We start from the raw sequence: 56,497 nt of genomic DNA on the forward strand, positions 1-56,497 counted from the left end.
CCGTTCGCGGCCGTCTCGCTTCCGAGCGGTCGAAGCGCATGCGACGAAGTCGCGAGTCTCGACCGCTCGGAAGCGAGACATAAAAGGCCGCGAACACGCGCGCGCCAGCGCGCCAAAAACACAGAACCCGCGCGCGCCGGCGCGCCGACAACTCAGTACCCTTTGCCGAATGGCACGCCGACTGGACTACTCCGCCCGCTACCCGCTGCACACCACCAAGGAGCTGTACGAGGCGCTGTCGACCCGTGAGTACTGGGAGGCGCGGGTCGCCGAGATGCGGAAGTACACGCCGGCCAACGAGGTGAGCAGCCTCGACGTGACCGATGCGGGGATCGAGGTGGTCCTGCAGCACACCTTGCCGCGCGAGATGCTGCCGGAGATCGCGCAGACGGTCATGCGTAAAGACATGCTCATCACCCGCAAGGAGAGCTGGGGCCCGTACAACGGCGAGGAGACCGTCGGCAAGTTCTCTGCGTCGATTCCGGCCGGGCCGGGCAGCCTTGGCGGCACCATCAAGCTGTTCCCCACCGAGACCGGGTGCACCATGCGCTTCTCCTCGGAGGCGAAAGTGTTCATTCCGATGGTCGGTCCGCGCCTGGAGCAGTTGATGTTGGTGAATCTGGTCGACCTGTTCCGCGGGGAGACCGAGGAAACGGTGCGGTGGCTGGAAGAGCGAAACCCGACCAGCTGACCAAACCGATAGGCACGATCACCAGGGGGACCACCGGCGTCAACCGGCTGCGGCGCAGCGACCGCTGGCTGATGAACGACGAGCTGGTCACCGCGCGCCTGGCGGCGGCGCCCGACCCCCTTGTGGTGGATCTCGGGTACGGCGCGAGCCCGTGGACCACTTTCGAGCTGGCGGCCAGGCTGCGCACGGTGCGCCCGGACGTGCGGATGGTGGGTCTGGAGATCGATCCGGATCGGGTGGTTCCCGGCCGTGACGGCGTGACGTTCGCCAGGGGCGGTTTCGAGCTGGCCGGTCTGCGTCCCGTGCTGGTGCGCGCGTTCAATGTGCTGCGCCAGTATCCGGAGCCGGCGGTGCCGGACGCCTGGTCGACCATCCTGTCGGCGATGGCACCCGACGGCCTCCTCGTGGATGGCACGTGTGACGAACTGGGCCGCCGCTGCGCCTGGGTGCTGCTGGACCGCACCGGCCCGCTGTCGCTGACGCTGGCCTGGGATCCATTCACCGTGGAGCGACCTTCCGATATCGCCGAGCGCCTGCCGAAGGCGCTCATTCACCGCAATGTGCCGGGCGAGCCGATCCACGCTTTGCTCCTCGCCGCCGACCGCGCGTACGCACACGCCGCGCCGCTCGCGCCGTTCGGCCCCCGCGTGCGCTGGCGGGCCGCCACGGAACAGCTTCGCGCACAGGGCTTTCCGGTGCGCGAGTACCGCAGGCGTATGCGCGACTGCGTGCTCTCGGTGCCGTGGTCGCTCGTCGCGCCCCGTCAGTGATCGCGTTCGTTCGAGCGCAGAAGCCCGCGCAGGTGTCCGGTGACGATCGCGACGGGCAGGAGCGAACGCGGTTCGAACGGCAAACGCCAGAGCCCGCCGTGCGCCGCGCCCGCCGCGAAGAGGGCTTCCGGGTTCGGATCGGCCGGGCTCGGATCGTTGAGATCGGCGACCAGCTTGGCGGCGAGCAACGTGCGGGCGGTCTCGGATTCGAAGATCTCGACGCCGAAGCGATGCGCGCCGCGGAAGGCGGCGGCCGATGAGCTATGGGCCAGCACGCCGCGGGTCCAGGTCGGCGGTGCGACGGTGTAGGAGACGGGGTGGCCCGCCGCCCGGGCGGAGAGCGCGCGCCAGCGCAGGATCCGCTGGGCGAGCGCGTGATTCGGCCCTTGGAACGACATCAGCGCGTCGGCGACCGACCAGCTCGCGCCCGCGGTGTCGGCGACCATGCTCTGGTAATTCGGCTGGTAGAGGGCGGACCGGGTCAGCACGCGCAGTACGTCTTGACCGAGGCCGCGCGCGCCCCGATCGCGAAGGCATGAATGCGCTTGCGCGAAGACCGATTCCGGCACCGCATAGCAGTCCGTCGGTGATCCCGTCCCGGCCAGCGCGGTGTCGGGCCGCGCGGCGAGCAGGTCGGCGGTCAGCAGATCGAGGGCGGCGGCAAGCCGGACACCGCCGGGACCCCGCCGGGTGACGTACCCGCCGAACACCGGAAAGATCTCGCTGCCCAGGTGTTCTCGAATCCAGTGCACCAGGGCGGGGAACTGAGTGGTGATGTCGGCGCCGGGCTCCCCATCGATCAGCGGATAGCGCAGCACGCCCGCGCCCGTCTCGGCCTCGGCCACCAGTTCGCGCCAGCGAGCGGGTCCCGGCCGCGCCACGGCGAGCACGTCGGCGCCCCAGCGCAACAGCGGGCGCAGCGGTGTCAGCTCACCCGCGCCCGCGATCACGACCCGAAATCCCGGCAGCGCCAACCACTCCGGATGGTCGATCACCCGCTCCACCGCGGCCGCGAAGCCTGGTTCCACGATGCCGCGCTGCCGCCAGTCGGTGAGCTTGCGTTGCAGCGCCTCCTCGGCCAGCACGGCGCCGCGGAACGGAACCTCGAGGCGGCGAGCGGTTTTCCCCGCACCACGGGCGGTTCCGGTGTCGAGCCCGTCGGCCGCGGCCACCGATGCGATCTCCACGCCGCGCAGCGGTTCCACGGTGTATCCGGTGACGAACCGCAGCAGATCCCGTGTGGCGCGCAGTCCTTCGCCCGCGATGCCCACCGATGCCTCGGGAGCGCTGGCCGCCAGCGCCGTCATCCCGCGAAACACCGAGCGGTACTGGCGCGACCAGTCGCGGCAGGTCTCCACCCATTGCGCGAGATCGGCGTCGTAGCGGCGCACCGCGTCGGCGATCACGGCGGTGGCGAACATGTCGCCGACCCGATCGGGCGCTCCGGACGGAAAGACGAGATCCCACCTGCCCGCACCTACCGACCCCATGATCAGTCACCCTGCCACGATCGCGCGCCCGGCAAAACCGGACGAACCCGGAATTCATAGCAGGATCGGATGATCACGGCCGCGCGTCTCACAACCCCGTCAGCGCGCGGTGCACCCTGGCCGCGGCCCTGGGTGGCAGACGCACACTGGCCGAACGGATTTCCGAGCCCACGCACCGGCGGATGGCGACCGCGTCGCCGACCACCTCGTCCAGCGCCGCCTGCCCGATATCGGCCTCGGCCAGGTCGAGCACGGTGCGCACGGGCGTGGTCACCAGGAACGCGCCCGCCGACTCGACATCCGAGCCGATCAGCGGACGGCGCAGCACCACGAGTCGCGGGGTCACCGGCGGTCGACCCGCACCCACCGACAGGTGCAGGAAACGCGGGCGCAACCGCCCCATACCGTGCAATTCGGCCGCGCTCTGGTGTGAAACGGCAGCGGCTCCGTCGAACCAGGCCGCCCACATCGCGTATTCGTCCAGCGGCCCCTCCGGCCACCCGGTCAGCCGCAGCATCCCGACGCCGGCCCTGGTCACCGAGCCGTCGCCCAGCCCCGACCGCACCCTGGCCTCACATCCCGTGCGCAACACCTGGCGAGTGGTGAAGAAACCGGCGTGCCGGCCGGCCAACCTGCGCAGCACACGCCACCCTTGGTCCACTGATTCGGGTGCGCGGCCCGCCGCATCGCCAGCCATGCAGACCAGGCTACGCTCGAATTCTGTGTCACATGTCACATTCGAGACCCTCAACGCGCCCACAGAGCGCACACAGAAACGTCGTGAAGAATCGTCCGCATGAGTACGAAGCCGTCCACAGCGCTGAACGTCAGCAAGCGCACGCTGGTGATCGCCCTGGTCGTGGTCGCCACGTTGCTCGTCACGATCCTGGTCGGCGGCGAGGCGTACGCGCGCCACGTCGTCTCCCGTTGCATCAGCAGCCAGTTCGAGAAAGAGATGGGCTCACAGATCGACGTGGGCTTCGGCGCCAAGCCGATGCTGATCACCTGGCTGGACGGGGAGGTCTCCTCGGTCACCGTGGACAGCAAGGACAACAAGTTCGGTCCTGCCGTCGGCATGGTGGTACACGCCAAGTTCAACGACCTCGAGGGCGTGAACAGCGGCAACGGCGGCGGCAGCGTCGGCAGCTCCTCCGCGGACGTCACCTGGAGCAACGAGGGCATCCAGGAGACGCTGGGCGGCATGGTCAGCGGGGTTCGCTCTTCCTCGTCCACCGGCATGATCACGCTGGACGTGCTCGGCGGACTCGCCCAGCTCCAGGTGCATCCCGAGGTGCGCAACGGTGTCGTCGAGGTGCAGACCAAGTCGGCCGAGCTGCTCGGCATCGGCCTGCCGACCGATCTGGTCGAGGGCATCGTCGATGTCATGACCCAGAGCCTGCAGAGCTACCCGATGGGCTTGAAGGCCACCGATATCAAGGTGACCGACAACGGAGTCGCGGTGCAGCTCGCGGGCGGCCACACCCAACTGCCCGCCGCCGACAACAACGCCGAACTGCGCTGCTGACCTCCGACGACGAAACAGTCTCTGCCCCGGCCGTTTTCCGCGCATCCGTTCGCGGCGGCCGGGGCTCAGACGGGGAAACCCTCCAGCACCGCACGGGATTTCGACAAACCGAGCCGGGTCGCGCCCGCGGCGATCAGCTCGGCCGCGGCCTCGGCGGTGCGGATGCCGCCGCTGGCCTTGATCCCGAGCCTGCCGCCGACGGTCTCGGCCATCAGCCGCACCGCGTGCGCGCCGGCGCCGCCCGCGGGATGGAACCCGGTGGAGGTCTTCACGAAATCCGCGCCCGCGCGCTCGGCGACGCGGCACACCTCGACGATCGCGTCGTCCGGCAGCGCGGCCGATTCGATGATGACCTTGAGCACCGCGCGATCGGCGATGGCCTCGCGCACCGTGACGATGTCGGCGAGCACGGCGTTGTACTCACCCGCCAGCGCCGCACCGACATCGATGACCATGTCGACCTCGGCCGCGCCCTGATCCACCGCGAGCCTGGCTTCGGCGCCCTTCACCAGCGAATGATGTTTACCCGAGGGAAAACCGGCGACCGTGGCGAGCACCAGTCCCGGCGCGCGCACCGGAAGCATGGAAGGCGACACGCAGATCGCGTAGACACCCAGTGCGCGCGCCTCGTCCACCAGGGCGGCGACCTCGGCGGGCGTCGCCTCCGGCGCCAGCAAGGTGTGATCGATGATGGCGGCCACTTCGGCCCTGCTCAGCGACGCGGAATCAGCCATGTTTCGAGAGTCTGGCATACGCGAGGCGAATTCCGTTGCGTGCCTGGCGAGGCGTATCGCACACTCGTATGTGTCGGTGGATTCGCGGGCTTCGGGAAGCCTGGCCACGTGACGAGCGTTGTGCGGATGGTCCAACTCGTTCGGGAGGAGACGACACCGTGCTGATCCGACGCGAACGCGCCGAGGACGCCCCCGCCGTCGCGTCGGTGCACCGCAGCGCCTTCGGCGCGCTGTATGCGCGCGAGAACGCGGGACGCGCCGCCGGGGGTTCGCCCATTGAAACCCCAGGGCGGTCGCCCATTGAAACCACAGGGCGGTCACCCGCTGGAACCACAGGGCGGTCGCCCGCCGAACCACCCGAGGTCGATCTGGTCGCGCGGTTACGCAGCGACGCGGGCTGGATCCCCACCCTGTCGCTGGTCGCGGTGGAGTTCGACACGGTGATCGGGCACGTCTGCCTGACCCGCGCCGCCGTCGGCCCGTTCCCCGCGCTCGGCCTCGGCCCGTTGGGCGTGCATCCGGAGCATCAGGGCGTCGGCGTTGGCTCGGCGCTCATGCACGCGGCCCTCGGCGCCGCCGACGCGCTCGACGAACCGCTGGTCGGCCTGCTCGGCAGCCTCGACTACTACCCGCGGTTCGGGTTCGTGCCCGCCGCCCGCCTCGGCATCGCCCCGGACGAGCCCGACTGGGTCTCGCACTTCCAGGTTCGCCCGCTCACCACCTACGAAGCCCAGATCACCGGCGAATTCCATTACGCCGAACCGTTTTACGAGCTGTGACCGAATAGCTCGGCATCCGGCGACCGGAGGCCTCCCGGCGAATCCCGGGCATCCGACGGAAGGCCGCGCGGAACAACCGGTCCTGGTGTACCGCGCGAAGCGTCACCTGCGAGGATGGGCCGATGAGTTCCGCTCCATCCGCCCCGGACGATCGCCGTTTCGTGCTGACGTTGGGCTGCCCGGACCGACCCGGCATCATCGCAGAGATCACCTCGTTCATCGCCGAGTTCGGCGGGTCGATCGTGGAGGCCGGTTACCACTCGGACACCGAGACGGGCTGGTTCTTCACCCGGCAGGCGATCAAGGCCGCGACGGTGCCCTTCGGCATTGCGGAACTGCGCGACCGATTCACCGCGGTCGCCGTCCGGCTCGGGCCTGAGACGGAGTGGCAGCTGCACGACACCGGCGAACGCCGCCGCGCGGTACTGCTGGTCAGCAAGGAGGGTCATTGCCTGCACGACCTGCTCGGCCGCGCCGCCGCGGGTGAACTACCCGCCACCATCGAGGCCGTCATCGGCAACCATCCGGATCTGGCGGCGATGACCGAGGCGCACGGCGTGAAATTCCATCACGTGCCGTTCCCGAAGGATCCGGCCGAGCGCGGTCCCGCCTTCGAGCAGGTTCGCGAACTGGTCGACGCGCACGATCCGCACGCGGTGGTGCTGGCCCGCTTCATGCAGGTGCTGCCCGCCGAACTGTGCGAGCACTGGGCGGGCCGGGCGATCAACATCCACCACAGCTTCCTGCCCTCGTTCGTCGGCGCCCGCCCGTACCACCAGGCGTTCGCCCGCGGCGTCAAGCTGATCGGCGCGACCTGCCACTATGTGACCGCCGAACTCGACGCGGGCCCGATCATCGAGCAGGACGTGATCCGCATCGATCACGCCGACGAGGTGCGCGACATGGTGCGCCAGGGCCGCGATATCGAACGCGTAGTGCTGGCCCGCGGCCTGCGCTGGCATCTGGAAGGCCGGGTTCTGGTGCACGGCCGCCGCACCGTCGTGTTCAACTGAGCGGTTCCGCGTACACGACACACCGGTGAGCAAGGTGGGGCGCCAGCGAACGCGGTAGGCCACCCTTTCAAGGGCACACAGGTTCCGCACGCTTCACACAGGCGGTGTCTATGTGAGGGGTACGGACGGTGTGTGCGAACCTCCTCGCCGGCGCTGTTCGGCAGACTCCCCACGCGCGACGCCCCCGATCGGAGACAGCGTCGGCTCCGGTCGGGGACAGCGCGATCGGTCTCTGATCAGCCGACCGCTTCGGTGCGCACGGGTGTGTACACCGAGTCGAGCACGCGGGCGAGCTCCTCGTTGAACCGCTCGTACAGCTCGACGTTGCCGAGGTGGCCGGTCTTCAACACCTGGTAGCGGACCAGGCTGCCCACCGAGTCGAGCATCTCGGCGATGATCTCGGAGTGCAGCGGGGGCGTCATGTCGTCGGCGGACCCGGCCAGGATCGTGGTCGGCACCACCAGGTTCTTGGCCGATTCGCCGAGGTCCATGATCGCGAGCAGCCTGCCGAATTCGGCGCGCACCACCGCGGGACACGAACGCACCACGGCCATGCTGTAGTCCACCAGATCGCCGGTGGACTCGAGGCTCATGATCTGGCGGGCGAACACCCATTTGACCGGTTTGATCGGCGGAAAGACGATCGGCGTCCCGAGACCGAGCTTGCCAACGGCGCGCGGCAGCGAGACGCCGGTGCGATTCCACGGCAGCGGCCGGTTGAAGAACGGCACCACGGTGGTGGTGGCGACCAGACCGTGCGGTGCGGTGTTGGTCAGCAGCACCGCCTCGGCGCGCCGGGTGACCTCTTCGGGGTAGCGCCCGGCCCATGCCTGCAGCGTCATGCCGCCGAGGCTGTGGCCGACCAGCACGGCCTTGCGGCCCGCGGGAAGGGCGGCCCTGAGCACCGCGGCAAGGTCGTCGGCGAGCAGATCCATGGTCAGCGGGGACGAGCCGCGCTCGCTCTCACCGTGTCCGCGCTGGTCGTAGGCGATCACACGGTATTCGCCCGCGAAGGCGTTGATCTGGGCGTTCCAGTATTCGATGGCGCAGGTCCAGCCGTGCACCAGCACGATGGCGGGAGCGTCGACCGGGCCGTACGCGTGGACGCGCAGCTTCGTGCCGTCCGGCGCCGTCACCGGGATGACGTCGTGCGGCACGGTGGGCGGGTTCAGCGCGGCGATCGAGTAGGTCCGCGCCCTGAGGTTGGCGCGATGTACGTCGAGCAGGCTCCGGAACTTCTCCGGAAGCTCCGCGAGCGGCAAGTGTGCACGCATTCGGACACTCCTTTGTGTTACTGCTCATTACAGTAACCTCAAGTAGCATCTGCTAGCTAGTGCAAGCACAAGAAAATCGCCGCCGCCCGGTCAAAGGGCAACGGCGATCGGAGCGCCACCAGCGGAGACGCGGAGTCCGCTTGCTGATGCAAGCACGCGAAATTCGTCTATGGGCGCGTCAGGCAGGGACCCGCCGAGGAGCGAATTACCAGCGCGGTCCGCGCTGGACTTCGTCCACCTTCGGCCGCACGTCGGCCAGGTAGATGCCCGTCGCGATGATCGCGACGAAGGCCAGCAGACCCAGCCCGGCGGGCGAGAGCAGCAGAAGCAGCAGCGACACGCCGAGAATCGCCAGCCAGATCGGCTTGCTCTGCTTGTCCACCGCAGTGAAGGCATCCGGCCGCTGGCGAATGGCATGAATCAGCGCGAAGATCGTCGCACCGAGCGCGACGAGCCACAGCGCGAGCAGGATCAGCGTGGTCAGCCCATGCACGGTATTCACCTGACCCATGATACGAGTGACGCCCCCGCACAGCAGGCTGCGCGGGGGCGTCAAGGCGTGTTCGACCGGCGCGTTACACGTTCTTCGGCGCGGCCTTCTTGGCCGGAGCCTTCTTCGCGGCCGGCGCCTTCTTGGCCGGAGCCTTCTTCGGCGCGCCGTTCGCGGCCGGAGCGGTCTCGGTGGTGACCGCGACGACCTCGGCCTCGACGACCGGTTCGGCGGACTCCTCGGCCTCGGCCTCGCCCTCGGCAGCCTTGCGCCCGATCAGGCCGTTGACCCGGTCGAGCACCTCCTCCGCGCGGCCCGCCGCGTCCTTGTAGAGGGTCTCGACGCGGTCGATCCGGTCCTCGACCAGCTGGTTGGCGCGCAGCCGCTCGACGGTCTCCTCGCCGCGCACGGCCAGGTCGGCGTACAGGTCGACGACTTTGTTGTAGTACTCCTCGGCCAGCCTGCGCAGCTCCTCGGAGGTGAGCTTCTCGCGCAGCTCGGCCAGGTCGTCCGGCAGCTCGGAAGGCAGGCCGGCGAGCCGCTCGCGCAGCGTCTCGAACTGAGCCTGCACATCGGCGGGCACGTTCGCGAAGCGCTCACGCGCCCCCTCCACCCGGCCGGGCACATCGGCGGAGGCCGCGCGCTCACGCACCTGGGTGACGATATCCAGGGCTGCGGCGTAGACGGCATCCCCGGCGCCGACGGCGGCGAGCAGAGGCTTGGTGACGGTTACGGTCTTGTCGGTCATGGTGTTTCGTTCTCCTGGCGTGGCGGAGTGTCGGTTGTCGTGCGCGGAACGTCGCTGTCCCATTCCCCCCCTGGCTCGTTCCCTCCGTTTTCCCGGCGAAACGATTCATAGATCTCCAGGAGCACCTGCTTCTGCCGTTCACTGATCTCCGTGTCGGCAAGCAAGGCGTCCCGGACCGGACTGTGCGGCCGCTGCTCGAGATAGCCAGCCCGTACGTACAGCACCTCCGAGGACACCCGCAGCGCCTTCGCGATCTGCGCGAGTACCTCGGCGGAGGGATTGCGCAATCCGCGCTCGATCTGACTGAGATACGGATTGCTCACCCCCGCCAGCGCGGCGAGCTGACGCAGCGAGACTTGCGCCGCCTCGCGCTGCGCCCTGATGAAACCTCCGATGTCGTGCGCCGCGTTCGCGACGCGACCCCCTCGTTCGCCGGCACCGGTCGATTGCTCGGCCGAACTGCCGGTGTACTCGGCGGAAACCTCGGGATGGTCTGCCATCACTCACCTTCTGGCGGTTGTACGGGTTCAATTCTAGGGCAGGGTGCTAACTCTTGCAAGCACGCTGTTAGCACGCCTCAGGCACGCCGTGGGCGTGCCGCTGTCTCAGCCTTGGAACAACAGCTGTGAAACGGTGTAGATCACCAGCCCGGCCAGCGATCCGACGACCGTTCCGTTGATCCTGATGAATTGCAGGTCACGCCCGACTTGCAATTCGATCTTCTTGCTCGCCTCTTCGGCGTCCCATCGGGCAACCGTGTCGGTGACCAATGTGGTGATCTCGCTGGCGTAGTTCGACACCAGGTAGCGCGCCCCGCGGTCGATCCAGCCGTCCACTTTCGCTCGCATCTCGGTGTCGTCGCGCAGCCGCTCACCGAGTTGCTGCACATTCTCCCCCACCTTGCGCCGCAGCGTGCTGCTCGGATCGTCGGCCGACTCGAGGATGAGCCGCTTGGCCGCGCGCCAGGTCGCCTCGGCCATACCGGTGATTTCCTCGCGGCCCATGATCTGCGTTTTGATCCGCTCCGCCTTCTTGATCATCGCGTCGTCGTACTGCAGATCGTGCGCGAATTCCTCGAGGAAGCGATTCGCGGCCAATCGCACCTCGTGCTCCGGATTCGACCGCACCTTCCAGGTGAACTCGACCAGCTCGCGGTAAATCTTTTCGGAAAGCAGAATGTTCACGAATTTCGGCGCCCACTGCGGCGCATCGCGCAGCACGATCCGATCGATGGTCTCCTGGCTGCCGAGCGCCCACTGGTGCGCGCGCTCGGCGAGCATGTCGAGCAGCGGCAACTGCCTGTTGTCGGCCAGCAACTCCGCGAGCACCCGGCCGATCGGCGGCCCCCACAGCGGTTCGGCGATGCGCTTGACGATGGTGTTGTCGATGACCTGCTCGACGTCCTCGTCGCGCAGCACCCCGACCACCGCGCGCAGGATCGTCGCACTCTCCTCCGCCACCCGCGCGGCGTGCTGCGGGTCGGCCATCCAGCGGCCGACACGCAGCGAGATCTGCGCCGAATTCACCTTGGCCGAGACCACTTCGGGCGCGAGGAAATTGGTGCCGACGAAGCTGCCGAGGCTGGCGCCGAGCTGGTCCTTCTTCTTGCGGATGATCGCCGTGTGCGGAATCGGCAGGCCGAGCGGATGCCGGAACAGCGCCGTCACCGCGAACCAGTCGGCGAGCGCGCCGACCATGCCCGCCTCCGACGCGGCGCGCACGTACCCGACCCAGTCGCCGCCCCCGCCGCGCGATTCCAGCCAGCGGCAGAACAGGTAGACCACCGTCGCGAAGGCGAGGAAGCCGGTGGCAACGGCTTTCATCTTCCACAGGTCGCGCCGCTTGGCGGCCTCGTCGACGAAGAACCCGGTCGGCGCCGCCGGAGTCGGCGCGTCGATGACCGAGATAGTGCCGGGAGCTTTCTCCATGTCTCCATTCTGCTGTGCGACGGAGAAGAGTCCGGACGGAGCGTGGGACGTCGATTCTGTGGTTCCTGCCGCATCCGGCCCCCATTTGCGCCTATGGCGACTGGCCTGCACTTAAGCTGGTGGTCCACGACCGATACGAACGAGGGAGCCAACGCTGTCCACCGAAGACCTTGTCGACATCGGTGAGCGCGCCGAGCGACCGGCTGCGGTGCGCACCGGCCGGATGGACGGCCGCAAGCGCCGATGGCGTCAGCACAAGATCGACCGCCGCGAAGAGCTCGTGGACGGCACCCTCGCCGCTGTCCGCGCCAGGGGCAGCAACGCGGGCATGGACGAGATCGCCGCGGAGATCGGCGTCTCCAAGACCGTGCTCTACCGGTACTTCTCCGACAAGAACGACCTGGTCCACGCGACAATGCAGCGGTTCATCGAGACCACGCTGATGCCGCGGGTGTACGGCGCGATCAGCCTCGACGCCGACGAGTTCGAGCTGGTGCGGTCGGCGCTCGCGGCCTACGTCGGCACCGTCGACGAGGACCCCGAGGTGTACCGCTTCATCATGGGCAGCGGCTCGGACGCGTCCTCGCTCGCCGAGTTCGAGAAGCTCTTCGCCGAGGTGGTCTCCGCGGTCATCGCGGACAAGGCGGGCGCGCTCGGCATCGACACCACGGGCTCGATGCTCTGGTCCTACGTGCTGGTCGGTGGCATCCAGCTGGCAACCCACTGGTGGACCACCGACAAAACGATGTCCCGCGAGGAAGTCATCGACTACCTGACGATGATGGCCTGGAGCGCCATCGAGGGCATGGCGCGCGCGGGCGGTTCTCGCGCGACCTTCAACGAGCAGCCGCACGTGCTGCCGGTCCGGAAGAACAACACCTCCGAGTAGGAGAGGCGCCGCGCGGACACGGGCGGAGTACGCACAACCGACGCCGCCGGACGCGGTCTTCGATCGACCGCACGTACGCGCAAGCACCGCTGCCGGACGCAGTCCGTCCATGGGCCCGTGCACAGCCAGAGGTACGCCTGTCTGTGACGGCCGGTTCGACAAAGCCGCGCGGTTGGTTAGTCTGAACGCGAGCGGTGCCACAGTGGGGTTGGTCACCGCCCCACGTGGCCACGCGGGCTCGCGCCTGCGCGTCGCGTCGGCCCGACCGCGGCACCAATGGAGGTACCTCGATGGCGAAGCAAGTGCCGACTTCCCGGCTTGCTCGTGGCACCAAGCTGGGTGCGGTGGCCGCCAGTTCCGTGTTCCGGACGCAGCGCACGCGGCTGTCCATGCGAGGTAGATCCGAGGCCGTGCGCGCCAAGATGGCCGAGGAATCGATGATCCGCACCACCGAACAGGTGGTCATGGTGCTCGGCACCATGAAGGGCGTCGCCATGAAACTGGGACAGATGATGTCGGTGCTCGATTTGGACCTGGTGCCCGAGAATCATCGCGAACGTTTCCAGAAGCGACTTGCCGTGCTGCGCAACGCCGCTCCGACCGTCTCCTTCGACGCCATGCGCCAGGTGATCGAGGAGGACTTCGGACAGCCGCTCACGGCGATCTTCGCCGAGTTCGATCCGGAGCCGATCGCGGCCGCCTCGATCGGCCAGGTGTACCGGGCAACGCTGCACGACGGCCGGGTGGTCGCGGTGAAGGTGCAGTACCCGGGCATCGACGCCGCGGTGCGCGCGGATCTGAAGAACCTCAACATGTTTCGCAAGGTGCTCACCTCCGCCATGCCGTGGGTCACCCCCGCCGTACTCGACGAGCTGCGGCTGAACATGGAGGGCGAGCTCGACTACCGGACCGAGGCCGTCACCCAGCTGCAGATCGCCGAGCTCTACGCGGGGCACCCGTTCATCGCGGTGCCGCGTTCGCTGCCCGAGCTCAGCACGACTCGGGTGCTGGTCAGCGAGTACCTGCCGGGCAAGGGCTTCGAGGAGCTACGCCAGTTTCCCGAAGCCGAGCGCAACAGGGTCGGCGAGATCATCTACCGGTTCTATGTCGGCTCGCTGTTCAGCTTCAACGAGTTCTGCGGCGACCCGCATCCGGGCAATGTGCTGCTCGCCGACGACGGCCGCGTCGGCTTCCTCGACTTCGGCCTGTTCAACCGGATGGACCCCGAGCATGTGCGCTTCGAGACCATCTGTTTGCGCGCGGCCGCCGAGGATCGCGCGGAAGACCTGCGCGACCTGATGATTCAGCGCGGCGTGATCGACTCGCCGGAGGAGATCGGCGCCGAGGAATGCCTCGAATACGTGCTGGCGGCCTCGGAGTGGTGCCTGGTCGACGAGGACCTGACCATCACGCCGGAACTGGCCAGCGGCGCGTTCCTGCTCGCCGTCGACCCGCGCGCCAGCGAGTTCGCCGGGATGAAGCAGCAGAACCTGCCGCCGGAGCACCTGTTCTCCCGGCGCGCCGACTTCCTCACCTTCGGCATGCTCGGCCAGCTCAACGCCACCGCGAACTGGCATCGGATCGCGCGCGAGTGGCTCTACGACGAACCGCCGGTCACCGAACTGGGCAAGGCGCATCAGCAGTGGCTGGCCGAGAACCCTCCACCCGCCCCGACCAAGACCGCGCGGCCGCGCGCCGCGACCGCATCCAAGAAGGCCGCGGCGAAGAAGCCGCAGGCCGCGCGCGAGGCGTGAGCCGCAGCGCACGCGATCGACCAGGAGTGAATGACCTATGGCAGACAACCGCGAATTCGACATCGCCCTCTTCGGCGCGACGGGTTTCGTCGGCAAGCTCACCGCGGAGTACCTGCTCGACGCGGCGCCGTCCGACGCGCGCATCGCGCTGGCGGGCCGCTCGCTCGACAAGCTGACCAAGGTCCGCGCGGAACTCGGCCCGAAGGCCGCGTCGTGGGATCTCGTCGTGGCCGATTCGACCGATCAGGCCGCGCTCGACGCGCTGGCCGCGCGCACCAAGGTCGTGGTGACCACGGTCGGCCCGTACCTGCGCTACGGCCTGCCACTGGTCGCCGCCTGCGCGAAGGCGGGCACCCACTACGCCGATCTCACCGGCGAGCCGCTGTTCATCCGTGAGGCCATCGACACCTACCACGACGAGGCCGTCCGTACCGGCGCCAAGATCGTCAATTCCTGTGGGTACGACTCGATTCCGTCGGACCTGAGCGTGTACCAGGTGTACCGCACCTCCGTCTCGGACAACACCGGCGAGCTGACGGACACCACGCTGATCGCCTCGCTCAAGGGCGGCGTCAGCGGCGGCACCATCGATTCCGGCCGGGCCATGATGGAGGCCATCGCGGCCGATTCCAGCAAGGCCTCGGTGCTTTCGCACCCCTACTCGCTGAGCCCCGACAAGTCGATGGAACCCGACGTCGGCCGCCAGTCCGATCAGGCGCTGCAGCGCGCGAGCGGCATCGACCCGAGCCTGGACGGCTGGGTGAGCACGTTCGTGATGGCCGCGCACAACACCAAGATCGTGCGGCGCAGCAACGGCCTGCTCGGCTGGGTGTACGGCAAGAACTTCCGCTACCGCGAGGTGATGAGCGCGGGCAAGTCGGCGGCAGCGCCGCTGGTGGCGGCGGGCATGGCGGGCGGCATCGTGGCGACGATGGCCACCGGCGCGCTGCTGTCGCGGGTGTCGGCGGGCCGCAAACTGCTCGACCGAGTACTGCCGAAGCCGGGCACCGGCCCGAGCGAGGAGGCAAGGCGCAGCGGCTGGTTCACCATGAAGACCTACGCGCACACCACCTCCGGCGCGAAGTACGTGGCGACCTTCGCCGGTCAGGGCGACCCCGGCTACCAGGCCACCGCGGTCATGCTCGGCGAATCCGGGCTGTCCCTGGCTTTCGACACCGACAAGCAGCCGGAGCTGGCGGGCATCCTCACCCCGGCCGCCGCCATGGGTGACGCGTTGACCGACCGGCTGCGCGCGGCGGGCATGACCATCGAGGTGCGGCGGGCCTGAATCAGGCTGCCGCAGCACGATTCCCACCGTCGAGGAGCTGCTGTGCAGAACGAGTCCGCGAGGGCGGCGCGGTGAACCTCGCGCGCCGCACCATGAATCATCCGGCGTTGGCCGCCGTCTACGAGCGCGCGTGGCGGCCGACACTGTTCTATCTGGCCAGCGGTCGCAGCACCGCGGCGGATCGCCGCGACGCGGTGAGCGCGTTGCGCTTGGCCGGGGACAAGAAGGTGCTCGACATCGCTTGCGGTCCCGGCAATTTCACCAGGTACCTGAGTGAATCGCTGTCCGAGGGCGGCTTTGCCGTCGGCGTGGACTATTCCGAACCGATGCTGGCGCGGGCCGTGGTCGACAACTCCGGTCCGCGCGTCGGCTATCTGCGCGGGGATGCTCGCGCACTGCCTTTCGCCGACGGCGCCTTCGACGCGGTGTGCTGTTTCGGGGCGCTCTATCTGATCCCCGATCCGCTCGCCGCCACCCGGGAGATGGTGCGCGTGCTCGCCCCCGGCGGCCGCATCGCCATCACCACCAGCCACCGTGCCGACAACCCGTTCGGGCACGCGAGCCGAATCGTCGGCGGCTTGAGCGGTTTGCGGGTGTTCGATCACGAGACCTTCCCGAACCTGTTCCGCGAACTCGGGCTGGTCGAGATCGATCAGAGCGTGCACCGGCTGCTGCAATACGTCAGCGCGACGCGTCCGGCCTGAGCGAAAAGCCCTGGCGGACCGAACTTTCGGTTTTCGCGCACGGGAGCCGCCTGTGGCACAGAGTGTCTCGGACGGGTCCGCCGCAGCCTCGGTCAGTCGGACTGCTCGCCTGCGGACACCTGGATTCCGCTGAGCTCGACCATCCGTCGCAGTACGGCGGGCGCAACCGCGAAATCGAGTTCGGTGCCGCCGTTTTCGAAGACGTAGGTCAGGTAGTCGTCGCAGTGCAATGCCGCTCGCCGGACCGAGCAGTGCTCGCCGACGACTACCCAGCCACCGATGGTCAACTGATCGAGCATCGCACCTCCCACCCTCCGGCCTAGGCCATCTCGTAGCGAAGCGGACTATTCCAGGCGTCATCCCGGCTTGTCAACGACAGCACGGCGCGTCATCGACCGCGTGTCACGCGCCGCGAACGGAATATTCCTGGCGGAATACCCAGGATTCGGGCGGGTAGATCCCCTCATCGAATTGCAGTGCGGCGCCGTCGGAATCGAGCGCGGTGAGCCGGTACACCAGCACCGCGGAGGTGCGGGCAAGCCGCAACCGGTTGCGCTCCTCCGAGGTCGCCAAGCGGGCGCTGACCTCGTCGAACACCGACGCCACCCGGCGACCGGTCACCGCCTCCAGATAGGTGGCGGTACCGCCGGGCAGCCGCTTGGTATCGAGCAGACGGTCCGCGACCACGGCCAGCTCACCGGGAAACCAGGACGTCGAGAGCTCGGCGTCGCCGTTGTCGCCGGTGACCAATCGCCTGCGGGCGATCACCTCGCTACCGGCCACGAGACCGAGCGCGTCGGTGACATACTCCGGGCCGTCGATGAGTTCGGCGGCGAGGATGTCGACCGGCTCACGTTCGGCGTACATGGCGCCGTACTGCCGTGCCCGCCCGGCGGATTCGCGTACCAGCGGCACCGCGTCCGGGCCGCGCACGAAGGTGCCCGACCCGCGCCGGGATTCCACCAATCCTTGCTGGCGCAACGTATTCAGCGCCTTGGCTGCCGTCGGCCGCGCGACCTTCCACGCGACGGCGAGCTCGCGTTCGGAGGGCACCTCGGCGCCGGGAGCGAGTTCGCCGCGCTCGATCTGGTCACGGATGTACCCCGAAATCTGCTGATACTTCGGGAGTACTTCTTCGATGTCGGGCACCGAACGCCTTCCGCTCCTGGGTCCGCCAATACTTCCGGTCAGTGTAATCAGCCCGCGAACCACGCCCGGTCGCCGACCGTGCGCCACATCACAGCAGGTGCGCGGAGGAAAGCCGGCAACGGGGGTGGTTACCTATCGGTAGAGTGCCGACCAGTATGGCCGTGGTCGTGGACCGAACAGAAGGGGGCGACCCAGATGGCGGTGCCGGATACCGGACAGGGGCTGGCCAGGGGGTTGTACGCGGCGGCCGTCGGGGCGGACGGCGGCGAGCGTTTCGAGCTGGCCGAGGACGTGGCAGAGAACCTCGCGGCAGCCTGCGACCAGCTGGTCGACGACCTGCGAAAGGCCATGGCCACAGGACATTCGGTCACCGAAGTGGGCGGTTTTCCCGACCTGCCGACCGGTCGCGGCCTGGCCGCCGGATTCGGCGACAAAGGCAGGCAGTTTCTCGACACCGTGGCCGCCTTCCAGGAGACCGCGCTGCTCTTCAAAGCGGCGTATCTCGCGGCGGGCCGTAAACTCGCGGACGCGGAGGCGGCGAATCGAGCCGCGCTCGAGCTGGTCACCGAGTACCTGGATCCGCGATGACCGCGCGCGAGCCCGGAATGCGGAGGTGGTGACCGTGGTGGACGCCGCGACCAGAGCCGCCGCCGACGAGATCAGGGTGCAACAACGCGCACTCGCCGCCTCTGCCGGAACCTCCAGCGCCGGAACGGATCCCGCCTACGCGCCGGAGCGCGAGCGGTTCGGCGCCTACACCCATGTGGAGATATGGGACCGGGTGCACGAAGCGCTCGATCCCGGCGCGCTCGGCGAGACGGCCGCGGCGTGGCAGGCCAACGCCGACGCGGTCGCCGACGCATTCCAGAGCTTCGCCGACACCGCGAATCGCGAATTCGCCCGCTGGTCAGGGCGATCCGCCGAGGCGGCGCAGCGCGCGACGCGCGAGTTCATCAGCGCGGGCACCGAAGCGCACGACGTGTGCCGCGCGATGCGGCGCCTCATGGAGCTCAATCGCGATGCGGCGCAGACGATCCGCGCCGCGATCCCGCAACCGCGGCGCTATACGCCGCTGGACGACCCGGTTGCGGAGGCCGTGTACGGCGGGCGCCGCAGGATGGAGCACGACTTGGCCGCCGCGACGGCCGAGGCCGACGTGCAAGACACCATGACCTACGTCTACACCCCGACCATGCCCGCCTCCGGCGACAACGTGCCCCGGTTCACCCCCTCCGACAGCGGGGGCGGCGCACGGTGAGATGGGTCCTCACCCCGGACGAATTCACGCATGTCTGGGAAAGCGAAACGAACCTGGACAGGCGACCGTATCCGATCAACATGGTGCCGTCGTCCACCGTGCGCACCGAAACCGAGTACGCAGCATTGCGTTTGCCACAACGATTCGCCAAACAGGCCGATCCCGACCTGGCCGCCGCCCTGATGCTGTGCGCGCGTACCGACGCCACCACCATCACCATCTCCGGCGAGCGCAGCGCGCCGGGGCGCAACGGCGGCGTCCCCGAGGGCGATCGCATTCTTGCGTTCGCCGCCGTGGTGCACAATCACGCGGGCGTGCTGGTCGCCGCACCGGACAAGGTGACCGTGCAGATGTGTCACGCGCGCAACATCGGCCAGCGCCTGGTGCAGGTGATCGGCTCGGCGCAGCCGGGACGGCTCGGCGCGATGCGCGAGCCGCAGGACGCGGTACTCACCACCGAGTCGATCGACGCGCCATCCGCCAACGGCCAGCGCGGCGCGGCCCGCTTCCGGCAGACGCTGCGCAAGCCGGTGGACTGCCGGGGATTCATCACCGTGACCGTGGACCCGGACAATCCGATGTCACCTCCGACGCGCCACCGCACCTGGCTCGATTTCACCGGCGACGGCCGCTACCTGCTGACCACCTCGCACGATCTGGCCCTCACCCCGGTCTCCGACGACGATTTTGCCGTGCAGTTGCTGCGGCTCGCGCAGATTCGCTGACACCGAACGCAACGCGGGGCGCGGAGCGACGTGATAAGTGTGGTCGATGGCGAAGCACTGGTCTGTCCCGGTCACCGAGGCATTGAAAGCCGACGGTTTGCGGATCGAGGAGCTGGCGACCTCGTCGACACCCGGATTCACCGGGGACAAGAAGCATGCCCAGGAGTTGCTGATCCAGCGCGGCGAGGCGCTTTCGGTGCTACAGGAGAAGCTCTACGCCAACGGACGCTCGGGCGACAAGCGCAGCGTGCTGCTGGTGTTGCAGGGCATGGACACCGCGGGCAAGGGCGGCATCGTCCGGCACGTCATCGGTTCGGTGGACCCGCAGGGCGTCGACCACGCCGCGTTCGGCGTCCCGACCGACGAGGAGCGGCGGCACCACTACCTGTGGCGCATCCGCAACGCACTGCCGCGCGGCGGCCAGCTCGGCGTCTTCGATCGCTCGCACTACGAGGACGTGCTGGTGGTGCGGGTGCACGAGCTGGTGCCGCGCGAGGAGTGGGAGCCGCGCTACGACGAGATCAACCAGTTCGAGCGCGAGCTGATCGGCGAGGGCATCACGCTGGTGAAGGTCGCCATGTTCGTCTCGCTCGACGAACAGAAGAAGCGGCTGCGCCAGCGGCTGGAGCGCCAGGACAAGTACTGGAAGTTCAACCCCTCCGACATCGATGAGCGCGCCTACTGGCCCGCCTACCAGGAGGCGTACCAGACCATGCTGGACCGCACGTCCACCACCGACGCGCCCTGGTACGTGCTGCCCGCCGACCACAAGTGGTACGCCCGCCTCGCGATCACCGAACTGCTCATCGATGCGCTGGAGAAGTTGGAACTCGACTGGCCTCCTGCGAATTTCGACGTCGCCGAACAACTTCGCCGCTTGGACCAGGCATAGGCCCGGCGCTGCTCGCGCAGACGGAGATCCGCCGCGGAAATCGGTGCGGCGCTGGGTTGTACGAAACCGGTTGCTACGAAATAGGCGTCCGCCGAGATAACAGAACACACCGAGGCAGTCGGTCGAGCCGAACAACTCCGCCGCGGTGTCCACCGCGGCCCCCGTCGTTCCCCTCCCGGCGGGGGCCGCCCGCCCGCGCGCCGTCAGATCCGGCGCATCACCGAGACGACCTTGCCGAGGATCACGGCCTCGTCGCCGTCGATGACGTCGTAGGCCGGGTTGCGCGGTTCGAGGTAGACGTGGCCGTTGCGGCGGCGGTACACCTTCACGGTCGCCTCCTCGCCGATCATGGCGGCAACGATGTCGCCGGAGCGCGCCTCGCTCTGCTGGCGCACCACCACCGTGTCGCCGTCACAGATGGCGGCGTCGATCATCGAATCGCCGCGCACCCGCAGCGCGAAAACCGTTCCGCGGCCGACCAATTCGCGCGGCAGTGTCAACATGTCGTCGGCGTGCTGCTCGGCGAGGATAGGCGTACCCGCGGCGATGTCACCGACCACCGGCACAGTGACCGCGGCATCGGAGGCCTCCGCCCGAACCGTTCCCTGGAGGAACAACCGCACGTCGATAGGGCGCGCCATCCCGGAGCCGCGCCGCAGAAACCCCCGCTCCTCCAGGCTCTTCATGTGCTTGGAGACCGTCGACGCCGAAAGCCCGACCGCGTCCCCGATCTGCCTGCTGTTCGGCGGATACCCGTACTCGACCACCCAGTCCCGAATCACGCCCAGGATGCGCTGCTGGCGCGGCGGCAGCGTCGAAGTATCGAGATGCTCGAAGTCGTATCCGGTCACGCCCGGAATGGTAAGCGCGGGCACGGACAAGGCGCCGCACGGCTCGGGGCGGAAGCAGATCCGGAGTCGGCAGCCCACCGAGCCGTGCGCGGTGCCCCGGCCTGGGACGGCGGCGGGGTGCGGTGCCGCGAAATGCGGCGCGGTGCCGCGGCAACATGGCATCGGCCGCGCGGGGCAAACCTCAAGCCTGCGCGGTGAGCACCGGCTGGAAGAAGCCGGTCTCTTCGGGCGAATGCCAGGTCGGTTCGGCGAAGCCCGCCTCTGCCACGAACTCGCTGAGCTGCGCCCTGGTCAGCGCCCAGTACCGCGCGCCGCCGACGCGGACGGCCCAGCCGTCCCCGCCCTCGCTGAGGCGGAACATCTCGAAGTCGTAGCGTTCGCCGTCATCGTGCCAGTGCCAGAGCTGGAAGGTGATCGTGCGCCCCAGCGCCGAATCGACCGATATCGGCGGCTGCGCAGCCGGTTTGGCGGCGCGCAGCGCGTCGTAGTCGCGGGTCGTCAGCACCAGCAGACCACCGGGCCGCAGCACCCGCCGCATCTCCCCCAGCGCCGCACCCACGTCGGCGGCGGTGAGCAGATGCGGCAACGCGTTGTCGGCGCACACCACGGCATCCGCCCACCCGCCGTCGAACGGCAGCGCCCGCATATCCCCGGCGAGTGTCGGCAGTCGCAATCCCCGCGTCCGCGCCTCCTCGGCCGCCCGCACCGCCGCCACCGGACTCAAATCCATCCCCACCACGGAGTGCCCGCACGCCGCCAACCCGATCGCCTGCGTCCCGATTCCGCATGCCGCGTCCAGCACGGTCGACGGCCCCGCCCCCAAATGCCCTCGCAATACCCGATCCAACGCCCGCCCCTGCCCCGCGACCGCCGCGGGCCAGTCTTGGTAGAGCAGGTGATAGTCCCCGGCCAAATGGTCGTAGAAGTCGCGCGCGGTGTCCCCGGACATGGTTCAACGGTAGTCGGCGAGCGACAGCGTCCAGCGCGACAACGCTGCCGCTGGCTCTTTCGCCCCCGCTGCCCGAGCCGCCAGTGGACCGCGCAGTCGGCCGATTCGTGGCCGGACTGATACCCTACGTAGTACCCTACATTCTATGAAGACCAAGACGAGCGTGTACCTCGAATCCCAGCAGGCGGCCCGTCTCAAGCAGGCCGCGGAGGAGTCCGGGCGGTCGGAAGCCGATCTCATCCGAGAAGGGATCGACCTCGTACTGCTCCGCACACATAACGTGCGCCGGAGCCGCCCATGGCCGTCGTTCGACTCCGGGGATCCGAACTTCGCCACCGACAGTGAGGAATTGCTCGGCGAGGCCTACGGGCGATGAGCTTCTTCATCGCCGACACCTCGGCCATCATCGCGGCCTACGATCGCGCCGCCGAGCTGCACGATCGCGCCCGCGACTTCCTGGCGACCTCGGTGGCCGTCGTCTCGCCGCTGGTGCTCGACGAGATCGATCATCTGCTGATCGCCCGATTCGGCAAAGACCGTCGCATCGCCGATCTAGTTCTCGACGATCTGCTCACCTCCGCCGAGGAAGGCGCGGTGCTCGTCCCACCGATCGACCGCGTCGATCTTCGAGCGTCGCAGCAGATCATGGGACAGTACCGCGGTCTCCGACTCGACCTCGCCGACGCCGTCAACGTAGTGCTCGCCGAGCGCTACCTGACCAACGACATCCTGACGTTGGACGAGAAGGACTTTCGCGCCATCAGGCCGCTGACACCCGCCCATTCCTCATTTCGCTTGCTCCTCCAGGACGCTTGAGCCGTCGGCGCGGGCGGTTCCGATCAGGTCGAAGAGTTCCGCCGCAACGCGGTCGGGGAGTTCGATGCCCGGGAAGTGGGTGTGGCCGTTCAGGCGGTTGTAACTGAACCACGGGTGGGCGGCGCGTCCCGCGTTCGTGGGCCCGCGACGCCGTCGACCTGGTGCTGAGCGGAGCCGAGATGCGCTGAGCGGACGCGCGCGACATTTCGGAATCTCTCAGGTTGACCCACGATGATGTGGACCGCGCCCGCTCATCGAGGAGTTCCGGAACTACCATCGTGGCGGCAGGCGAAACCGGCACGCGAGCGAAAGGTGTGGTGAACGCACGGTGAGCAACAATCCGGGACGGAACAATCCGCTGCTGAAGGCGGAGCGCGCCGACCGCAACCGCAAGATCCTCATCCAGGTGGGGGTGGCCGCCGTGCTGATCGGCCTGGTCGCCGCGATCGGCATCGGAATCGCGATCAAGAAGGCGGAGAAGGACGATCCCGGTCCAAGCCCGACCATCGCCGCGGCGCAGGCGCCGGGCACCGTCACCGGCTCGATCACCGACAACGGCTCCATCAAAATCGGCAAGCCCGACGCGAAGGTCACCGTCCGGGTGGTCGCCGATCTCCAGTGCCCGGCCTGCAAGGCCTTCGAGGCCACCTACGGCAAGGTCCTCGAGGACGCGGTGAGCACCGGCACCGCCGCGGTCGAATACAACATCATCTCGTTCTTGGACAAGGCCTCCACCACCCAGCACTCGACCCGCGCGGCCAACGCCTCCTACTGCGTCGCCGAGCAGGATCCGACGAAGTACCAGGCGTGGCTGTCGGCGATGTTCGCCCAGCAACCGCCGGAGGGCGGCAGCGGCCTGCCCGACGAGAAGCTGATCGAGATCGCCAAATCGGTCGGCTACACCGACGCCGTCGCGAGCTGCATCACCGACCGCACCTACGAGAAGTTCGTCGCGTCCACCACCGACAAGGCCTTCGACAGCGGCATCAAGTCGACGCCGACGGTGTTCGTGAACGGCCAGCAGGTCAACCCGAGCATGCTCGAGCAGGCCATCGCCGCGGCGGCCGCGGGCCAATGATCGCCGCGCCACCCCGGTCCGCCTGGCTGCTGCTGATCTGCGGCCTCGCGGGCTGGCTCGCCTCGATGGCGCTGACCATCGAGCGGTTCAAGCTCTTCACCGATCCCGGCTACCGTCCTACGTGCAGCATCAATCCGATCCTGTCCTGCGGCTCGGTCATGGTGACCGATCAGGCCGCGGTGTTCGGGTTCCCGAATCCGCTGATGGGCATCGTCGCCTTCTCTGTCGTGGTCACGCTCGGCGTGCTCGCGGTCGCCGGGCTCGGGTTCCCGAAATGGATCTGGGGCGGCCTGTGGCTGGGCACGGTGGCGGGCATCGGCTTCGTCTGCTGGCTGATCTTCCAGAGCCTGTACCGGATCAACGCGCTGTGCCCCTACTGCATGGTGGTCTGGGCGATCGTCCCCCCGCTGTTCGCGGTGGCCACCGACCAGCTGTGGGGCGGGTCGCGCGGCCCGCTCCGCGTGCTCGCCGAATGGCGCTGGACCATCGTCGCGCTCTTCTACGCGGTGGTGCTGCTGCTGGTCTTCCTGCGGTTCCAGGATTACTGGCTGAGCCTGTTCTGACGCGCGTCAGTTCGGCGCGCCCTCACCGAGCACGACGGTCACCGTCCGCTCGACGCCGCCCGGTCCGATCACTCCCAGGCGCACCGTGTCGTCGGGCTTGCGGACGTTGATCGCGGCGCGCAGGGCGCGGGCGGTGGCGACCGCCTTGCCGTCGATGGAGGTGATCACCTCGCCGTCGGTGAGTCCCGCGGCGGCGGCGGGACTGCCGTAGATCGCGACATCGATACGCGCGCCGCTCGGCTTCGCGTCGGAGATCAGCACGCCCAGCGTGGCGGTCGGGCCGATGTGCACCGTCTCCGTCGGCGTGCCGGAGCGGATCTGGCGCACCACCCGCATGGCGGTGTCGATCGGCACCGCGTAACCGTTGGGCTGCCGATCGACCGCCCGGTCGCGATCGCCCGACGCCGCGGTGACCACACCGACGATCGCACCGCGCCGATCGGCCAGCGCACCCCCGGACTGCCCCGAACTCACCGCGGCCGCGATCTCGAGCATCCCCGACAGCGCCTTGCGGGAAAGGTCGGCCGAATTCAGCGCGACGATCGTGCTGTCGAGATCGGTGATCTTCCCGGCGATCGCGGTCGGCGGACCGCCCGCGCCACCCGCATTGCCGATCGCGAGCACCTCGTCTTCCAGCCGCAGATCGGCGGAGCTGCCGAGCTGTGCGACGGTGAGTCCGACGGCGTCGGCCAGCTCGAGCAGGGCGATGTCGGCGCTGGAGTCGTAGCCGAGCACGGTCGCGGAGTAGACCCGGCCCGTGCCGACCGAGGTCACGGTGACCGATTCGGCGCCTTTGACCACGTGATGGCTGGTCAGCACCTGGCCATCGGGGGTGAGCACGATGCCCGACCCTGCGGCGCCCTGACCGAACATCTGGGCGGCGGTGCTGACGTGCACCAGAGCCGGACCGACGGCGGCCGCGACGGCGACCGGATCCAGCGGCGGCGCCGCTTCGGTCGCCCTCGGCGCGACAACCGAGCCCGGGCCCCCGAACAGCGGCCAGCCCGGCAACTCACCGCGATAACCGAGGAAGCCGGCCAGTCCGAGCACGGCGACCACGATCAGCGCGAGCGCTCGCCCGCTGCTACCGCGCCGTCCGTCGCCCATGGCACTCCCGCCTCTGCTACGCCTGACGAATTCCATTGTGGCCGGAGATCTTCACCGTAGATCAGAATTCGCGGCCGTCACACCCGCCGAGAGGCGGAAATATCGGACAGGATGGACATCCCCGGCGCTTCGCGGAGCAAACCCGTTCCGGCAAACACGCGGCGTCACGAAACCGGAGGGGTTGGCAATCCCGCGCATGCGACGGTAGGCATGTATTCATGAGCACTGTTGCCGCCGCCTACGCCCTGCCCGCTCCCGACGGAGCCTTCGAGAAGCTCACCATCGAGCGCAGGGAGCTCGGCCCGCACGACGTGCTGATCGACGTCAAATTCGCGGGCATCTGCCATTCGGACATCCACACCGCCCGCGACGAATGGGGCGGCACCCGCTACCCCTGCGTGCCCGGCCACGAGATCGCGGGTCTGGTGGCCGCGGTGGGTTCGGCGGTGACCAAGCACAAGGTCGGCGACCGGGTCGGCGTCGGCTGCATGGTCGACTCCTGCGGCAAGTGCGGCCCGTGCCTGGCCGACGAGGAGCAGTACTGCGAGGTCGGCGCCACCATGACCTACAACTCCCCCGTCGCGCCCGAGTTGCAGTCAGGCGGCTACACCATGGGCGGCTACTCCACCCAGGTCGTGGTGACCGAGAACTTCGTGGTGTCGATCCCGGAGGGCATCGGGCTCGACGTGGCCGCGCCGCTGCTGTGCGCGGGCGTCACCCTGTTCTCGCCGCTGCGGCACTGGCAGACCGGGCCCGGCAAACGCGTCGCGATCATCGGCATGGGCGGGCTCGGGCACGTCGGCGTGAAGATCGCCGCGGCTATGGGCGCGGAGGTGACCGTGCTGAGCCACTCGCTGAGCAAGCAGGAAGACGGCAAGCGGTTCGGCGCGCACCACTACTACGCCACCGGCGATCGCCAGACCTTCCGCGAACTGCGCGGCCGCTTCGACCTCATCCTCAACACGGTCTCGGCCGACCTGCCGCTGGACGACTACATGAAGCTGCTGAACCTGGACGGCACCCTGGTGATCCTCGGCCTGCCCGAGAACCCGTTGAGCGTCAAGCCGTTCACCCTCGCCGGCTACCGCAGGTCGCTGTCGGGCTCGATGATCGGCGGCATCGCGCAGACCCAGGAGATGCTGGACTTCTGCGCCCAGCACGGCATCGGCGCCGAAATCGAACTGATCTCCGCCGACGAGATCGACAACGCCTACGACCGCGTCGTCGCCAGCGACGTGCGATACCGGTTCGTCATCGACGCCGCGACTATCTAGGCGTACCTCCGCCTTCGCTCCGGCCGCGCGCGGGGCTGTCGACAGACTCCGTCCGCTGCGCAGATCGTGCGAACCTCCCGCCTCCGCTCCGGCATGCGCGGGGCTGTCGACGGACTCCGCCCGACTGCGCAGATCGTGCGTACACCGCCTTCGCTGCGGTCGTGTGCGGCGTTGTCGAGGGCTTCTTCACCTGCGTATGTGTTCGTACCCACGCAGGCATGTTGCGGGCGTCCGGACTCGCAGCTCAGTACCGTGGTTTTGTGTCCGCGGATGACCAAGACTCGACCACCCCGAAGTCCGGTGCGGATTCCCACCCGCCCGAGACCGAGAAGCCGAAAGCCGCGACGTCGACGTCCGACGTCTCGAACGCGCCGCCGCCGTGGCTGTTGCGCGCATTCCTGCTCGCCGCCGCCACGGTCGCCGGACTGATCTTCGGGTTCTGGGTGCTCCAGCGACTCCAGGGTTTGCTGACCGTGCTGATGGTCTCGCTGTTCCTCGCCTTCGCCATCGAGCCCGCGGTCAACTGGCTGGCCGCGCGCGGGGTGCGGCGCGGGATCGCGACGGGCGTGGTGTTCCTCGGGCTGCTGTTGATCGTCGTCGGGTTCCTGTGGACGCTGGGCTCACTGCTCGTCAACCAGGTGACCACGCTGGTGCAGAACGCGCCCGAATACGCCGACCGGATCGTCGACTGGATCAATCAGACATTCAACACGGAACTATCCGGCACCGACATACAGAAATACGCGACGGAGTGGAGCGACCAGATCGAGGGCTATCTGGTCGGTTTGGCCGAAAATGCCTGGGGCATTGGTACGGCCGCCATCGGCGCGCTCTTCCAGGGGCTCGGTGTATTGCTGTTCACGTTCTATTTCGCCGCCGACGGACCGCGCTTCCGCAACGCCGTGTCCTCGCTGCTGCCGCCGCATCGTCAGAAGCACGTGCTGCGCGCCTGGGACATCGCGGTCGAAAAAACCGGCGGCTACATCTATTCGCGCGGCCTGCTCGCCGTCTGCTCGACGCTCGCGCATTACGTGGTACTGCGAATACTCGACGTGCCATCGGCTTTCGCGCTCGCGCTGTGGGTCGGCGTGGTCTCGCAGTTCATTCCGACCGTCGGCACCTACCTGGCGGGCGCGCTTCCGGTGATCGTCGCGCTGGTGAACGGTGGCCCCGGCGACGCGCTGTGGATCCTCGGCTTCATCGTCCTGTACCAGCAGTTCGAGAACTACGTGCTGCAGCCGCGCATCACCGCCACCACGCTCGACATGCACCCTGCGGTCGCCTTCGGCGCGGTGATCGCGGGCGCCGCGCTACTCGGCGCCACCGGCGCCCTGCTCGCCATACCCGTCACCGCCACCGTGCAAGCTTTCGCGGGCGCCTACATCCGGCGCTACGAGGTGGAGACCGACATCGAATCCCCGGCCACCGAGCCGCCGAAGCGCGACGGCCGAAACCGGCTGCGGGAATTGATGATCCGGCTCACTGGTAACAAGCACTGAAGGACCGTTCGTCTCTCGCGATGCGGCGGCCGACCGCAGTACCGCGTCCACCGATGCTTCGGCGAGTGCGTTGTCGAGCGGCAGGTGGCCGAAGAGCGCACGAAAGTAGATCGGAGCGGCGACCGCGTCGAGCACGAAATCCATGTCGATGTCGGGGCGGATCTCGCCGCGTCCGATCGCCGCGCTCAGCGCGACTTCCGTGGTCTGCCGCCTTGGCTCGAAGACCGTGGCGAGGAAGTGCTCGCGCAGATCTGGATCGTTCGCCAGGTCGGCGAGCAGCGCGGGGAGTACCCGATCGAGCGAAGTATCGCGGAGTGCGGCGACCAGCTCGCGCATCGCCGCGATCAGATCGGCGCGCAGGTCTCCGGTGTTCGCGGTGGGCCGCAAGCCGAGCAGATCGGCGACCACCGCCACGACGAGATGCCGCTTGGATGGCCAGCGCCGATAGATCGCGGGCCGGTGAATTCCCGATCTCGCCGCCACCGCGCCGATCGACAGATCGGCATATCCGTTCTCGTCCAGCAACTCTCGCGCGGCGGTCAGCACCAGCGCGTCGATCCGATCGTCGCGGGCCCGCCCTGCCATCAGAACACCGGCCGCGGCATCAACATGACCAGCCAGCCGTCCGGATCGGGAAAGGCCAAGCCGCCGTTCGCCGCCCAGTACGGATTGTCGACGGGCACCGGCTCGACACCGTATTCACCGAGCCGCCGCACCACGTCGTACATCGGCGACTCACCTTCGAAATAGAGGACCAGCAGGTTCTCGGAACTCGGTGCGGCGCCGGGACTTCCATCGACATACGAGGTGAACTCCAGGTGATAGTCGGCGCCGGGCAGGCCGAGCATCACCCCGTCGTACCCGGCGTGATTCTCAAACCGGTACAGCTCGCGCAGGCCGAGCCCGTCGACGTAGAACCGCACCACTTCGTCGAGCCGATCCGTCGGCCGCGCGACCCGCACCTGGGCCACGCGCAGCGAATCGGGCCACGCATTCTCGTTCACAGTCATCACTGAATGATACGGTACGTACTGTACCGAAATAAGGTCCGCGTACCGCTGCTCGGGTGTCGCCGAGCCGGTGTCACGAGCATCCGCTACCGCGAAACAACCGGGCCGCCTTCCCGTTTCGCGACGGAAAGGCGGCCCGTGTCTGTCGACTACTCGGCCGTCGGCATGCGCCGTCGGATGCGACGTGCGGCGGCGACCATATTGCGCAGCGAGGGCTCGAGCTGCCAGTAGTGGCGGGTCTTGAGCCCGCCGTCCGGGTTTGCCCACAGCCGGTCCGGGGTGACGGCTTCGGCCGCGGCCGTGAGCAGTTCATCGAGCTCGTCGATGTCCGGGATACGGGCCGAACGGCTCTCGTACACACCGGGACCGACGCCGTGGCTCAGGCCGTGGCCCGAAGAGCAGTCCTCCTTGAGCGCCTTGAGCACCCACTCGATGGAGCGGGTGGCGACGATCGCGGTGACGTCGGCGTCGAGCTGCTCGATCGCCTCCACCACCTCGGCGCGACCGGAATAGCCGATGTGCGTGTGGATCTGGGTCTCCGGACGGACGCCGGAGGTGGCCAGCCGGAACGCGCCGACCGCCCAGCGCAGGTACTCCGCGCGGCCGACGTTGCGCAGCGGCAGCATCTCCCTGATCGCGGGCTCGTCGACCTGGATGATGGCGATGCCCGCCCGTTCCAGATCCACCACCTCGTCACGGATCGCCAGCGCCACCTGGTCGGCGGTCTCGTGCAGCGGCTGGTCCTGCCGCACGAACGAACGCGCGATCATGGTGACCGGGCCGGTCACCATGCCCTTGACCGGGCGGTCGGTGAGCGACTGAGCGTAGGTGATCCACTCCACCGACATCGGCGCCGGACGCGAGACGTCACCGTAGATGATCGGCGGTCGCACACAACGGGATCCGTACACCTGCACCCAGCCGAAGTGGGTGGTCGCGAAGCCGTCGAGCAGCTCGGCGAAGTACTGGATCATGTCGTTGCGCTCGTGCTCGCCGTGCACCAGCACGTCGAGGCCGATGTCCTCCTGCAGACGGATCGTTGCCTCGATCTCGGATTCGATCCGCTTGCGGTACTCGTCGTAGGACAGACGTCCCTCGCCGAGTTCGTACCGGGCCTGGCGAATTCGGTCGGTCTGCGGGAACGAGCCGAGCGTGGTGGCGGGCACCGGCGGCAGATTCAGCTTGGCCTGCTGGGCGATTCGGCGCTCTTCATAGGGTTCGCGCTCGCGCATCTGCTGCGTGATCGCGTAAACCCGTTGGCGCACCGCGTGCTTCTGCTTGAAGTGCACTTCCGTCGGCCGCTTGCGCCATTTCTCGGACGGACCCTCGGTGAGCGCCTTGGCCAGCGAAACCACCTCGCCCACCTTCTGTTTCGCGAAGGCGAGGCGATCGGCGACGTTGCCCTCGATGTCGTATTCGACGAGCAGGTCGTAGGGCACGTGCAGCAGCGTGCTTCCGGTGGAGACCACCAGATCCGGGCACACCTTGGCCAGTTCGTTGAGGTATTCCAGCGTCACGTAACGGTCGGCACGCCACACGTTGCGGCCGCTGATCACGCCCGCGTACAGCCGCTTGCGGCGGATGCCCGGCACCTCGGCGAGATCCTCCGGGCGGATACGGTGGCTGGCCAGGTCCAGACCGATGGCCTCCACATTGGACGCGGCGAGGATCGCCAGCGCCGGTCCGAAATCGCCGTACTGACCGGTGACCAGCATGCGTGGCCGCAGCGGCGCCTTGGACAGCCGCTGGTAGGCCCGCTCGAACGCGGCAAGCTCGGCCTCGCTGCGCTCGCTGGTGAACGCGGGCTCGTCCAGCTGGACGCAGGTGGCGCCCCGCTTGGCGAGAATGTCGAACAGCTCCTCGTAGACCGGGAGCAGCTTGTCCAGCAGTGTCAGCGTGTCGAACTCGGCCTCGCCGGGCACCTGGCCCGCCTTGGAGAGCAGCAGCAGCGAGAGCGGACCCAGCATGACCGGGCGTAGCTCGATGCCGCGTTCCTTGGCCCGGTCGAACTCGTCGAGCAGGGCCTCGGGATGCAGCGAGAAGTCGGTCTCGGCGTCGAGTTCGGGCTGCCGGTAGTGGTAGTTGGTGTCGATGTAGCGCACTAGCTCGAGCGGCGGCAGGTCGGGCCGCCCGCGCGCCATCAGGAAGTAGAAGTCCAGCGGCTCCATCACGTCCTGATAGGGCTGGAACCGCTTCGGCACCGCGCCGAACATCAGCGCGTTGTCCAGCACGTGGTCGTAGAAGGAGAAGGTGTTGCCTGGCACCTGGGTGAGCCCGGTCGCGGCCAGCTCGTTGAACTGCTGCTCCTGGATGTCGCGACCGACCTCGAGCAGCTCCTCGCGCGAGAGCGAGCCGTGCCAGTAGGACTCCAGCGCCCGCTTGAGTTCCCGATGCGGGCCGATCCTGGGATACCCCAGAATGCTCGACCCGTAGCCATCCGTGACGTTGACCATTGCGCGGGAGTTCCCTTCCGATCACCTGCGCGATATCCGCTCGTACGGCGGACGACGCGCAGCGCTGCGCTTTTCGGTGTCCTGCCGAGCCGCGCCAACGACCCGGCGTCCTTGCAGCTTATGCCGATTACTACTGGTACCACTGCGAAGCGATGAGCCGCCGATCACTCAACCGGCCCACCTGTCGATCATCCGAGCACTCCCAGCCACCCCCCGGGGCGAGCCCGTTCGCGGCCGTCTCGCGTCCAACCGTTCGCAATGCACGGCAGGCGGCCGCAGCACAACCTTCGACCAAGCCCACCATCCACGCACTCCCAACCACCCCCAGGGCGAGCCCGACGAGCCCGTTCGCGGCCGTCTCGCTTCCCGGCGGTCGAAGCGCATGCGACGAAGTCGCGAGTCTCGACCGCTGGGAAGCGAGACATAAGGGGCCGCGAACCCGCGCGCGCCAGCGCGCCAACAACTCAGCGGGAGTTGTACTGGTAGAAGCCCGCGCCGGTCTTCTTGCCGAGCAGCCCCGCCTCGACCATCCGCATCAGCAGCGGCGGCGCGGAGTACAGCGGCTCCTTGAACTCGGCGTACATCGAGTCGGCGATGGACTTGACGGTGTCGAGGCCGACCAGGTCGGTCAGCGCGAGCGGGCCCATCGGGTGGGCGCAGCCGAGCACCATGGCCTTGTCGACGTCTTCCTTGGTCGCGAAACCGGATTCGACCATGCGGATGGCGGACAGCAGGTACGGCACCAGCAGCGCGTTGACGACGAAGCCGGAGCGGTCGGACGAGCGGACGACCTGCTTGCCGAGCACGTCACCTGCGAAAGCCTCCGCGCGCTCGGCGACCGCCGCGCTGGTCTTCAGCGTGGTGACCAGTTCCACGAGCGGCAGCACCGGCACCGGGTTGAAGAAGTGCATGCCGACGACGCGCTCGGGGTTGGCGGTCGCGACGGCGATCTTCATGATCGGGATGGAGGAGGTGTTGGAGGCGAGCACCGCGCCCGGATCGGTGACGACCTTGTCGAGTTCGGCGAAGATCGAGGTCTTGACCTCTTCGCTCTCCAGCACGGCCTCGACGACCAGCTGGCGGTCGGCGAAGTCGCCGAGATCGGAGGTGAACCGCAGGCGCCAAGCGGCCTGCTCACGCTCCCGCTCGGTGATCTTGCCGCTGCTCACCCCACGGTCCAGCGAGCGCAGGATGCGAGCGCGACCAGCAGCCGCTAGTTCCCGGGTCTGTTCGTAGACGAGCACGTCGACATGCGCCCGGGCGCACACCTCCGCGATTCCTGCACCCATCTGTCCTGCGCCGATGACGCCGACACGCTGAATCTTCTCGCTGCTCACGTCCCGCTCCTGCTGGTCTGGTGTGGCTGGGATGGCTTGGGTTCTGGTCCAAGGTATAGGGATGCCCTCCCCGCCGGGGCTGTTCGGCGGGGAGGGCGGTACACCCCTACTGGAGTAGAGGGTTGTCGGCCTGCATCACTGCGGGCTGGTCAACTCAGTGGAACTGACCCTCTTCGGTGGAGCCCTTGAGCGCCGCGGTGGAGGTGTTCGGGTCCACGGTGGTGGCGATGGAGTCGAAGTAGCCGGCGCCGACCTCACGCTGGTGCTTGACGGCGGTGAAGCCACGCTCCTTGGCGGCCTTGAACTCGCGCTCCTGCAGGTCGACGAACGCGGTCATGCCTTCGCGGGCATAGCCGTGCGCCAGGTCGAACATGCCGTAGTTCAGCGAGTGGAAGCCGGCCAGGGTGATGAACTGGAACTTGAAGCCCATCGCGCCGAGCTCACGCTGGAACTTCGCGATGGTCGCGTCGTCCAGGTGCGCCTTCCAGTTGAAGGACGGCGAGCAGTTGTAGGCCAGCAGCTGGTCCGGGAACTCGCCGCGGACGGCCTCGGCGAACTTGCGCGCGACCTCGAGGTCCGGCACGCCGGTCTCCATCCAGATGAGGTCGGAGTACGGGGCGTAGGCCTTGGCACGGGCGATGCAGGGCTCGATGCCGTTCTTCACGCCGAAGAAGCCCTCGGAGGTGCGGGTGCCGTCCAGGAACTCGCGGTCGCGCTCGTCGACATCGGAGGTGATCAGGGTGGCAGCCTCGGCGTCGGTGCGGGCGATGACCACGGTCGGCACGCCGGCGACGTCGGCGGCCAGACGGGCCGAGGTCAGGGTGCGGATGTGCTGCTGGGTCGGGATCAGCACCTTGCCACCGAGGTGGCCGCACTTCTTCTCCGAGGCGAGCTGGTCTTCCCAGTGCGAACCGGCGACACCGGCCGCGATCATGGCCTTCTGCAGCTCGTAGACGTTGAGCGCGCCACCGAAGCCGGCCTCGCCGTCAGCGACGATCGGAGCCAGCCAGTTGGCGACCGAGGTGTCACCCTCGACCTTGGCGATCTCGTCGGCGCGCAGCAGCGCGTTGTTGATGCGGCGCACGACCTGCGGCACCGAGTTGGCCGGGTACAGCGACTGGTCCGGGTAGGTGTGGCCGGACAGGTTCGCGTCACCGGCGACCTGCCAACCCGACAGGTAGATGGCCTTCAGGCCGGCACGGACCTGCTGGACCGCCTGGTTACCGGTGAGGGCGCCGAGGGAGTTGATGTAGTCCTCGTTGTTCACGAGATCCCACAGGATCTCCGAGCCGCGGCGAGCGAGCGTGTGCTCCTCGACGACGGTGCCCTGGAGCTTCACCACCTGGTCCGCGGTGTAGTTACGGGTGATGCCCTTCCAGCGCGGGTTGGTGTCCCAATCCTGCTGGATTTCCGCAGCGGTCTTCGGGGTGCCGGTGGTCGACATCTCTGACTCCACTTCTCTGTTCGTTCGGGGGTGCTGCACGCTCACCGAGATTCCACTCGGACTGCTGAAGCGGCAATTCGCAGGCTTGCTAGGCCCTTGGGGTGTACTTCCACACGATGGCATACCGAGAAATGGCCGTCTACCTGTTGCTAATGTGAATCTCAGCTAGGTTTCGTACAGCGAATGCTAACTCTGCAAAGTTTGCGGGCGAATTGCAAGCATTCAACCTACCCGCAAGTAGCCCTGACATGGGGTTTTAGCGTAACGCTCGTACTGTTTGCGATCTCCGGCCACCCCCGCGGCAACACGCCGGGACACAGCGGCCTGTGAGTGGATTCACAGGTGGGGCGGCCGCCCTCTGTGTGGGCCGGGACACCCTTCGCCGCGAACCGTGCGCGCCGATGCGGCAGACTTGAACCGAGAGTCATCTCGAGGAAGCGTCCCACTCCGGTCGGAGCATCCACGTGGACGCCATCGAACAGGAGCCCCATGCGGAAACTGTGCCTCGCTGCGGCCGTCACGGCCTGCGCGACCGCCCTGCTGTATCCCTCCACCGCGAATGCCGAGCCCGCCGCGGGCACGGTCGAGTCGGTCGCCCCGCTCGCCGCGATCGCGACGCCGCCCGGCGCGGCGGACGCGGCCCGCCTGCTCTACCGCTCCACGACCGCGGGCGACGCACCGACCATCGCGAGCGCAGCCGTCTACTTCCCGGCCGGGACGCCGCCCGAGGGCGGCTGGCCGGTGATCGCATGGGCGCACGGCACGGTCGGCCTCGGCGACGACTGCGCGTACAGCATCGCCGGCCCCAGCGCCCGCGAACGCGACTGGGCTTACCTGGGCACCTGGCTCCAGCAGGGGTACGCCGTGGTCGCCGCCGACTACGCCGGACTCGGCACCCCGGGCGAACACCCCTACCTCAACGGCACGGTCGAGGCGCACAACGTCGTGGACGCGGTGAAGGCCGCGACGCGGCAGTATCCCTCGCTGGCGAAGAAGTGGGTCGCGGTCGGCCAGTCCCAGGGCGGCGGCGCGGCCGTCTTCACCGCCCGCTACGCCACCGAGTTCGGCGGGACCGAACTCGACTACCGCGGCGCCGTCGGCACCGGCGTGCCCGCCTACATCGAGGACATCCTGCTGCCGCTCGGCCCCGGCATGCCGCCGCTGGAACTGAGCCCGCACAGCACCGCCTACGTGCTGTACATCCTCAACGGGCTGCGCGCCACCTACCCCGAAGTCGATATCGACTCCTACCTGACCGACTCGGGCCGGGAGTGGCTCGCCCGCGCCCGCACCGCGTGCATCGTCCCGTTCGGCGCAGCGCTCGCCGGCGCCAACGTGGTCCTCGGCGACCTCTTCGCCCGCCCCCTCGCCCAGATCCCCGACCTCAGCGGCGTCCTCACCAGGACCATGGGCCTCCCTCAATCCGGCTACGACCGCCCCCTCTTCCTCGGCCAAGGCCTGCGCGACACCGACGTCATCACCCCCGCCACCCTCGCCTTCGCCGCCACATTGCAGGCCAACGGGCAGCCGGTCACCCTGCGCACCTACCAGCAGGACCACAGCGGAGCGGTCAACGCCTCCCTTCCCGACTCGCTGCCGTTCGTCCGCGACTTGTTCTCTTGAACCAAGGCGCCCCGCATCGAAAGGGTGCGGGGCCACAAGAGGATCGCCGCGCCCAGCGCCGCAACGCTAGGTTTCGACCACCGCCGAACGGCTGCTACCGACGTTCAAGCGTCGGACGGTTGATGCGATCTAGAATTCCCCTCATGTCCGCGATCTTCGACTGGGCGCGGCCGGACAACGTCCAGCCTGAACCGATAACGCTCGACATCTGGCGCGAGCTTCCCGAGGAGTTCTGCCGTTTGGTGGAGGTCGTCAACGGGGACGCCGTCCGGTGTGAGTCACCGACCCGGGCTCATCAGAAAGCGGTGCATCGGCTGCTCGCCATGCTCGAGTCGGCAGCCAGGGAGCATATGTCCGAAGACCCTTCGGCGTGCCTCGACGCAAACCACGACTTCGATGTCGTGCTGTGGGAGGTTCCGCGTGCCACCATCCGGCGCCCCGATGTCGCATTGTTCGAATGCGTACCACCTGACGTTCGACCGGTGCCGGCACGCCACATGAAGATCGTCGTCGAAGTCATCTCGCCCAGTCACGTCAAAACCGACCGGCTCGAGAAGATGGGCGAGTACGCCGCAGCCGGGATACCGTGGTACTGGTTGGTCAGCGTGTCCGATACCGATGTGACCTCTATCGAAGCCTACGGCCTCGACCACAGCGTCGGCCACTACCGGCTCGCTCGTATTCTCAAGCCCGGCACCGGTTTTGCCGTCGATCTCCCGATTCGAATCCAACTCGACTGGGAACAGTTGACCGACCTCGTGCTGTAAATGTGGCACGTGTCTTGGGAGCGGTCGGCGGCCGCACTCAGATCCCCTACCGACAACACCGCACACATGTACGCGATCTTGTAGTCGCGCCGCGTATTTCTCGGTCAACACCGGGTAGAAGATCGACTGATCCGGCAGCCGAGGCGGCCACTCACGCCATCCCGACTCAGCGACCAGCTGCAACTTCTCGGACCCAGTCGGACGGCCACAGCGTCGTAGGATGCCGACCGCACTGCCCTCTCACCCGTTGGCGGCGAACAGGACCTTGCAGCTCACGCCTCGACACTTCCGTCATCGGTCAGCGGTCGCGGTTCGACCATCCCCGCTCGACGTTGTCGATCGACTCCATCAGACGGCGAGCGTTCGCTCGACTATCCAGTAGGTATGCCGTCTCTTTCAGCGCCTCGTATTCGCGCAGACTGATGACGACGGCAGGCTCTTTGTCACCACTACGGGTGATGACGACTTCGTCGTTGCCCTCGGTCGCCGCATCGAGGACCGCCGTGAAGTTGGCCTGCGCCTCGCTGGCGTGCATAACGCGCATGGTGTGTGACCTCCACTCAGCAGCTCCTGCCCACCAGCAGGCCTCCCGCACATACGCAATCCCGTTCAGAATTCCAACCATTTCGACACGAGTATCGCTACCGACACTTCATTTACTTCGTGATGAGGTCGCAGCGTCCCACTCTCGTTCGAACTCCTCGGCGGATATACTCCACACCCGCAGATCGGCTTGCTCCGCAATCTCGTCTATCGATGGAAATGGAGCTTCTGCCAAAAAGGCGGTATCGGTCTCACGGTTCTCCGCAGCCCACTCACGACGCCCATCTCGATATACCTGAACCTTCCTCACCTCATATCTGTCATCACCTATCTCAGAGTAGAATTCAATCGGCTCATTATCGAATTCATGAGACCACGCCACTCGTATATATTCCACTATCAGTTCTTTCCGTGTCGAATTATCCTGCCCGCGAGGTCCAGTGGCCCATCATTGAGAATGACATAAACACCATCTCGCCCTTGTACGACCCGCAGGTCAGTCACGTCGATCTCTACGAAGTGAGAGAACTTTTGACCTCCCCATGGTGTACCGAGGAAAGCCCGCGCCAGCTGACCCGCGGTACGAGTACCTGGCTCGATGTCCGAAAGATATTGGCCGTCACCATAACGCGCATCCTTCGGATTGTCGGCTTTCCTCGAGGCCCACAGCTCTTGACTGTTCAGGATCTTCTCGAGCTTCTCTTCGGTGGTGTAATGGTAGAGTGTCCTCCTCTCGGATCTGCTTTCCGGTACCGTGCTCGAGTTCTCGCATGTAAGGCCAAGTGGATCTATCCACGCGGTGGGGTTGTGGGGATACGCGGCAGGGTTGGGCGAAGGCGCAAGCCCAAGAGGGTCTTGACTAAGAAAGCGACCGGTTGTGGGGTCGTAGTGGCGGTGAATGTTGTAATGAAGTCCGGTTTCTGAATCGTACTGCTGGCCGGGAAAGCGCAAGGGAGTATCAGCAACCCCGATCCAAACGGTCCTTCCCCAGAGGTCTGCGGCTGCATGGGCAGCGGTGTTGCCGGTCAGGTCGATGAGTTGGGTTGGGGTGCCGACCAGATCAGTGAGAATGGCGAAGAATTCGCGGTCGATGGTGGTTTGGTCAGCGGTTTGGGTGATCGGGGTGTAGGTGTCGGGTCGGTAGTTCCATCGCACCACTCCGTGCGGGATGCTCTGTTCGAGGAGATGGGTGTTGTCCCAGGTGTAGTCGATGTATTCCAGGACAGTGCCGTCGTTGACGAGGTGTTGTTTACTGGTGCGACGACCGAAGGCGTCGTAGGTGTAGTGCCACCACTGCCGGTCCGGCGTGTAAACATCGATGAGCTGGTCGAAGGCGTTGTAGCGGTAGTGCCAGATGTCGGGTTTGCGGGATAGGCGGGTGGCTTCCTTGCGGATGAGGCGGCCGGCCGCGTCGTAGTGGTAGCGGGTGCGGCCGTCTCGGATTAGGAGGTTGTTGCGGTACTCGCGGCGGTTGTCGGTGGTGAAGTCGGGTCGATCGGTGACGGAGGTGGTGGTCGGACCGGTTGTGACCGAAGCGGTTTCGGGTAGCTGACTGTTGGTGATGTTGCTGAGGGCGTCGTAGGTGTAGCGCTCGGTGGTTCGTCCGTTGGCGGTGATGGTGGTGACGCGGCCGATCGCGTCGAGGGTGTAGTCGCGGACGACCGGTCGGGTGTCGGGGCGGGTAGTGGTTTGGGTGGCGATGTATCCGTCTGGGCGCCAGGTGTAGTCGTCGCGGCGCAGCAGGGTCGGGCCGGGCGGGAGCGATGGGTCGTGGGGCGGCGCTGGGTTGGCGTGCACTTGCTGCTGGGTGACGAAGCCGTGGGAGGAGAGTGTCTGCTCGACGGTGATGGCGCCGAGACGCCAACCGGTGCTGCGGCCTACTGCGTCGTGGGCGAAGGCGATGGTGTGGCCGTCGGTGGTGAGCCCGGTGATTCGGCCGGTGGGGTCGTGCTGCCAGGTCGTGGTCGCGCCCGACGGGTTGGTTCGGCCGATGCGGCGGCCGTAGTCGTCGTACTGGAAGTGCATCGGCGGGCGGTCGTCGACGCGCTGGGCCGCCAGGCGGCCTTCGGCGGTGTAGGTGGATTCGACGGTGTGCGTGCGGTCGTTGCCGACGCCGGATGTCGCCGTAAGCGGCCGTCCGACCACATCGTGGGTATACCTAATCCATTCGCCGGTTTCGGCGCGCACTTCGGTGAGTCGTCCGAGGATGTCGTAGCGGTTGCGTCTGGTAATGCCGGTAGCAGCGGTCACTGCCGTGACTCGCCCGGCGACGTCGAAGTCGTATCGGGTCTGCGCGCCGGTGTAGTCGACTTCGCTGACGACCCGACCGGCCGGGTCGTAGCTGTAGCGCCACGTGTGACCGAGTGGGTTGACCGCCGCGACCATTTGCCGTTCGGTGTCCCACGCGTACCGGGTGACCGTCTGATCGGGCTCGGTGCGCGCCGTCAGTAGGTCGAACGCCCCGTAGGTGAAGCGAGTCTGCCCGCCCGCCCGGTCGATATGGGTAAGGAGGTTGCCTTCCCCATCCCATTCCCAAGTGGCGGTGTGGCCGTCGGAGTCGGTGCGGCAGAGTAGCTTTCCCTCCGGCGACCATTGATAGCGGGTGATCGCATTCAAGGGATCGATGACGGTGACGGGTCGCCCGAAATGGTCACGCCCAATCCGCGAGACGCCGCCGTGCGGGTCCACGATGGTGATCGGCAGTCCGGCGGCGTTCACTTCGATCACGGTGCGCGCGCCGGTGGATTCGGTGATCGATGCGACAGCACCGGACGGGTGGTGGGTGTGCACGGTGCGCAGGCCCGCGCTGTCGACGATCGCGGTGAGGTTGCCTTGTTCGTCGTAATCGAAGCCCCTGACGGAACCATCGGCATCGCGGATCACACCGGGCCGGTTGCGGGCCTGGTATTCGACAGTGATTGTCACCTCGTCCGGGCGAGTAACCGTGGTGAGGTCGCCGTCGTCGTTGTACTCGTATCGCGTGATCGCGCCGTCTGCGGCGATCACCCGGACGGGCTTGCGGTCGTCGTTGTAGTCGGTTCGGGTGCGGGCGCCGGTCGGATCGATCGTGTCTCGCAACCGCAGATCGGAGTCGAACTCGAAGACCGTCACCGCGCCGAGCGAATTGGTGTACGTGGTGCGGGTGCCCGAACCATCGGGAAGAGTGTCGTAGCCGAACTGGGCGGACATGATGCCGTCGGTGCCGTGCTGGCGGATGACGCGACCCGCCACGTCGTAGACATTGTGCATCTGGTTGCCGTTGGAGTCGGTCCACGACAACATCCGATGATGGTCGTCATAGGTGTAGTGGGTGATGGCGCCGACGCCGTTGGTGATGGACACCAATTCGCCAGCCTCGTAACCGAATTCGCGTACACGGGTGACGAGCTCAGTGCCGTAGGCGTCGCGTCCGAGCACCGAAAGCGCTGTGACTCGTCCGTCGGCGGTGTCCACTCGCACGCGGTAGCCGCCGGAATGGGTGACTTCGGTCGGCGTGCCGTCGGTGTCGTAGTGAAAGCGAACCTCGTTGTGGTGGCGGTCGGTGATCGCGGTGATCGGGTAGTCGCCGAGCAGGGTGGACAGTGTGCTGTGCGTGGATTCAGGGGTGAAGTGCCACGTGATTTCGCGGTCGGGGTCCGAGACACGGTAGCCGCCCGATTCGGTGCGGGTCATCGGCCAGCGCGGCGAACGGCCCGAGGGAAGCACGGCAATGTCGGGTGCAGTGTGCGGGTAGGCCAGGAGAATTCCGTCCTCGCCGACGAAGGTCACGCCAAGCTGATCGACCACCACGCGCATGTCCAGCGTCGCCGACCAGGATGGGCCGAACCAGCGTCCGAACCGGTAGCTCGACCGGTGTCTGCGCCGCAACTCCAGGTTCAGTACTCCGGGCAGCTCCACATCGGTTTCCGGAAGCAGGAATTCACCGGTCGCGGCGTCGACGGGGTCGCCGCAGCTGTTGACATCCTCGGGCTTCTGGGTGTCCTTCGGGTTGTTGGTCCGCGCTTCATCCCCCACACCCTCGTTCGACTTCTTCGGAGTACTGGGCTTGGGATTGTCGGTGCCACTCGGCGAATTCGTGCCCGCCGGATTGGTACCGTCGGACGAATTGTTCGGCGAATCAGGCTGTTTCGACGGAGTGTCAGTGGGCTTCGTCTCGGTACCGGCGGGCTTGGTATCGGTATTAGCCGGTTTCGTATCCGTGCCGGCCGGTGTCGTGTCGGTGTCGTTGGTCGTCTTCTTCGACGGACGAGCGCCCGACGGGGTGCCGCCCTGCTTCCCGGTCAGCTTCTTGATGATCGCGGCGAACGCGTCCTTCAGCTTCCGCAATAGCGGAGTCAGCTTCGACATCGTCGAGGCCAGCTTGCGGAACAGCGTCGAGATCGTGTTCAAGGTCTTTGCGACATAGACGGCAGCCTGGGTAGCCACCACCGGGGTACCGACACCGAGAGTGAAGATCGCCTCCGCGGCCCACACCGCCAACCGGCCCACCGCTTGCGCGACGATGTCGCGCACCACCATTCGTACAGCGGCCACCACGCCACCCGCCATCTGAATGGCCTGCGATGCCGCTTCGGCCGCCTTCGTCGCGGCCGCCAACGCATCAGCAGTCTCGGCTGCCCGCGCCCGATAAGCGGTCGCAGTCGCGCCCTGCCACTCGGAGATGTCCTGCGAGACGGCCTGTTTGTGCGCCTCGGCCGCCTCGCCGATCTTCTCCGAAACATTGCTCCAGGTCTTGGCATACGCCTCGATCTGATCCGGATCACCGGCGACCCAGTTCAACGCCTCCTGCAACGGCTCGACATGCTCGATCAACCACCCCACACCGAAACCGGCCAACGTGCCGAACGGATCGACCACCACCGCGGCGACCTCGAGCCCGACACCGACGACACCGAGCCCCGCCTCGACCCACGAACCCGACGAAATCGCCTCGTACGTATCCGAAACCGTCTCGAACAGCGTGACACCCGAATACCACTCGGTGGAGTCCTCGGCCTGCGCGATCAGCGGATTCGACTGACCATCGCTCACTCGGTGGACCCGTTCGGCTCGACCGCCTTCAGCTTGCTCGCGTTCGAGCTGTCGGTGTTCTCGTACCCGTCGGCAACCGTCCGCAACTTGCCCGCGTCCTCGCCGACAGCCGTCACGGCGGCCTCCAACGCCGCGATCCCGTCGGTCTCGACCGAATCCACGAACAACGGTGGCAGAAAGGCACAGATCTTGCCGAATGCCTCGGTGGGATCCGACACAGCCTGCGCTGCCTCCAATGCTTGCCCCAGCGGAGCGGCCAGCTTCTCCACATTCGATGCGTGCGTGCGGATCCGCTCCGGATCGACGTTCAAGCTTTCAGCCATGAAGCACCACCTCCCCGCCCCGGGGCATCCACCCAGGTCGAAACCTCCTGTGGCACCCCACTAATGCCACCATGAGCATAGCCAGACGCCGATGTCGGCCGTAGCGACCGACAATCGGAGTGCGGCAGTGCCGAGCGGTATACAACCGGCCACGGATGTCCGGGCACACAACACTTCACCGTCGCCGCACCCAGTACCGGAACCAGCAAAACTTCGCCGCCGTCGTCGAGTTGCGGCCTACAAATATCGACGCGCACGGAAGCCAATCGGTTCCAACGAATTCGTATGCGGCCCCGAAGGCCGTACAGTCCAGCCGAATACGACTGATTCGCTGGTCACCATCACCAGCGATGCGAAGCGGAAAGCTCCGGACCAATCCATCGTCCGGAGCCAACTACGTCGATCACCTGCGCATCCGAGGCCTGTTTACCTCGCCGCCACGGCCGACCAGCCGTAGTACGTCACGGATGCACCCGGAGCCACCGTCGCGGTGGGTTCACCCGTGCAGTCCTTGGTCGCAAACACAAGGAAGTTCCGCGTGCTGCGATTCTGGAAGTGGATGTCACGCGGGAAGCCGCTGGCCCAGCACGAGTCCAGGTCGCTCAGCTCCAACTGGTTGTCGATGATCACCACTTGTCGGCCGTCCCCGCCACCGAACGAGCCGGTGGGGAAGGCCGAGGCGGTGGGAGCCGCCAGTGACGCCGCTGCGACGGTGAGAGCACCTATGCAAGAAAGCATTCCGAGTTTCACAGTTCGAGGCTATAAGTTGCGACGCACACCGTGGCTGGGGATCTGCTCAGCGTGTCAGCTCGCCTCCGGCGGATGCACCGCCCGCCAGTGCTCGGCGATATCGATCCGCCGGGTGATCCACACCCGATCGTTGGACTGCACATGGTCGAGGAAGCGCTCCAGGGCGGCGGTGCGGGCGGGGCGGCCGACCAACCGGCAGTGCAGGCCGACGGAGAGCATCTTCGGACTACCTTCGGCCCCTTCGCGATACAGCACGTCGAAGGCGTCGCGCAGGTGGGCGAAGAACTGCTCGCCGCTGGGGAAGCCGGCTGGGGAGGCGAAGCGCATGTCGTTGGTGTCCAGGGTGTAGGGAACTACCAAGTGGTCGTGTCCGCGCACGGTGACCCAGTACGGCAGGTCGTCGGCGTAGGAATCGGAGTCGTAGACGAAACCACCGTGTTCGACGACCAATTCGCGGGTGTTGGGCGAATCGCGGCCGGTGTACCAGCCGACGGGTGGGGCGCCCGTCAGCTCAGTGTGGATGCGCACGGCGTCGGCGAGATGGGCGCGCTCGGTCTCGATGTCGGTGAGCTGGTAGGACTTCCAGCGCAGGCCGTGACAGGCGATCTCGTGCCCCGACTCCAAGAACGCCGCCACCGCCTCCGGGTTTCGTTGCATCGCGCTGGCCACCGCGAACACCGTCAGCGGAAGTTCGCGGCGCTGGAACACTCGGAGCACCCGCCACAGTCCGGCGCGGGAACCGTACTCGTAGAGCGACTCCATGCTCATGTGGCGGTTCGGAAACGCCTCTGCCGGAGTGATTTCCGAGAGGAAGGTCTCCGAATGCGGGTCGCCGTCCAGCACACTGCTCTCCCCGCCCTCCTCGTAGTTGAGCACGAACTGCACCGCGATGCGCGCAGCATCGGGCCAGCGCGGGTCGGGCGGGTTCGGACCGTATCCGACGAAGTCCCTCATGCGCCGAGCTCCCCGTACAGCCGCAGCCGCGCGAGTCCGCCGTCGGGATAGATATCCAGGCGTACTTCCTCGACCGAGGCCGCCATCGGCGTGATCGGGAACCGATGTCTGGTGTCAGGCAGCAGTTCGGTGCGCGGCAGCAATTCGACCTCGGTGCCGTCGTTGGTGCGGCCCGTGAGCCGCGCCGCCGCTGGGCTGTTGCCGAGGAAGTAGGAGGTGTCGATCTCGGCGAGCCGGATGAGACCCGGACCCGCGAGACGGATACGTACCCAGTCGTTTCCGTCGTCGCGGCGACGCGCCGTCTCCCACCCGTCGCCCATGCATCGCGCCGATCCCGGGTAGAGCAGCTGGTTGGGTGAACTGTAGAAGCGGTTGGAGCAGTCGAGTACCAGCGCACCGTTCTCCAGCGCCGCCAGGTCCAGCGGGCCGAGGCCGAAAAGGGCGGGATCGGGCCGTCCTTCGCCGTGCACGCGCAGTCGCGCCACGCCGCCGTCCGGATGCATGGTGAGGCGCACGTGGGTCCACCGCTTGTCGCTGTCCACGGGGAAGGGATTGCGGGTATCTCCGGAGACCGGAGCCCGGTCGATCAACGTCACCCAATCCGTCCGGCCCGCAATGGTTTCGGCGGACGGATAGCCCGCGATCTCGAGCGCCGACAGCGACACAGCTGGCGGATAGTTGCCGCGGAACCACGCGGTGTCCACCACGACGCCGCGGATCACTCCGGGCACACCGAGCCGCACGATGGCCGAGTCGTCGCCGGGCGCGCCGCGGCGCCTTCGGGTCTCCCACCCGTCGTAGATCTGGCCCCTGTGCCCGAAGGTGGACGGTCGATACTCCGGGACGCCGGGATCGATCAAGTTCTCCTTTTCCGCGAAGAACTCGTCATCGGCCCAGATCACCGCGCCGCCGAGCGGGCGGACCGCCAGATCGGGCAGCAGCGTGAAGTGCCCGTCGGCCTCGTTCATCGCTTCTCCCGTACACCGAGATCACCGATCGGCTCGCGGGCGGCCAGCGCCCGCAGCACTTCGGGCGTCAATTCCGGTGCCGCCGCGGACAATTCCTCGTCGGATCGCGCGCCGCAGCGCAGGCCGCGCAGCACGGTGGCGGCCAGTGCCTCGGCGGTCGCCGGTTCGTCCACCACCCCCGAGTCTCGCCGCGCCAGGTAGGCCCGCAGCCGTGGCACCGCGACGTCGATCGCGCCGCGGAAGAATTCGTACGTCGCCATCCACCGGGTGATCAGGTGCCCCGGGTGCATATCCCAGCCCTGGTAGTAGCCGCGACGCAAGGCCCGGGTGACGAGCCGATGGTGTTCGCGCAGCGCGGCTTCCGGTTCGACCTCGGGCACGATCTGGGTGGAGCCGTCGCACACCCAGACGCCCGTCTGCGCCGCGGCCGCCTGCATGACGGCCTTGGCGTGGTCGGCGGCGGGATGGTCGAGCGCCTGATCGGTGGCGGCGATCCCGCATGCTGCGGTGTAGTCGTAGGTGCCGAAATGCAGCCCGGCGCAACGTCGTCCGGCGACCTTGATCATCTTGGCGACGGGCACGCTGCCGTCGGCGCCGACGATCGCCTGCGGGCTTTCGATCTGCAACTCGAAGCGCAGCGTGCCGTCGGCGAGCCCGGACCCGCGCTCCAGCCCCTCGCACAACGCGACGAGCGCCGAAACCTGCTCGGCGGCACGGATCTTCGGCACCGTGAAGACGAAGCCCTCCGGAACGCCGCCCGCGGCGTCCAGCACGAGTTCGAGGGTGCGCACGGCCCTGCGACGTTCCAGTCCCCCGAGTCCTTTGACCCGAATGCCGAAACCCGCTGGGCCGCAGGCACCAGCAGCCCACCCGGCGAGGATCTGACCTACCGCGGTGGCGGCCGCGTCCTCCTCCTCGTCCGAGCGGAAACCGTAGCCGTCCTCGAAATCTATCCGCAGATCCTGGACCGGTTCGCGCAGCAGCCGCTCCCGCACCGCGGGCAGCGTCGCCGAGGTGTCGAGCTCGGCGAGCGGTGCGGGGTGGGCGTCGAGAAGCTCGACGGCCGCGGAACCCCATTGCGCCGGGGTGTCGGCGCTCGCCAGGTCGGCGGGCACGTAGACGGTGTGGATCGGTTGCGTCCTGTCCCCAGGCCCCGGGTAGCGCGCCCGCAGATCGGCGTCGACGGCGTCGAGCATGGCCTCGATCCTGGCCCGGACGTTCTCCGGCAGGCGTGTCACGGTCACCGTTCCTCTCCCTCCTGCATGGCGCGCCAAACCCGGTCGGCCGTCATCGGCAGTCGATGCATGCGCACCCCCACGGCGTCGCGGATGGCGTTGGCCATTGCCGGGGCGACCGGGTTGTACGGTGACTCGCTCATCGATTTCGCGCCGAGCGGTCCGAGTTCGTCGGCGGTGTCGGCGAAGTAGACCTCGGTCGAGGGTAGATCGGCGAGCTGCGGAATGTGGTAATGCCGCAAGGTCCGGGTGGTCACCACGCCGTGTTCGGAGCGCATGTCTTCGTAGAGCGCGGTGCCGATGGCCTGGGCCACCCCGCCCTCCACCTGGCTGCGGCATTGCACCGGGTTGAGCACGGTGCCCGCGTCGGCGGCCTGGACCGATTGCAAGATGCGGACCCGGCCGGTCGCCCGCTCGACGGCGACCCGGAAGGCATGCACGTTGAAGCTGACCGAGCGCGGAATGCCGGTGTGCTCGCCGTGTGCCGCCAGCTCACCCTCCGCCGCGAGTTCCGCCAAGGAGATCAGCCGATCGCCGCACCGGACACCGTCCGGACCGAGGACGCAGTCTCGTACCGGCGTCCCCGCGAGTTCGGCGGCCCGCGCCAACAGCAGATCCTTCAGCGCCAGCGCGGCGGCATAGGCGGCCTTGCCCGCGACCACGATGCCGGTCGACCCGAACGCTCCGGTGTCGTGGTCGACGAGGTCGGTATCCGACTGCCGGATCGCGATGCGCGCCACATCGGTGTGCAAGGCGGCGGCGGCGAGCTGGGCATGAACGGTGGTCGTACCGTTGCCGAATTCCACTGTGCCCACCCTGATTTCGTAAAGGCCGTCGGGGCCGAGCAGCGCGACGGCCGAGGAACGGTGACCGCGCGGCGGTATGGTCGCGATCATCGCCAGCGCCATCCCCTCGCCCACCGACCAACCCGGCCCCGGCGACGCTATCCCGTTGCCGCGCATCAGAGCTCGTTGCGCGAGGTCGAGGCACTGGTCGAGTCCGTAACTGCCGAACACCAGGTCCCCCGGCTCCGGCCCCGCGCCGACGAACGCGTCACCGGGAACGGCCACGTTGCGCCTGCGGAGATCGAACGGGTCGATGCCGAGTTCTCGGGCCAGTTCGTCGAGCGCCGATTCGACGGCGTAGATGATCTGACCGAGCCCGTAGCCGCGGAACGCGCCGGAGGGAATGTTGTTGGTGTAGACCGCCACGGCGTCCACGCGCTTGTTCGCGCACCGGTACACCTCGATCGATTCGCTCACCCCGTGATACATCACGCCAGGGCTGTGGTTGCCGTAGGCGCCCGCGTCGGAGAGCACGTCGATGGCCAGTGCGGTGAGCACGCCGTCCGTGTCCGCGCCCGCGGTGACGGCGACCCGCATCGGGTGCCTGGCGGTGGCCTCGGTGAACTCGGCGGTGCGGGTGTACTCGTACTGCACCGGACGTCCCGTGCGCAGCACCGCGAGCGCGATGAGGTCCTCTACCAGCATTTCCTGTTTGGCGCCGAACCCGCCGCCGACCCGGGCCGCGAAGACCCGCACCCGGTCGCGTTCCAGCCCGAACACATGGCACAGCTCGTCGCGAACCAGGAACGGCACCTGCGTGCTGCATCGGACGACGAGCCTGCCTTCGGCGTCCAGCCATCCGATGCCGCAGTGCGTTTCGAGATGCACGTGTTGCGCACGCGGGGAGTGCCACGTGCCGCGCACCACGCGCGCCGCGGCGGCCAGACCGGCCTCGATATCTCCTACGCCGCCGTGTAATTCGGCGACCACGTTGCGCTCACGATCGGCAATCCGGGACGAATCCGGTTTGTCGGCATGCATTTTCGGCGCGTCCTCGGCCAGCGCGTCCGCTGGATCGAACACCGAGGGCAGCAGCTTGTAGGTGACCCGCAGGGCCCTGCAGCCCGCCGAAGCGATCTCCATGCTGTCCGCGACCACCGCGGCCACGCGCTGTCCGACGAAACGCACGGTGCGGTCGAGGACGAACGTGTCGTCCGGGTCGTCCGTGCGCCACTCGTGCCTGGCCGTGGAGAACAGCACCGAGGGAGAGTCGGCGTAGGTCAGCACCGCCCGGACACCAGGAAGCGCCTCGGCGGCGGCGGTATCGATGGAGAGAATGCGCGCGTGCGGGTGCGGGCTCGGGAGAACCGCGATGTGCAGTGGGGCGGTCGGTGGCGCGACGGGGTCGTCGGCGGCGGGCAGCACGTCGAGGGTGAACGGCTCACGGCCGGTGACGATCCCAGGTCCGGCCGGTGCGCCCACGCGGCCTCCTGATGGAAGCTGCACAACCGGTCCCATCGGGCTTTCGCCCGCTCGTCCCGCGCCATCTGTCAGCGCCGCGAGAATCGGCCGATACCCCGTGCAGCGGCACAGGTTTCCCTTCAACAATTCCGGAAGGTCGGCCTGGTCCGGCCCCGCTTCGGTTCCGCACCCCAATCCCGCTGCCGTGACCACCATTCCGGCCGTGCAGAACCCGCACTGGAACCCCGCCTCGTCGAGAACCCGCCGCTGCACCGGATGCAACCGCTCCGGATCGCCGAGCCCGGCCGCCGTGGTGATGGACCGGTCCGCCGCGCGGTAGGCCGGGATGAGGCACGAGTGCACCGTCACGCCGTCCAGCTCCACCGAACAAGCTCCGCAGTCACCCGCGTCGCAGCCCTTCTTCACGGCGAAGCAGCCGTGCTCGCGCAGCAGGGTGCGCAGACACTGACCGGCGCGGGGCTCCGCGTCGACGATCCGGCCGTCGATCTCGAATTTCATAGCTGCCCACCGGGTTCGGCGCGTAGCTCCGCGACCACCTCGGCGGCCAGCAGTCCCGCGACGTGCCTGCGCCACTCGGGCGCACCGTGCGGATCGTCGAACCACAGCGCCGGATCCACCTCGGCAAGCGCCGCCGCCACCGCCCGGTCATCCGGCACGAGCTGGAAGTCGAGCACGACCGGCCGGGTCGTCGCCGCCGTGAGCGTCAGCACGCACCGGTCGCCGGACTCGCGTCGACCCATCACCAGCGCGCCGGAGCGTCCGAGCGGCGCGAGCGCGATCTTCCGGAACGCGGTGCGCGCGAGCAGCGCCCGCTCCGGGACGGCGATCGAGCGCAGCACTTCGCCTGGCCGCAGCACTGTGAGTCCTGGCCCGATCACGAACTCCCGCAGCGGAATCCGGCGATCACCGCCCTCCGCCGCCCACACCAGTGCGACGCCGTCCAGCGCGACAAGCGCGGCGAGCACCGCGCCGGCGGGCAGCGCGAGACACACGTTCCCGCCGACCGTCGCGCTGTGCCAGATCTTGTGCGACGCCACCAGCGCCCGGCAGGCCTGCGCGAACAGCGCGGTCCCCGGCCATCGTCGCCACCGCGCGCCGCCACCGAGCTCGCGCCCGGGAGCGGCGTCGGCGAACTGCGCCAAAGTGCAGGTCGCCGCGATTTCCAAGCCCTCGGTGGTGATCGTGCACGCGGGCCAGCCCAGCGCGGTGATATCGATGAGCCGCACCAGCTGCGGCTGCGGCTCCGAGAACAGGAAGGTGCCTCCGGCCAGCACCCCGGTCGCCCCGCCGAGACCGGCCAGGTCGGCCCGCCCCCTGGCCACCGTCACCTCCCGGATCGTGTCCAGGTCCACGTCTCTCACCTCGCTTCACAGCGCCCTGCCGCCACAGTAGGGGCTGCTGGTTGCCGCGATGTTGCGCGACACCCGCCCCTGATTGCGCATCGGTTACCTCGATCGTCCTCCGCACCCCCGTCGAAGGCACGCGCGGCGAAGAAATCGGCCACCGAGCGGCGACACCGTACTTGACCTGGTCAAAAAGCCACTGCTACCAAGGAGTTGTCCGGAGCGGCGGTGCGCGCCGAAGCCCACCGGTCCGGTGGGACACCTACGGCAGCGGGGAGGTGCTCGGTGGACCGAGCCGTCCGACCGGAACAGCGACCAGGGGACAAGTACGGCATCGCCGAGCGTCGCAGGATCCGTGCCTTTCTGACCGGTCTCGGGCTGAACGAACACCAACTGCTGGAGCCGCTGGCCGGAGAACTCCGCCAGCGCGGGTGCAGGCCGCGCCAGGCCTGGCGGCTGGCGAACGAGCTGACCCAGAGTTCGGTCGCCGAGCGGTACAACCAGATCACCGACAACCCGCAGGCCACCATGCGGGCCAGCCGGATCTCGGAGTACGAGGCCTGGCCGACCGCGGGCTCCTCGGCCAGGCCGACCATCCGCGTGCTGAAAATCCTGTCGACCATCTACGGAACCAGCTGGGAGCAGCTGGTCGATCTCGCCGACCTGGAACTCATGCCCGCCGCCGAGCGCCTCGAATTCCAGGAGGCGATCGCCCGGCGCTCCGACGAGCGGAGCCGGACCCCGGTGAGCGCGGGCCTGCCACCCGAGGTTCCGCACTTCACCGGGCGCGTCCTGCCCAAGAAGGAACTGCACGACCGGGTGCGCAGGCACCTGAACGGCGACGGGCCCGCCGTGCACGTGATCGATGGGCTGACCGGAATCGGCAAGTCGGCGCTCGCGAGATACGCGGTGGCGGCCTTCGCCAAGCACTATCCGGACGGCACGATCTGGGCCGACCTGCACGGTCACACCGTCGGGCGGGATCCGCGCCTGCCCACCGACGTGCTGGAACAGCTGTTGCTCCAGGTCGAGGTGCCGCGCGAGCGCATCGTCGACGATCTGACCGGCCGCGCCGCGCAGTGGCGCGCCGCCATGCGTCAGCGCCGCATGCTCATCGTCTTCGACAACGTGCTCGACACCGCGCACGTCCGACTACTGCTGCCGCAAGCCCCCGGCTGTCTGGTCCTGATCACCAGCCGTGGCAAGCTCACCGGTCTGGCCGAGGCCGCGCCGCTGCACTTGGACGTGATGGATTGGCGCGAAGCCGAGGAACTGCTGGTGAAACTGGGCAATCTGCCGTCCGGGTACGACCGCGGCGCGGTACGCCAGATCCTGGAGACCTCGGGGCGGCTACCACTGGCGATCCGGCTGATCGGCGGCCAGATCGCCCACCACGGTGTCGATCTGCTCGCCGAGAGCGCCACCGAGTTCGCCACCAGGGCCGAGGAGCTCAGGGGCGCGCCGGGCGCGGACGTCTTCGGCGAATCGGTGGCCGCCTACATCCTCGATCGGTTCGCCGCCGAGGACGAGTCCCTTCGCGCCGCCTTCGAGACCTCGTACCAGCGATTGCAGACTCCAGCGCAGCGCCGCGCGGTGCGGATGCTCGGCTGGTTCCCCGGCCCCGAGATCACCGCCGAGTCGCTGGCCACGATGGCGAAGACGACACTCGGCGAGGCCAAGACGCTGATCCGTCAGATGTTCGAAGCGGGCTTTCTCGACCCGGCCGAGGGCGGTCCCGGCGGCTCGCGCTACCGGATGCACGACCTGACCCGGCTGCTCGCCCGGTTGTACGCCGAGCGCGACGCCGCGCCGGGTGAGCACGGGCTGGCCCTCGAACGCCTCATCGCCGGGGGGCTGGCGGTCGCCCGCCGCGCGGGACCACGCCGCACGGACGTCGCGACCAGAATCAAGCATCCCGCTGTCGAGGCGCAAGGCAGCGAGGTGGAGCAGGCCGTGGCGTGGCTGACCAGGGAACGGGAGATGCTGCTCGGCTGCATCGCCGCGACCGGTCCCACCGCCGCCGCGGCCGAACTCGCAATCCTGCTCGGAACCGATCTGTTCGGCGAAGGACGCTGGTCGGACGCGCATTGGCTCTATCTCCGCGCGCTGGAGACAGCCACCGTCCTTTCCGATCCGGCCATCGAATGCGACGCGCTGAACGGCCTCGGTCACGTGGCACGAATGGCCTGCGCGTATCGCACCGCGCACGAACACTTCGAGCAAGCGTTGGTGATCGCGCGCGACCTCGGCGACCCGGAGCGCTTGGCCGCGACGATCTGGGGCTACGCCGAGGTGGTCCGTCGCACGGGGGACTTCGAGAAGGCGATGCAGCACTACACCGATGCCGCGGCCATCGCGCTGCGCACCGCGAACGACAAGCTGCGCGGCGACGCGCTGCGGGGCCAGGGCCACATCGCACGGATGACCGGCGATCACGCCGCGGCGCAGCGGCACTATCAGGAGGCGTTGCGCATCGCGCGCCGGATCGGTGACCCTTCCGGCGAATGCTGGTCGCTGTGGGGCCTCGGCAATATCACGCGGAAGTCCGGCGACTTCGATGCCGCGCGTCGCCGTTTCGTCGACGCGTACCGCATCGCCACTGACATCGACGATTTCCTGTGCCAGGTCGACACGCTGCGCGGTCTCGGCCACGTCGAGCGCCACTTCGGCGAATACACCTCCGCGCGAGACTATTACGCGAAGTCGCGCGACCTCGCGCAACGAATCAGAGACCCGCACGGCGAGGCCGACGCATTGCAAAGCCTCGGAAACGTCTTCGCCGATATGGGCCGCGAGGCCGACGCGCGCGAAAATCTCTGTGCCGCCTTGGCACTGTACGAACATCTGGGCGTACAGCTGACCGATCGAACACGCGCCGATATCGGCAGATACGACTGCGGTCGACAGCTCACCGAATAGGGCGGACGCAAAGACCGCACGTGACGTTCTCGGCCCGGCGGCGGACGGCCTGCTCCCGCTCGCCGGGCGGCAGACTCGCGCCGCCGATTGTGATGTTTTCTCCGAATACTCGCCGTTTCAGCAGGTAGAAGCCCCGCGGGCGGCGAAGAAATCGGCTCCGGCCGTGGGATCGCGAACCGTGGACCGCAGCTGTCACCCTGAGATCACCACCCGAACGCGGCGAGCGCCGCCCGGACGAAAGGGGTTCGTGCGATGGCGATTACGGCCTCGGAATGGCTGATCACAAGCGATGTGGCGCAGGAGGTCGCGTTCCGCGTCGACCTGCCGGAAACCGGGCGCGGCCGATGGGTGCTCTCCTACCTGCCGACCCATCGCAGGCTCACCCGCGCGCAAGCGCTCACCGGTCTGGTTCTCGCGGAACAGGTCCTGCTGGAGCAGGATTCGGGGCCGTTCGACGCCGAGATCGCCGCGCTGCACGCCGCCGAGCTCGGCCTGACTCTGCACGACGTGATGTGCCTGCTGGCGCTGCGGGCCGGACCACAGAACCTCGATCGTCTCGCTTCACCAGCACGCCGAGAGACCGCGAACACTGTCGCAGGGGGGACGACAGTGTTCGCGGTCTGACCGCGACACCCGCTGTCCCCCAGCGATTCACCGCGCCGCCACCAGCGCCGCGTGCGCCCGCGCCACCTCGCGCCCCACCGACTCCTCGTCCACCGTGCGCACCTCCCCGTCGCGGACCACCTCGCGCCCGTTCACGATCAGCGCGGCCAGTGGGGGCGGGGAACCGAGGATCAGGGCGGTGACGGGGTCGTCGATGCCCGCGTGAGCCGGGGTGTCGAGCCGCCACAGAGCCAGGTCGGCGAGCTTTCCCGGTTCGATGGAGCCGATCTCGGCGGCGCGGCCGAGTACCCCGGCGCCGCCCATGGTGGCCAGCTCGAGTGCGGTGCGCACGGTCATCGCGTGCGGGCCGCGGGCGGCGCGGGCGTAGAGCAGGGCGTTGCGGGGTTCCTGGATCATCGAACCCGCTTCGTTGCTCGCGGCGCCGTCGACGCCGAGCCCGACCCTCGCGCCCGCGGCGAGCAGATCGGGGATGCGGGCGACGCCGGCGCCGAGGCGTCCGTTGGAGGTCGGGCAGTGCGCGATGCCCGCGCCCGACTCCGCGATGGTGGCGATCGCGGCATCGTCGAGGTGGACGGCGTGGGCGTACCAGACGTCCTGGCCGATCCAGCCGAGCCGCTCCAGATACCGCGCGGGCGTGCAACCGTAGGTGGCGAGACAGTAGTCCTGCTCGTCCAGGGTTTCGGCGAGATGGGTGTGCAGCCGCACCCCTTCGGCCCTGGCCAGCGCGGCGGACTCGCGCAACAGATCCGCGGTCACCGAGAACGGGGAGCAGGGCGCGAGCGCGATGCGGACCATGGCGTCGAAGGACGGGTCGTGCCAGCGCGCGATCGCGTCGGCGCTCGCGGCGAGGACGGCGTCCAGCGACTCCACCACGGAGTCGGGCGGCAGACCGCCCGCGCTCGCGCCCAGATCCATCGCGCCGCGGCAGGGATGGAAGCGCAATCCGACCGTCGCGGCCGCGGCGATCTCCGCGCCGAGCAGATCGCCGCCCTCGCGCGGGAACAGGTAGTGGTGGTCGGCGGTCGTGCTGCAACCCGTGCGCGCGAGGGCGGCGAGTGCTCCGGTGGCGGCGATTCCCACCGACTCCTCGTCGATGCCTGACCAGACCGGATACAGCGTGGTCAGCCAGTCGAAAAGGCTTGCGTCGGCGGCGAGGCCCCTGGTGATCCACTGGTAGAGGTGGTGATGGGTGTTGACCAGTCCGGGGGTGAGCAGGCAGCCGCGCCCGTCGATGCGCGGCACGTCCAGGTCGGGCGCGTCGCCCGGCCCGACCGCGCCGATCCGGTTGCCGTGCACCACGACATGGCCGCGCGGATACTCGGCGCCCGCCGCGTCGACGGTGACCACCGCGCAACCGTCGATCACCAGCGTCGGCGCCTGGCTCACCGCTCCCACGCCTGCCCCGCGTCCGGTGCGTCCGCGCGCGCCACCGTGGCCTCGATGAGCCCGTACGGCCGGTCGGCCGCGTAGTACACCTCGCCGCGGTTCTCGATGCCGAATCTGCCGAGGTCGTAGTCGAAGTGGTGCTTGTTGGGCGCGGACAGGCGGATCTCGGCGAGCACCGGGAACGACTCGAGCACCGCCTTGCCCATCTCGAACAGCGTCTGCTGCAAGGCTTTCGAATAGTGGGTCGCGAAGACCGCCACCAGCTCGGCGCGGATGCCCGCGTAGGTCGCGTCCCAGTCCACGCCTTCGGTGCCGGCGAAGCGCCACCGCGCGAGCAACGAGGTGGCCAGCATCCGGTCGCGGGTCGGCTCGAGCACGGTGAACTCGTCGGTGAGGAAGTCGGCGAACTCCGAATCGGTCGACTTCAGGATGACCAGATCCCGCACGCCGCCGATCACCCAGGCGCGCTGGGCGTCTCCCTTGCCCGCGACCGTAACCCCCACAGTGCGAACTTCGGGCCCCTGCCGCGTCCAGGTGTGGTCGTGCTCCGCACCGTCCACCGAAACCCGCTGCCAGGCATACTCGTCCACCTCGACGCTGGCGCTGGTGACCGGCTCGACATCGTCCACGAAATGCCGCGCCAGCGCCAACGCGTAGTCCTCCACCGGCTGTAGGCCGGGCTTCTTCGCGTAGGCGTAGGCGGTCTGCTTCTGGCTGTCGGTGGGTAGCACCTTGGACTGGTCGCCCGCGGTGTAGGCGTCGGCGAAATCCCCGCGCAGCACCGTGGAGACGTTCACGTCGCGGATCTCGTGGCGCGGGCCGTCCCGGTAGATCCGGACGATACGGTTCTCCGCCTTGCCGTATCGGTTGTCGGACAGCACGATCGGGCCGGACAGGTTCATGCTCAGCTCCCTCGGTAGGTGGAGAAGGCGTACGGCGAGAGCAGCAGCGGGACGTGGTAGTGCCGGTCGCGGCCGACCACGAACGCGATGGAGACCTCCGGGTAGAACGTCTCGATGTGCTGCCGCCCGAAGTAGGTCCCGGTGTCGAAGACGATCCGGTAGACGCCGGGCGCGAGATCGGCTCCCAGGCCGTCGATCCGGCCGTCGTCATCGGTCGCGCCAGCGCCGAGGATCGCGTCGCCGTCGAACAGGGTGACCGCCATTTCCGCGGCGGGCGCGCCACGCACGGCGTCCAACACGTGCGTGCTCAGTGTGCTCATGCCTGCACCTCGCCGGCGCTCGGCTCCGGCATGCGCACCGCGCACAGGCACATGATTCGC

The 56,497-nt window shown here is 68.0% G+C and carries 53 protein-coding genes and 1 pseudogene; 23 read left to right on the plus strand and 31 right to left on the minus strand.

Going from position 1 to position 56,497, the window contains the following annotated elements; genetic code table 11:
• The first annotated feature begins 169 nt into the window (after positions 1–169).
• Positions 170–691, plus strand: coding sequence for a DUF2505 domain-containing protein (locus tag AB0H50_RS05490; RefSeq protein WP_357447340.1), 522 nt, complete (start codon positions 170–172; stop codon positions 689–691).
• Complete coding sequence (locus AB0H50_RS05495; RefSeq protein ID WP_357447343.1) at positions 661–1,461, plus strand: class I SAM-dependent methyltransferase; 801 nt, start codon at positions 661–663, stop codon at positions 1,459–1,461. Before AB0H50_RS05490 ends, AB0H50_RS05495 begins: the two co-directional genes overlap by 31 nt.
• Here AB0H50_RS05495 and AB0H50_RS05500 read toward each other — a convergent pair.
• Both AB0H50_RS05500 and AB0H50_RS05505 read right to left on the minus strand, forming a co-directional pair.
• A complete protein-coding gene (locus AB0H50_RS05500) occupies positions 1,455–2,951 on the minus strand; it encodes a hypothetical protein (protein WP_357447346.1) in 1,497 nt (498 codons plus the stop codon). The genes AB0H50_RS05495 and AB0H50_RS05500 overlap by 7 nt on opposite strands.
• 88 nt (positions 2,952–3,039) lie before the next feature.
• Positions 3,040–3,648 carry a hypothetical protein gene (locus AB0H50_RS05505; RefSeq protein ID WP_357447349.1) on the minus strand — a complete coding sequence of 203 codons (609 nt, stop codon included), beginning with the start codon at positions 3,646–3,648 and terminating at the stop codon, positions 3,040–3,042.
• A 99-nt stretch (positions 3,649–3,747) separates the two neighbouring features.
• On the opposite strand from AB0H50_RS05505, the gene AB0H50_RS05510 reads away from it, so the two are divergent.
• Complete coding sequence (locus AB0H50_RS05510; RefSeq protein WP_357447352.1) at positions 3,748–4,476, plus strand: DUF2993 domain-containing protein; 729 nt, start codon at positions 3,748–3,750, stop codon at positions 4,474–4,476.
• A 65-nt stretch (positions 4,477–4,541) separates the two neighbouring features.
• On the opposite strand, the gene deoC is transcribed toward AB0H50_RS05510, so the two are convergent.
• Positions 4,542–5,210, minus strand: a complete 669-nt coding sequence (gene deoC, locus AB0H50_RS05515) for a deoxyribose-phosphate aldolase (RefSeq protein WP_357447354.1) — start codon at positions 5,208–5,210, stop codon at positions 4,542–4,544.
• A 158-nt stretch (positions 5,211–5,368) separates the two neighbouring features.
• On the opposite strand from deoC, the gene AB0H50_RS05520 reads away from it, so the two are divergent.
• Positions 5,369–5,989, plus strand: a complete 621-nt coding sequence (locus tag AB0H50_RS05520) for an N-acetyltransferase (RefSeq protein WP_357447357.1) — start codon at positions 5,369–5,371, stop codon at positions 5,987–5,989.
• Between the two features lie 122 nt (positions 5,990–6,111).
• Positions 6,112–7,002, plus strand: a complete 891-nt coding sequence (gene purU, locus AB0H50_RS05525; protein ID WP_357447360.1) for a formyltetrahydrofolate deformylase — start codon at positions 6,112–6,114, stop codon at positions 7,000–7,002.
• A 236-nt stretch (positions 7,003–7,238) separates the two neighbouring features.
• Here purU and AB0H50_RS05530 read toward each other — a convergent pair whose 3' ends face one another.
• From AB0H50_RS05530 to AB0H50_RS05550, 5 genes are all read right to left on the minus strand, one after another.
• Positions 7,239–8,276 carry an alpha/beta fold hydrolase gene (locus AB0H50_RS05530; RefSeq protein ID WP_357447363.1) on the minus strand — a complete coding sequence of 346 codons (1,038 nt, stop codon included), beginning with the start codon at positions 8,274–8,276 and terminating at the stop codon, positions 7,239–7,241.
• Positions 8,277–8,481: 205 nt separating this feature from the next.
• Positions 8,482–8,787: a DUF2516 family protein gene (locus tag AB0H50_RS05535; protein WP_357447366.1), complete on the minus strand. Its 306-nt coding sequence runs from the start codon at positions 8,785–8,787 to the stop codon at positions 8,482–8,484.
• Between the two features lie 64 nt (positions 8,788–8,851).
• Positions 8,852–9,514, minus strand: a complete 663-nt coding sequence (locus AB0H50_RS05540; protein ID WP_357447368.1) for a heparin-binding hemagglutinin — start codon at positions 9,512–9,514, stop codon at positions 8,852–8,854.
• Positions 9,511–10,014 carry a helix-turn-helix transcriptional regulator gene (locus tag AB0H50_RS05545; RefSeq protein WP_357447371.1) on the minus strand — a complete coding sequence of 168 codons (504 nt, stop codon included), beginning with the start codon at positions 10,012–10,014 and terminating at the stop codon, positions 9,511–9,513. The genes AB0H50_RS05540 and AB0H50_RS05545 overlap by 4 nt, the downstream gene beginning before the upstream one ends.
• A 105-nt stretch (positions 10,015–10,119) precedes the next feature.
• Complete coding sequence (locus tag AB0H50_RS05550) at positions 10,120–11,337, minus strand: DUF445 family protein (RefSeq protein ID WP_357449298.1); 1,218 nt, start codon at positions 11,335–11,337, stop codon at positions 10,120–10,122.
• A gap of 313 nt (positions 11,338–11,650) precedes the next feature.
• Here AB0H50_RS05550 and AB0H50_RS05555 point away from each other — a divergent pair, with 313 nt between their 5' ends.
• The 4 genes from AB0H50_RS05555 (at position 11,651) to AB0H50_RS05570 (ending at position 16,077) form a co-directional block, all read left to right on the plus strand.
• A complete protein-coding gene (locus tag AB0H50_RS05555) occupies positions 11,651–12,331 on the plus strand; it encodes a TetR/AcrR family transcriptional regulator (RefSeq protein ID WP_357447374.1) in 681 nt (226 codons plus the stop codon).
• Positions 12,332–12,621: 290 nt separating this feature from the next.
• A complete protein-coding gene (locus AB0H50_RS05560) occupies positions 12,622–14,085 on the plus strand; it encodes an AarF/ABC1/UbiB kinase family protein (protein ID WP_357447377.1) in 1,464 nt (487 codons plus the stop codon).
• 37 nt (positions 14,086–14,122) lie between these two features.
• Entirely contained in the window at positions 14,123–15,373 is a 1,251-nt protein-coding gene (locus AB0H50_RS05565) for a saccharopine dehydrogenase NADP-binding domain-containing protein (protein WP_357447380.1), read from the plus strand.
• 71 nt (positions 15,374–15,444) lie between these two features.
• Positions 15,445–16,077, plus strand: a complete 633-nt coding sequence (locus tag AB0H50_RS05570) for a class I SAM-dependent methyltransferase (RefSeq protein ID WP_357447383.1) — start codon at positions 15,445–15,447, stop codon at positions 16,075–16,077.
• A gap of 92 nt (positions 16,078–16,169) precedes the next feature.
• Here AB0H50_RS05570 and AB0H50_RS05575 read toward each other — a convergent pair whose 3' ends face one another.
• Positions 16,170–16,376 (minus strand): hypothetical protein, encoded by a 207-nt coding sequence (locus AB0H50_RS05575; protein ID WP_357447386.1) that lies wholly within the window; start codon positions 16,374–16,376, stop codon positions 16,170–16,172.
• A gap of 103 nt (positions 16,377–16,479) precedes the next feature.
• Positions 16,480–17,226, minus strand: a complete 747-nt coding sequence (locus AB0H50_RS05580; protein WP_357447389.1) for a GntR family transcriptional regulator — start codon at positions 17,224–17,226, stop codon at positions 16,480–16,482.
• A 195-nt stretch (positions 17,227–17,421) separates the two neighbouring features.
• Here AB0H50_RS05580 and AB0H50_RS05585 point away from each other — a divergent pair, with 195 nt between their 5' ends.
• Genes AB0H50_RS05585 through AB0H50_RS05600 form a run of 4 tightly spaced genes read left to right on the plus strand, consistent with a single transcriptional unit; the run spans position 17,422 to position 20,101 of the window.
• Positions 17,422–17,814: a hypothetical protein gene (locus tag AB0H50_RS05585; protein WP_357447392.1), complete on the plus strand. Its 393-nt coding sequence runs from the start codon at positions 17,422–17,424 to the stop codon at positions 17,812–17,814.
• Positions 17,815–17,848: 34 nt separating this feature from the next.
• On the plus strand, positions 17,849–18,484 hold the full coding sequence (locus AB0H50_RS05590) for a hypothetical protein (RefSeq protein ID WP_357447394.1): 636 nt from the start codon (positions 17,849–17,851) through the stop codon (positions 18,482–18,484).
• Entirely contained in the window at positions 18,481–19,209 is a 729-nt protein-coding gene (locus AB0H50_RS05595; RefSeq protein WP_357447397.1) for an ESX secretion-associated protein EspG, read from the plus strand. Before AB0H50_RS05590 ends, AB0H50_RS05595 begins: the two co-directional genes overlap by 4 nt.
• Before the next feature lie 46 nt (positions 19,210–19,255).
• Entirely contained in the window at positions 19,256–20,101 is an 846-nt protein-coding gene (locus AB0H50_RS05600; RefSeq protein WP_357447400.1) for a polyphosphate kinase 2 family protein, read from the plus strand.
• 203 nt (positions 20,102–20,304) lie between these two features.
• Here the strand turns inward: AB0H50_RS05600 and lexA are convergent, their stop codons facing one another.
• Positions 20,305–20,952, minus strand: coding sequence for a transcriptional repressor LexA (gene lexA, locus AB0H50_RS05605; protein ID WP_357447403.1), 648 nt, complete (start codon positions 20,950–20,952; stop codon positions 20,305–20,307).
• A gap of 181 nt (positions 20,953–21,133) precedes the next feature.
• A complete protein-coding gene (locus AB0H50_RS05610) occupies positions 21,134–21,901 on the minus strand; it encodes a class I SAM-dependent methyltransferase (protein WP_357447406.1) in 768 nt (255 codons plus the stop codon).
• A 145-nt stretch (positions 21,902–22,046) separates the two neighbouring features.
• Between AB0H50_RS05610 and AB0H50_RS05615 the strand changes: the two genes are divergently transcribed.
• The 4 genes from AB0H50_RS05615 (at position 22,047) to AB0H50_RS05630 (ending at position 24,358) form a co-directional block, all read left to right on the plus strand.
• Positions 22,047–22,277: a ribbon-helix-helix domain-containing protein gene (locus AB0H50_RS05615; protein ID WP_357447409.1), complete on the plus strand. Its 231-nt coding sequence runs from the start codon at positions 22,047–22,049 to the stop codon at positions 22,275–22,277.
• Positions 22,274–22,717: a PIN domain-containing protein gene (locus AB0H50_RS05620; protein ID WP_357447412.1), complete on the plus strand. Its 444-nt coding sequence runs from the start codon at positions 22,274–22,276 to the stop codon at positions 22,715–22,717. Before AB0H50_RS05615 ends, AB0H50_RS05620 begins: the two co-directional genes overlap by 4 nt.
• Before the next feature lie 328 nt (positions 22,718–23,045).
• A complete protein-coding gene (locus AB0H50_RS05625; protein WP_357447415.1) occupies positions 23,046–23,795 on the plus strand; it encodes a thioredoxin domain-containing protein in 750 nt (249 codons plus the stop codon).
• A complete protein-coding gene (locus AB0H50_RS05630) occupies positions 23,792–24,358 on the plus strand; it encodes a vitamin K epoxide reductase family protein (RefSeq protein WP_357447418.1) in 567 nt (188 codons plus the stop codon). Before AB0H50_RS05625 ends, AB0H50_RS05630 begins: the two co-directional genes overlap by 4 nt.
• Positions 24,359–24,364: 6 nt before the next feature.
• Here AB0H50_RS05630 and AB0H50_RS05635 read toward each other — a convergent pair whose 3' ends face one another.
• Positions 24,365–25,465, minus strand: a complete 1,101-nt coding sequence (locus AB0H50_RS05635; RefSeq protein ID WP_357447421.1) for a trypsin-like peptidase domain-containing protein — start codon at positions 25,463–25,465, stop codon at positions 24,365–24,367.
• A 218-nt stretch (positions 25,466–25,683) separates the two neighbouring features.
• On the opposite strand from AB0H50_RS05635, the gene AB0H50_RS05640 reads away from it, so the two are divergent.
• Positions 25,684–26,739 (plus strand): NAD(P)-dependent alcohol dehydrogenase, encoded by a 1,056-nt coding sequence (locus tag AB0H50_RS05640; protein WP_357447424.1) that lies wholly within the window; start codon positions 25,684–25,686, stop codon positions 26,737–26,739.
• 260 nt (positions 26,740–26,999) lie between these two features.
• Entirely contained in the window at positions 27,000–28,238 is a 1,239-nt protein-coding gene (locus AB0H50_RS05645; RefSeq protein WP_357447427.1) for an AI-2E family transporter, read from the plus strand.
• Between the two features lie 51 nt (positions 28,239–28,289).
• Here AB0H50_RS05645 and AB0H50_RS05650 read toward each other — a convergent pair.
• From AB0H50_RS05650 to aceA, 5 genes and pseudogenes are all read right to left on the minus strand, one after another.
• Positions 28,290–28,823, minus strand: a pseudogene (locus AB0H50_RS05650) (TetR/AcrR family transcriptional regulator); the annotation flags it as partial.
• The gene (locus AB0H50_RS05655; RefSeq protein WP_357447430.1) at positions 28,823–29,248 is read right to left on the minus strand and encodes a VOC family protein; all 426 of its coding nucleotides are present in this window, start codon (positions 29,246–29,248) and stop codon (positions 28,823–28,825) included. The gene AB0H50_RS05655 and the pseudogene AB0H50_RS05650, both read right to left, overlap by 1 nt.
• A 149-nt stretch (positions 29,249–29,397) precedes the next feature.
• A complete protein-coding gene (gene metE, locus AB0H50_RS05660; protein WP_357447433.1) occupies positions 29,398–31,701 on the minus strand; it encodes a 5-methyltetrahydropteroyltriglutamate--homocysteine S-methyltransferase in 2,304 nt (767 codons plus the stop codon).
• A 464-nt stretch (positions 31,702–32,165) separates the two neighbouring features.
• The gene (locus tag AB0H50_RS05665) at positions 32,166–33,038 is read right to left on the minus strand and encodes a 3-hydroxybutyryl-CoA dehydrogenase (RefSeq protein WP_357447436.1); all 873 of its coding nucleotides are present in this window, start codon (positions 33,036–33,038) and stop codon (positions 32,166–32,168) included.
• A 154-nt stretch (positions 33,039–33,192) separates the two neighbouring features.
• A complete protein-coding gene (aceA, locus tag AB0H50_RS05670; protein WP_067840932.1) occupies positions 33,193–34,482 on the minus strand; it encodes an isocitrate lyase in 1,290 nt (429 codons plus the stop codon).
• 489 nt (positions 34,483–34,971) lie between these two features.
• Here aceA and AB0H50_RS05675 point away from each other — a divergent pair, with 489 nt between their 5' ends.
• The gene (locus tag AB0H50_RS05675) at positions 34,972–36,105 is read left to right on the plus strand and encodes a lipase family protein (protein WP_357447439.1); all 1,134 of its coding nucleotides are present in this window, start codon (positions 34,972–34,974) and stop codon (positions 36,103–36,105) included.
• A gap of 143 nt (positions 36,106–36,248) precedes the next feature.
• Complete coding sequence (locus tag AB0H50_RS05680) at positions 36,249–36,872, plus strand: Uma2 family endonuclease (protein ID WP_357447442.1); 624 nt, start codon at positions 36,249–36,251, stop codon at positions 36,870–36,872.
• A 298-nt stretch (positions 36,873–37,170) separates the two neighbouring features.
• Here AB0H50_RS05680 and AB0H50_RS05685 read toward each other — a convergent pair whose 3' ends face one another.
• The 10 genes from AB0H50_RS05685 to AB0H50_RS05730 form a co-directional block, all read right to left on the minus strand.
• Positions 37,171–37,407, minus strand: coding sequence for a type II toxin-antitoxin system prevent-host-death family antitoxin (locus AB0H50_RS05685; RefSeq protein WP_357447445.1), 237 nt, complete (start codon positions 37,405–37,407; stop codon positions 37,171–37,173).
• 117 nt (positions 37,408–37,524) lie between these two features.
• A complete protein-coding gene (locus AB0H50_RS05690) occupies positions 37,525–37,812 on the minus strand; it encodes a hypothetical protein (RefSeq protein ID WP_357447448.1) in 288 nt (95 codons plus the stop codon).
• 2 nt (positions 37,813–37,814) lie between these two features.
• Entirely contained in the window at positions 37,815–42,446 is a 4,632-nt protein-coding gene (locus tag AB0H50_RS05695) for an HYD1 signature containing ADP-ribosyltransferase family protein (RefSeq protein WP_357447451.1), read from the minus strand.
• A complete protein-coding gene (locus AB0H50_RS05700; protein ID WP_357447454.1) occupies positions 42,443–42,769 on the minus strand; it encodes a type VII secretion target in 327 nt (108 codons plus the stop codon). The genes AB0H50_RS05695 and AB0H50_RS05700 overlap by 4 nt, the downstream gene beginning before the upstream one ends.
• A gap of 426 nt (positions 42,770–43,195) precedes the next feature.
• Entirely contained in the window at positions 43,196–43,402 is a 207-nt protein-coding gene (locus tag AB0H50_RS05705) for a hypothetical protein (protein ID WP_357447457.1), read from the minus strand.
• A 171-nt stretch (positions 43,403–43,573) separates the two neighbouring features.
• Positions 43,574–44,473: an allantoinase PuuE gene (gene puuE / locus AB0H50_RS05710; protein WP_357447460.1), complete on the minus strand. Its 900-nt coding sequence runs from the start codon at positions 44,471–44,473 to the stop codon at positions 43,574–43,576.
• Positions 44,470–45,441, minus strand: coding sequence for an allantoicase (alc, locus tag AB0H50_RS05715; RefSeq protein ID WP_357447463.1), 972 nt, complete (start codon positions 45,439–45,441; stop codon positions 44,470–44,472). Before alc ends, puuE begins: the two co-directional genes overlap by 4 nt.
• Entirely contained in the window at positions 45,438–46,637 is a 1,200-nt protein-coding gene (locus AB0H50_RS05720) for an aldolase/citrate lyase family protein (RefSeq protein WP_357449300.1), read from the minus strand. The genes alc and AB0H50_RS05720 overlap by 4 nt, the downstream gene beginning before the upstream one ends.
• Before the next feature lie 44 nt (positions 46,638–46,681).
• Complete coding sequence (locus AB0H50_RS05725; RefSeq protein WP_357447467.1) at positions 46,682–49,441, minus strand: molybdopterin cofactor-binding domain-containing protein; 2,760 nt, start codon at positions 49,439–49,441, stop codon at positions 46,682–46,684.
• Positions 49,438–50,295, minus strand: a complete 858-nt coding sequence (locus AB0H50_RS05730; protein ID WP_357447470.1) for an FAD binding domain-containing protein — start codon at positions 50,293–50,295, stop codon at positions 49,438–49,440. Before AB0H50_RS05730 ends, AB0H50_RS05725 begins: the two co-directional genes overlap by 4 nt.
• Positions 50,296–50,571: 276 nt before the next feature.
• Here AB0H50_RS05730 and AB0H50_RS05735 point away from each other — a divergent pair, with 276 nt between their 5' ends.
• Entirely contained in the window at positions 50,572–53,205 is a 2,634-nt protein-coding gene (locus AB0H50_RS05735) for a tetratricopeptide repeat protein (RefSeq protein ID WP_357447472.1), read from the plus strand.
• A gap of 252 nt (positions 53,206–53,457) precedes the next feature.
• Entirely contained in the window at positions 53,458–53,829 is a 372-nt protein-coding gene (locus tag AB0H50_RS05740) for a hypothetical protein (protein ID WP_357447475.1), read from the plus strand.
• A 27-nt stretch (positions 53,830–53,856) separates the two neighbouring features.
• Here the strand turns inward: AB0H50_RS05740 and AB0H50_RS05745 are convergent, their stop codons facing one another.
• Genes AB0H50_RS05745 through uraH form a run of 3 tightly spaced genes read right to left on the minus strand, consistent with a single transcriptional unit; the run spans position 53,857 to position 56,437 of the window.
• Positions 53,857–55,215: an 8-oxoguanine deaminase gene (locus AB0H50_RS05745; RefSeq protein WP_357449302.1), complete on the minus strand. Its 1,359-nt coding sequence runs from the start codon at positions 55,213–55,215 to the stop codon at positions 53,857–53,859.
• Entirely contained in the window at positions 55,212–56,117 is a 906-nt protein-coding gene (gene pucL, locus AB0H50_RS05750) for a factor-independent urate hydroxylase (RefSeq protein ID WP_357447477.1), read from the minus strand. Before pucL ends, AB0H50_RS05745 begins: the two co-directional genes overlap by 4 nt.
• Before the next feature lie 2 nt (positions 56,118–56,119).
• Complete coding sequence (gene uraH / locus AB0H50_RS05755; protein WP_357447480.1) at positions 56,120–56,437, minus strand: hydroxyisourate hydrolase; 318 nt, start codon at positions 56,435–56,437, stop codon at positions 56,120–56,122.
• Positions 56,438–56,497: the final 60 nt, after the last annotated feature.

Origin of the sequence: Nocardia sp. NPDC050793 (assembly GCF_040654065.1) — a bacterium.
Taxonomy (GTDB): Bacteria; Actinomycetota; Actinomycetes; order Mycobacteriales; family Mycobacteriaceae; genus Nocardia.

Bases quoted from the DNA above. Each gene is read 5' to 3' on its own strand.
- AB0H50_RS05640 (WP_357447424.1), top strand. From the start codon at position 25,684: ATGAGCACTGTTGCCGCCGCCTACGCCCTGCCCGCTCCCGACGGAGCC.
- puuE (WP_357447460.1), bottom strand. From the start codon at position 44,473: ATGAGGGACTTCGTCGGATACGGTCCGAACCCGCCCGACCCGCGCTGG.
- deoC (WP_357447354.1), bottom strand. From the start codon at position 5,210: ATGGCTGATTCCGCGTCGCTGAGCAGGGCCGAAGTGGCCGCCATCATC.
- AB0H50_RS05630 (WP_357447418.1), top strand. From the start codon at position 23,792: ATGATCGCCGCGCCACCCCGGTCCGCCTGGCTGCTGCTGATCTGCGGC.
- metE (WP_357447433.1), bottom strand. From the start codon at position 31,701: ATGGTCAACGTCACGGATGGCTACGGGTCGAGCATTCTGGGGTATCCC.
- AB0H50_RS05540 (WP_357447368.1), bottom strand. From the start codon at position 9,514: ATGACCGACAAGACCGTAACCGTCACCAAGCCTCTGCTCGCCGCCGTC.
- pucL (WP_357447477.1), bottom strand. From the start codon at position 56,117: ATGAACCTGTCCGGCCCGATCGTGCTGTCCGACAACCGATACGGCAAG.
- purU (WP_357447360.1), top strand. From the start codon at position 6,112: ATGAGTTCCGCTCCATCCGCCCCGGACGATCGCCGTTTCGTGCTGACG.
- AB0H50_RS05585 (WP_357447392.1), top strand. From the start codon at position 17,422: ATGGCGGTGCCGGATACCGGACAGGGGCTGGCCAGGGGGTTGTACGCG.
- AB0H50_RS05575 (WP_357447386.1), bottom strand. From the start codon at position 16,376: ATGCTCGATCAGTTGACCATCGGTGGCTGGGTAGTCGTCGGCGAGCAC.
- AB0H50_RS05600 (WP_357447400.1), top strand. From the start codon at position 19,256: ATGGCGAAGCACTGGTCTGTCCCGGTCACCGAGGCATTGAAAGCCGAC.
- AB0H50_RS05680 (WP_357447442.1), top strand. From the start codon at position 36,249: ATGTCCGCGATCTTCGACTGGGCGCGGCCGGACAACGTCCAGCCTGAA.
- AB0H50_RS05530 (WP_357447363.1), bottom strand. From the start codon at position 8,276: ATGCGTGCACACTTGCCGCTCGCGGAGCTTCCGGAGAAGTTCCGGAGC.
- AB0H50_RS05545 (WP_357447371.1), bottom strand. From the start codon at position 10,014: ATGGCAGACCATCCCGAGGTTTCCGCCGAGTACACCGGCAGTTCGGCC.
- AB0H50_RS05560 (WP_357447377.1), top strand. From the start codon at position 12,622: ATGGCGAAGCAAGTGCCGACTTCCCGGCTTGCTCGTGGCACCAAGCTG.
- AB0H50_RS05635 (WP_357447421.1), bottom strand. From the start codon at position 25,465: ATGGGCGACGGACGGCGCGGTAGCAGCGGGCGAGCGCTCGCGCTGATC.
- aceA (WP_067840932.1), bottom strand. From the start codon at position 34,482: ATGTCGACCACCGGCACCCCGAAGACCGCTGCGGAAATCCAGCAGGAT.
- AB0H50_RS05535 (WP_357447366.1), bottom strand. From the start codon at position 8,787: ATGGGTCAGGTGAATACCGTGCATGGGCTGACCACGCTGATCCTGCTC.
- AB0H50_RS05675 (WP_357447439.1), top strand. From the start codon at position 34,972: ATGCGGAAACTGTGCCTCGCTGCGGCCGTCACGGCCTGCGCGACCGCC.
- AB0H50_RS05620 (WP_357447412.1), top strand. From the start codon at position 22,274: ATGAGCTTCTTCATCGCCGACACCTCGGCCATCATCGCGGCCTACGAT.
- AB0H50_RS05700 (WP_357447454.1), bottom strand. From the start codon at position 42,769: ATGGCTGAAAGCTTGAACGTCGATCCGGAGCGGATCCGCACGCACGCA.
- AB0H50_RS05500 (WP_357447346.1), bottom strand. From the start codon at position 2,951: ATGGGGTCGGTAGGTGCGGGCAGGTGGGATCTCGTCTTTCCGTCCGGA.
- AB0H50_RS05565 (WP_357447380.1), top strand. From the start codon at position 14,123: ATGGCAGACAACCGCGAATTCGACATCGCCCTCTTCGGCGCGACGGGT.
- AB0H50_RS05510 (WP_357447352.1), top strand. From the start codon at position 3,748: ATGAGTACGAAGCCGTCCACAGCGCTGAACGTCAGCAAGCGCACGCTG.
- AB0H50_RS05685 (WP_357447445.1), bottom strand. From the start codon at position 37,407: ATGCACGCCAGCGAGGCGCAGGCCAACTTCACGGCGGTCCTCGATGCG.
- AB0H50_RS05490 (WP_357447340.1), top strand. From the start codon at position 170: ATGGCACGCCGACTGGACTACTCCGCCCGCTACCCGCTGCACACCACC.
- AB0H50_RS05720 (WP_357449300.1), bottom strand. From the start codon at position 46,637: ATGCTCGACGCCGTCGACGCCGATCTGCGGGCGCGCTACCCGGGGCCT.
- AB0H50_RS05610 (WP_357447406.1), bottom strand. From the start codon at position 21,901: ATGTCCGGGGACACCGCGCGCGACTTCTACGACCATTTGGCCGGGGAC.
- AB0H50_RS05550 (WP_357449298.1), bottom strand. From the start codon at position 11,337: ATGAAAGCCGTTGCCACCGGCTTCCTCGCCTTCGCGACGGTGGTCTAC.
- AB0H50_RS05725 (WP_357447467.1), bottom strand. From the start codon at position 49,441: ATGAAATTCGAGATCGACGGCCGGATCGTCGACGCGGAGCCCCGCGCC.
- uraH (WP_357447480.1), bottom strand. From the start codon at position 56,437: ATGAGCACACTGAGCACGCACGTGTTGGACGCCGTGCGTGGCGCGCCC.
- AB0H50_RS05740 (WP_357447475.1), top strand. From the start codon at position 53,458: ATGGCGATTACGGCCTCGGAATGGCTGATCACAAGCGATGTGGCGCAG.
- AB0H50_RS05615 (WP_357447409.1), top strand. From the start codon at position 22,047: ATGAAGACCAAGACGAGCGTGTACCTCGAATCCCAGCAGGCGGCCCGT.
- AB0H50_RS05655 (WP_357447430.1), bottom strand. From the start codon at position 29,248: ATGACTGTGAACGAGAATGCGTGGCCCGATTCGCTGCGCGTGGCCCAG.
- AB0H50_RS05505 (WP_357447349.1), bottom strand. From the start codon at position 3,648: ATGGCTGGCGATGCGGCGGGCCGCGCACCCGAATCAGTGGACCAAGGG.
- alc (WP_357447463.1), bottom strand. From the start codon at position 45,441: ATGAACGAGGCCGACGGGCACTTCACGCTGCTGCCCGATCTGGCGGTC.